The sequence below is a fragment of the Kitasatospora sp. NPDC051984 genome (assembly GCF_044593455.1).
Taxonomy (GTDB): Bacteria; Actinomycetota; Actinomycetes; order Streptomycetales; family Streptomycetaceae; genus Kitasatospora.
In genome coordinates this window covers 1-42,713 of record NZ_JBIUCB010000039.1, presented here as the reverse complement: position 1 = coordinate 42,713, position 42,713 = coordinate 1, and the positions used below count along the sequence as shown (strand labels likewise).

Sequence of the window (42,713 nt, the reverse complement as noted above, 5' to 3'; positions counted from 1 at the left end):
CTTGAGGACGCCGCCGATCAGGTACTCGGCGAGCGTGGCGCCGTCGAGCTGTTCGCACAGGTCCCGGACCGGTTCGACCAGGGCCGGGCCGACGAGGGCCGGGGCGGCCACCCGGTCGAGGAGCCAGGCCCGGGCCGGGGCCAGGTCGAGGGTCTCGGCGAGCAGATCGGAGTAGTGGTGCACGCGCACGCCGTGGTCGCGCAGCACCTGCGCGAAGGCGTCGTGCTCCTCCCGGGCGCGCTTGGCCCACAGGATGTCGTCGAACAGCAGCTCGTCGACGTTGCCCGGGGTCAGCCGGGCCAGCTCCAGGCCCGGTCGGTGCAGGACCACCTGGCGCAGGCGGCCGGCCTCGGAATCGACACGAAGGGTGGACATCGGTGGCGCTCCTCTCAAGGGAGTTCAGTACTGCAGGGGTTGTCGGTGCCGGTGACGCGCGGTCAGGGCGCGGCGCAGGACGGTGGGCAGACCGGGCGGCCGGGCGGTGAGGGCCGCCTACGGCAGCAACGGCGCCTCGACAGGCCCGGTCTTGGCGGCCGGGCCGGGCACGGCGGCGGGGTCGGCCTCGGCGGCGGTGCCGTGGGTCGGGTGCGGGCGCTTCACCCAGATGTAGGCGGGGATGCCGAGCAGGATGGTGAACAGGCCGTAGTAGACGGTCTGGTAGCCGCTGCCCTGGATCGACCAGTAGGAGAAGGCGAGGGCGAGCACCGTGATGGTGATGTCCTTGATCAGCCGCCGCCGGTCGAGCTGCTTGCGGTCGTGCTGCACCAGCCAGTAGAGCTGGGCGGCCGCCGAGATCAGGTACGGGATCACCGCGGTCAGCACGCTCAGCAGCACGATCTCGGTGAACACCTTGGTGAAGCGGGTGTAGCTGACCACGGTCAGTAGCGAGGCGAGCACGGTAGCCGAGATGATGCCGAAGGCCGGCACCTCGCCGCGCCCCTTGGTGCCGGCGAACACGGGCGGGAAGAGGCCGTCGCGGGCCGCCGCCATCGGCATCTCCGCGCAGATCATCGTCCAGCCGTTGAGCGCGCCGACCCCGGAGATGATCGCCGCGGCGGCGACCAGGTTGCCGGCCCAGTGGCCGCCCGCGATGTTGTTCATGGCGTCGGTGAACGGCGCGCTGGAGGAGGCGAGTTGGTCGTGCGGCACGGTGCCGAAGACGGCCAGGGTGCCGAGCAGGTAGATCGCGGCGCAGGCCAGCGTGCCGTATATCGTCGCCCTCGGCACGTTGCGCCGCGGGTCGCGCACCCGCCCGGCCGCCACCGAGGCGGTCTCCAGGCCGATGTAGCTGAACAGCGCGATCGCCCCGGCCGCCGAGATCGCGCCCAGCGCCGAGCCGCCACTGGCGTTGAAGGCCCCGAAGTTGCCGGACTTCACGAACAGCAGCCCGGCGGTGGCCATGAACGCCAGCGGCAGGAACTTCAGCACCGTGGTGACCACCTGGAAGGCACCGATGTTGCGCACCCCGGTCAGGTTCACGATCGCCGGCACCCACAGGCCGATCAGCGCGATGGCGACCGACGTCCAGGTGTGGTGGCCCTTGTTGACGAACACCTCGACGTAGCCGACCCAGGCGACTGCGATCGCCGCATTGCCGGCCCAGGCGGTGATCCAGTAGGACCAGGCGGTGAGGAAGCCGGCGAACTCGCCGAACGCCTCCCGGGCGTAGACATACGGACCGCCACTGCCCGGCACCCGCTCGGTCAGCCGCCCGAAGGTGACGGCCAGCGCCAGCGCCCCGATGGTCACCAGCACGAACGCGACCAGCGCGATCGGCCCGTAGGGCGCGAGCGCGGACGGCAGCGCGAACACCCCGGTACCGATGATGCTGCCGACCACCAGCGCGGTCGCCGCAGGCAGCCCGAAGGTCTTGTTCCCCTGCGCGGGTGGCTCGGCTGCTGGTCTTGCACGGTCGGGCGCGGACATGATCTGACTCCTTGGGCGATGGGCTGGGAGGACGGGACGGGACGCGGTGAGGGTTTGCCGTCCGCCGATAAAGATCTTCGATCGGCGAGGCGAAGCGACCCAGGGACCTACGGGCCCTGATCGTGCCGCCACCGGTCCCAGCCGCAACGGCCTGAGGGCCCCGGTTCCCGACCGGCAGCTGCTGTGACAGCTCTCGAACTGAAGGGCCGCCACCTGCACGTCGTCTCCCAATACGCGCTGGGGGCCGCCGATTCCGACAGCCGGGCAGTACCTCTCTCGGCCGCTGCCGCGGTGTGCAACGTCCCGCAGCCGCCATCCAGCTGGGACGGAACCCGTCGTTCGACGGCTGCCCCGTCCCGAGGCCCCAACCTGGTCGCCGGCGTCCGCCTTGGCGGACAGCCCCGGGCCGCCTGCGGCAATCGGCAGGCGTCACCGCGTGGTGACTCACATCCCGGCTACGTCACCCCGAGGCAGGTGGGGCAGTCCCGTCATCTCAGACGATCTTCAGCTATGACAGGCCATCGGGGTAGATTGTTCTGTCCGCTGCGGGAGCGGGCACGGCACATGGAGATGACATGGCGGACAACGTGGCAGGTCAGGCGAATGCCCCGGTGAAGGTGTTCCTGTTGGATGACCACGAGGTGGTCCGCCGCGGCGTCCACGACCTGCTGGACGCCGAGCCCGATCTGACCGTGGTCGGCGAGGCCGGCACCGTCGCGCAGGCGCTGGCCCGGGTGCCGGCGCTCCGCCCCGATGTGGCGATCCTCGACATGCGGTTGCCGGACGGCAACGGGGTGACGGTCTGCCGGGAGCTGCGTTCCCAGATGCCTGAGCTGGCCTGCCTGATCCTGACGTCGTTCGATGACGAGGAGGGCCTGCTCGACTCGATCCTGGCCGGCGCCTCGGGCTATGTTCTGAAGCAGGTCAGCGGCACCGACCTGGTCTCCGCCGTGCGCACCGTTGCCTCCGGGCAGTCCATGCTGGACCCGGGCGCCGCCACCCGGCTGATGGCCCGGCTGCGCGCCGACGCCGCCCCCGAGCCGTCCAACGTGCCCCAGCTCACCGACCGCGAACGGGAGATCCTCGCGCTGATCGGCGAGGGCCTGACCAACCGGCAGATCGGCCAGCGCCTCTACCTCGCCGAGAAGACCGTGAAGAACCACATCTCCCGGCTCCTGGCCAAGCTCGGCGTCGAGCGGCGCGTCCAGGCCGCCATCATTGCCACCCAGACCCTCGCCGGCCCCGGCCACCACCACAATGCGGGCCGCCCGGCCTAGGGTCTGTCCGTCTGTCCAGCCGATCTTGCCGGGCGCCCGACGCCGGATCATCCCGCCTGGAAGCACCGGCAAACCGCCCAAGTACACCCAGTACGAGGACGGTTCGCCGGCACTCCCAGCCGGGCCACGCCCGTGCAACGGCTGGCGGCGCGAGCTGGGCGACCGGCACATCGTCAGCGAGTGCCGGTCGCGTCAGGGACTTCCGGTCAGCTGTGACTGCCGCTGAGGGGGACGATCCATTCGAGAACGGTGCCGGCCGGCTGGTTCGCGACGAGGGTGAAGGTGCCGCCCAGTTCCTCGGCACGCGAGCGCAGGTTGGCCAGTCCGCTGCGGCGCGTGACGGCCGGGTCGATGCCCCGGCCGTTGTCGCTCACTCGCAGGCACAGATCCGCGGCGGTGACTTCCACACTGACGTCGACGGCGGTGGCGTGGGCGTGCCGAGCCGCATTGGAAAGGGCCTCGCCCAGCACGGCCAGCAGTTGGTCGGCGAACTCGGTGGACACGTCGGTGTCCAGGAGGCCGGTCATCCGCAGCGCCGGGGCGAAGCCGAGCGCCTCGGTGGCCCGCTCGATAGTTGCCACCAGTCGCGAGCGCAGACCCTTGCCGTCCCTGTCCTGCTTCTGCTCGCGCAGGGCATAGATCATGGAGCGGATGACCCGGATGGTGTCGTCCAGGTCGTCTCTGACCCGCCGGACCCGCTTGTGCACCTGCGGCCGGTCGGCAAGCAGGCCCAGGGTGGACTCCAGTGTCAAGGCGCCGCCGAACAGCCGCTGGATGACGAGGTCGTGCATGTCGCGGGCAATACGGTCGCGATCCCCCTGTACCTCGCGTTCGGCACGGGCGGCGGCCAGCTCGGCCTGGGCGGCGAGCTGCGCGGTGATGTCCCGTGCCACGGTGGAGAAGCCGATCAGCGTGCCGTCGGCGCCGGACATCGCCGAGACGGTGACGGCCACGTCGACCTCGGTGCCGTCCGATCGGCGCCACCGGGTCTCGTGCGGCTCTGCACGTCCACCGGCGCGGATCTCCGCCACCGCGGCGTGGAGAGCGTCCATCGCCCCACCGGGCAGGAGTACGTCGGCCGGCTGCCCGACGATCTGCTGCTCGGTATGGCCGAACAGGCGTTGAGCGCCCGGGTTCCAGGTCTGGACGAGGTGGGTGGGCGCAGGATCGACGCAGATCATGGCGTCGTTCGAAGACGTCACGATGGCCGCGAGCCGGGACGCCGCGCGCTGGGCCGCCTCGAGTTCGGTGTGCAGCGCGATCAGGCCCCGGTTGGTGTCGTCGAGCTCCTGGCGCAGGTCGGCGATCAGCTCCGCGCTGTCGGCGGGCTGGGTGTCGCGGAGCTCTCCGATGGCCAACTGTCCTCCGTCGTCTGTCATATGCCGGGCATCATCATCATGGCATGCCGCTGCGATCGCGGATCACGAGCACGGTGGCGTCGTCGGAGGGCCGTGCGTGGTCGCGGTGCACGACGGCGGCGATGATCGCCGGGTGGTGCTCCAGCAGGCGGGGGTGGTCTTCCAGGTTCCAGCCGGAGCGGATCCCGTCGGACGTCAGCACCAGGGTCGAGCCGGGTTCCCAGCGGCAGTGCTGGAGGTGTGTGCGCGGAACGGGGAGATGGGTACCGAGGGTGCCCGGGCGGTCCAGTAGATGGACCGAGCGGTGACCGTTGGTGATGATCCGTCCGGTGATGTTGCCGACCGCCGCATAGCTGAGCTCGCCGTTCTCAGGGTCGATGACGCACGCGCCCAGGACACCGCCCCGGGTGGCGCGCATCGCCTGATGGGCTCGCCGGATGAAGTCGTCGAGGGCGGTGACCGGGCCGTGCTCGAACGTGGTGATCGCGGCGCTGGCCGCCAAGGCGGCACCGGCGCCGTGGCCGAGGCCGTCGACGACCAGGGCGGTCAGCCGCTCGCCAGGCATGACCGACCACGCGTCTCCGGACTCGCCGTCACCGCCCAGCGGGACATTGACTCCGCCGAAACACCAACGCCCTGCCGTGCCTGGGGGGTTGGCGCCCAGCCGGGCGTAGACGACGGTGCCTCCCCGGGTGGAGTACCAGTCGAACTCGACGGAGTTGCGCCGCACGACGCCCAACCCGGCATTCAGACCGCCACGACGGTTCGAGGACGGCACCAGGTCCACCGGGGGAGTGAGGGACGCCGCTGTCATTCCCGGGCCGCGGTCGACAGAGATGAGCTCGATCCCGTCTGCGGTCCTGCGGGCCAGCACGTATCCCCCGGGGTGGGCGTGCCGCACGAGGTTGGTGCCGAGCTCGGTTGCCACCAGCTCGGCCACGCCCGCAGGAAGGCCGTGCTGGCCGACTGCCATCCGGGCGACCGCCCGGCGCAGGGCACCCACGTCCTCCTCTGCCTCGATCGCATGGAGGCGGTGTTCGTTCTCGCTCATTGCCGCACCCCTGTTACCGCTGCCACTTCACGATCACCACGGTCGTGCCCGAGTCGGCGCCCGATGTGAGGGTCAGGTCGTCCACCAGCCGTCGCGACCCCGGCAGGCCCAGGCCCAGGCTGCCCTTGGTGCTGAAGCCGTCGGTCATCGCCGCCTCGATGTCGGCGATGCCCGGACCGTCGTCGGCGAAGGTGACTCGCACCCCCCGGCGCCCCTGCTCGTACACCTGCTCGGCACGGATCCGGCCGCGGCCCCCGGTGGCGTAGTTGAGGATGTTACGAGCCAGCTCGCTTCCGGCCGTGATCAGTTTGGTCGCGTCGACCAGGCCCAGACCCACCGCCTCGGCCTCGGCACGCAGGACCTTGCGGACCCGGATCAGATCGGCCTCATGGGCGATCGCGAAGACGGCCGGCTCCGCGTCCGTTGTGGTATTCCAGGTCACAGCCGGACCGCGCCGTTCTCGCCGCGGCGCAGCCGCTGCAGCAATGCCAGGCCCTGCTCGGCGTTGAGCGCCGTGTCCAGATGGCCCATCGGGACACCCAGTTCCACCAGTGTGATGGCCACCGCGGGCTGAATTCCCACGATCGCGGCTTGGGCTCCCAGCAGCCGGATCATCGCCACGATTCGTGCCAGCACCCGTGCGATGAACGAATCGACCATGGTCAGCCGGCTCACATCGATCAACATCCCGGATGCACCGGTGCGCGCGACCTCCCGGGTGAGCTGCTCCTCGATCTGGACCACGGTCGTGTCGTCCAGGTCGCCCTGCAACGCCACCAGCAGCGTGTCACCGATCCGCATCACCGGTACGACGTCGTCGCTCACAGCGAACCCCCCATGGACAGCGCCCGGGTGGCGGTCTCGGCGGTCCCGGCCCGCTCGGCCAGCAGCGCCAGCGCCAGTTGCAACGCGTCCTGCAAGGTGTTGCGCGACCGCAGGCGCCCCATGTCGATGCCCAGGTGCACCATGGACTGCGCGGTCTCCGGCCGCACCCCGCTCAGAATGCTCACCGCCCCCATCAGCGCAGCCGCCTGGACGGTCTTCAGCAGATGCTGAGCCACCTGGGTGTCGATGGTGGGCACCCCGCTGATGTCCAGGATCGCCACCTCCGCCTGAGTCTGGGCGATCTTCTCCAGCAGGCCCTCGGTCAGCCGGGTGGCCCGCAGGGTGTCCAGGGTCCCGATGATCGGCAACGCGAGTACCTTGTCCCACACCTGGATCACCGGCGTGGACAGCTCCAGGATCTCGTCGCGTTGGCGCTGCAGCCGCTGCTCGGTCTCCCTGCGCTCGGTGACGTCGCGGATCGCTGCGGCGACCAGCAGACCATCGGCCGTCTGGAGCGGGCTCAGGCTGATCTCGAGGGGGAACTCCGTGCCGTCCCTGCGCATTCCGGACAGCTGGAGTCCCGCGCCCATCGGCCGCAGCCGGGGGCCGGTGAGGAAGCCGTTGCGGTGGCCCACGTGGCGGTCGCGGTACCGCGGCGGTACCAGCACCTCTATCTCCCGGCCGACCAGTTCCCCGCGATCGAAGCCGAACAGCGTCTCGGTCTGCCGGTTGACCAGTACGATGCGCCCGTCCGGGCCGACGATCACCATGGCGTCCGGGGCCGACTCCAGCAGACCGTGGAACAGCGACTCGGCCCGCGCACTTTCGGTGACATCCCGCAGGGCCAGGACGAAGCCGGTCACTGCGCCCTCTTCGTCCAGAACCGGCGTCAGAGCGACCCTGGCCAGGAAACGCTCGCCCCCCTTGCGGATCCGCCAGCCTTCGAAACTCCACCGGCGCTCTTTGCTTGCCGCGGCCAGTTCCTGATCCAGCAGTCCGGCGTCGCGATCCTCCGCGGTGTGCAGCACCGACACCGACCGCCCCACCATCTCGGCGCCGGTGTAACCCGTCATCGAGGCGGCAGCGCGGCTCCAGCGAACCACCTGCCCACTTGGGCTGATCTTGATCAAAGCCTGATCGGTGACCGCGTCCAGCATGGACTCAAGCTCACGCACAGTCGCCTGGGGCTCCTGCTCGCCTATCGATGGTGTCGTCGTCATAGTCGGCCCCATCTCCCCTCTCGTACGGCCCGGGTCGGGCATCCACGGGCGACGTTGCGGTCCCGTCCGCGCTGATGCTACCGGGCGGACCCAGCATGCCGACGACCGGCCACCGCGTCCCTGCTCGGCAGTCGGCCGCTGCTCCAACGGGCACCGGGTCGCGCCGGGTCACCGGGCCGTGAGATGGCGGACGAGCAGCTCAACGCCCTCCGGGTCGAGGGTGGCGACCCGCCAGGCCGGCGATCAGGTCGGTGGCGGTGCCGTCCGTCTCCTGCCGGTGGCTGGGAGATCGGCGGGGAGGGTCAACGTACGACGGGCAGTCACCCCCGTTCCCCCGCCGGAGCGCCCTCACCGGTCCCCGGCCGGAACGGGCCATCGGCGGCGAAGGCGTGGGCGGCGAAGCGTTCGCCCATGCGGCGGTAGGCGGCGGCGGAGGGGTGCAGGCCGTCGGGGAGGTCGGCCGTCTCGGTGGGGCCTAGCAGGTCGCGGCCGTCGAGGTGGTGCAGGTGAGGGTCGTGTGCCTGCCGGAGTGCGACGATCCTTGCCAGCTCGTCGCGGACCACCTGCAACGACAGTGCCCCGCGGGCCAGTTCGGCCGGGTCGCCCAGTGCGGTGACCTTTCCGTCGCGGCCGGTCGTGGTCGGGCCGGGGTGGGTCTCGAGTGCGGGGCAGCTGACCGGGGAGATCACCAGCAGCGGGGTGTCGGGGTGCCCGTCCCGGATGGTGTCGAGGAATCCGTGGACGGCCGGACCGAACGTCCGTAGCCGGAAGGTGGCCAGGCCCACGATGTTGATGCCCGTTTTGATGCTGATCAGGTCGGCGGGCAGGTCGCGGATGGTCCGGGCGACGTAGGGGTCCAGCATGTCGTTGCCGGGCTGGCTGAGGTTGGTGACTTCCACGCCCCCGAGCGACGCCGCCACCACGGGCCAGGTGCCGGTGGGGCCGTCGGCCTCGAGGCAGTGGCTGATGGAACTTCCGTGGTGCACCCACCGGCGACGACCGTCGGGCAGCGGCGCCAGGATCTCACCGTCGGCCCGGAGCGCCACCAGTTCGGTGGGGGTCTGCTGCGGCAGCCACAGTTCGACGTTCTTCATCCCGGCCGGCAGCCCGGCGAAGCGCGCCGTCCCAGGTTCTCCCGGGATCAGCCGCGGCGCTGCCCCAGGGGCCGCCATCCGCCACACGTTCCCCAACGGTGCTCGTCGGCGACCCAACAGCACACCGTCCACCGTCAGTTCGAGCATCCCGGTCGGCCGGGGGCGGGGGTCGCTGTCGAGCTGCCCGGTGGAGGTGAGGACCACGAACTCCAGCACCCGCGCATCGGTGCGGAACACCAGCCGCACCCCCGACGGCATCAGCGTGCCCCCGTAGACCGACGGGTCCTGGTACTGCTCCTTCGTCCAGGCCGGCAACCGTCGCGGCATCACCCCCGCCGCCGTCGCCTCCAGGTCCAGCGCGCCCCGTACCTCCACCGGCCCGCCCGCCAGCGGGTACTCCCGCATCGTCACTGCCACCCCTCCTCGCCTCGGCCCCGTCCGGCCGGGCGGGTGCCCGGCCGGAGCCATCTGGCCCCTCCCCGAACCTAGCGACCCGAGTTGGAGATTCCGTGCTGATGGGACGGGAGTACTGGTCCAATGATCGGGGCCCGCGGGGATGATCCCCGGTACGACCCGCAGCGGCCGCCCCCGTCCGGCTGCTCCCCCGTCCGGCTGCTCCCCGGGGCCGGCCGAAGCGTGGGGCCGCGCCCCTCGTCGAGCGCCGCACGTACAGTGTGCTGCCCAGTACCCGCCGGCCCTCGCTTCATCCGTGCGGCGGAATACCCGAAACCCGTGCTCCTGAAGCTCGTTGTCCTACGGATCCATCACCACCCGAACCGGGACAAACGGGAGAGCACCCTCATGAAGACCGCTTTCCGCGGCACCCTGCTGGCCTCCGCCCCACTGCTCGCCACGCTGCCGCTGATCGTCGACACCTCCGCCCGCGCCTACTCCGCCACACCCACCACCGATGCCACGTGCGTCCTCCGCGGCCACGGGGTCTTCACCGGCGCTGTCGATGCCGGCGGCACCAACCTTCCGGTCCCCGACACACTGGCGATGACGGGGACCGTGACCTGCGTGGATCCCGCCGGCGCGCCCGTGGCCTCCGGCACCTTCGAACGGACCGTCACCATGCCGGCCACGGAGTGCACCGGCGACGAGCACGGGGACACCTCCACCACGACCGTCCACTGGAGCGACAAGACCACCTCCACCTTCAAGTTCGACAAGACCGACGTCGTGAAGGTGAACGGCACCGCCTCACTGGTCGTCAGCGGCGAAGTCACCGGCGACAGCGCGGAGTTCGCGGGCGACACCCTCAAGGCGGTGGGCACCAGCTTCGGCGCCGGCTGCGGCACCCCGGCCGGCGAAACCGCGCTCGACTCGACGCTCGTGCTCCGCCTCAGCCACTGAAACGACTCCTGAACGACCCCTCGACGCCCGCACCACGAAGGACGACCCGACATGCTCCCGGCCCAACTCACCAGCCCCAAGGCCCGCGTCTACGCGATGCTCGACACCGACGGCGACGGAACCGCCTCCCGGCACGACTACTTCGTCCGCATTGAACGAGCCCGCCGGGCCACCGGCCGGACGCCGGACGACCCCCTGGTCCTCGCCGCCCTCGCGGCGGGCGAACGCGCCTGGGCCGCGATGGACGCCAACGGCGACGGCGTCATGACCTTCGCCGAGTACGACGCCTGGGTGGACGCGGACAAGTTCGACCACGTCTGCCGCCACGCCCTCGCCGCCCTGTTCGACCTCGCCGACGCGGACCAGGACGGCGCCCTGCAACGCTCCGAGTTCACGGCGCTCCGCCAGGCCCTCGGCAACCGGCCCGACCACGCCGACGCCGCCTTCGACGCCCTGGACACCGACGCGGACGGCCTGGTCGGCCGCGACGAGTACCTGGCCTCGATCCGCGCCTACGTCACCGGCGACGGCTCCCCCATGGGCGACTCCCTGTACTGACCGCCCTCCCCCGGCACGTTCGGCGCCGGCGGACGATCACGGAAGGCAGCCGCCGGAGCGCGGCGGGCTGGTCGACCCGGTCCGGGCGGAGGGATCAGCCCCACGGCGGTCGGCCGGTTCCTTCCGCCCACAGCGCCAGGGCCCGGCGGTCAACGGCGCGGATCCCGACCTGGGCACAGAACGCGGCGGCGGCCTTGGTGAAGGTGCTGGTCGTGACGACCAGTGCGAGGTCGCAGCGGTGGACGTCACGGTAGGTGCCGTTGACCTTCTGCACGTCCTGGGAGCCGACGAGCGTCTTCGGCCCGTACCGCTTGGCCTGGATGAGGATTCGCTGCCCGGCCGGGGTGGTCGCCAGGACGTCGGCGGCAAGGTCGCCGGCGCCGCCGACGACGGTGACCTCGGTGCAGCCGTCGCGCCGGCACAGCACCGCCAGCGCGTGCTCGAACTCCTTCGGACTCATCGACTGGAACGCCCCGATGTGCCGCAGTTGCGCGACCTGCCCCTCGTGTTCCCGCCTCGACGCCGCCACCCGGCCGCGCACCACCAGCACCGCGACGGCCAGGGCGGCGGCGAGCAGGCCGAGCAGGAGCAGCAGGTGGTGGAGGAGCCAGTCGAGCAGGAGCACGGCCAGGATGACCGCGGCGGTCGTGAGGGTGAACAGGACGATGCCGTGGTGGCGGGCCTGCGCGCGGCGGGCTGCACTGCGACGGCGGCGACGGGCTGGCCTGCGTGCCACGATGCTCCCCCTCCGGACCAGGCTGCTGGCGGTGATCGTAAGGGGGTGACGGCTTCCTGCGGTCGGATTCAGGCCCAACCGGCCGGGAGTGCAGGTGGGTTGGCCGGATCGAGACGGTCAGCGGCCGAACGGCCGGCGACGGAAGCCGCTCGGGCGACGGGCCGTCAGTTCTGTTCGGCGCGTGAGAGCGCCGGGAGCAGGTGGACCATCCACGGCAGCGCGACGCCGAGGAACAGCACGCAGGAGGATTCGCCCAGCGCGGGGAACCAGCCCCAGCCGAACTCAGGTCCCTGCTGCTGATGCCAGGCATGGTGGTGCAGCACGACCGTCAGCACACCGACGGGGACCAGCAGCAGCCGCTGGCGGACGGCGAAAGCGGCGAGGGCCGGCAGGACCGCGGTCACGGCCCAGGCCTCCACGGGCCCGAATCCCGTGGCACGAAGGCCGGGGGCGAGCCCGGCGACGAGGCAGGCCCACACCGCCGCCGCTGCCGCGGTGGCGATGCTGGTTGCCAGCCAGGCCCAGATACCGCGGTGCGGTCGATCGGCGGGAGCGGTGGGAGCGGTGGGAGCAGTGGGAGCGGTGGGAGCGGGGTAGGTGGTCACGGCCGGACCGTACCGGCCGCTGCCCCGTCACCGGCCGCGCCGCGCGCCCGGCTCGCCCGACCGAGCTACACGGCTTCGGAGTCGGGGACGAAAAACCGGTGCGGAGGACGCGGATCGTGGCCGGCACGCCACGCTCCTGAACGCGGGTACGTCATAGGCGCCGACTCCCTGGGCGGCGACCGGCCCCGGGTTGACCCTCTCCTGGCGTCAGGGTTCAGCATGGCGGTGCGCGAGAGGAGACGGGTGTGACTGAGCGAGGCGCGAGTTATTCGGTGGGGCAGGTGGCGGGATTCGCGGGGATAACGGTGCGGACTTTGCACTATTACGACCGGGAAGGATTGCTTTCGCCGAGTGAGCGGAGTGCGGCAGGGTATCGGCTGTACAACGACCGGGATTTGGCGCGGCTCCAGCAGATTCTGTTCTACCGGGAGCTCGACTTCCCGGTGGAGGAGATCCGCAGCATCCTGACCGACCCGCAAGCCACCGCGCTCGGCCCGCTGCGCGAACGGCACCGTCAACTCAATGAACAGATAGCCAAGTTGCAGCGAATGGTGGAAGTCGCCGAGCAGGCCATCGAGATGGAACGGACGGGCGTGCGGCTCTCGCCGGAGGAGCGGTTCGACATCTTCGGTGAGGTTCGCTGGGATCTGAGCTATGCGACGGACGCGCAGCTGAAGTGGGCGGACAGTGCGCGGCAGCGGGAGTCGATGGAGCGGGCGGCCCGGCACAGCAAGGAGGACTGGCGGCAGCTGATGGCCGAATCGGCCGCGTGGCGGCGGGAGTTGATCGTCGCGTTCGAGGACGGCCAGCCGGCCGGGGGTGAGCGGGCGATGGATCTCGCGGAGCAGCACCGGGCGCATGTGGAGCGGTGGTTCACGGCGTGTCCGCCGGAGTCGCACCGGATGATCGCGGACGACTACCTGACCGATCCGCGGGCGTTCGCGATGCTCGTCCCGCCGTCCGAGCAGCTGCCCGGGCTGGCGCAGTTCCTGCACGCCGCGATCGAGGCCAACGCCCGTCGCATCATGGAGGGTTGAAGCACAGATGCGCATTCTGATCACGGCGGCGGGTTCGCACGGCGATGTCGCACCGTACACGGGCCTCGGCGTCCGGCTGGCGGAGGCGGGGCACGAGGTCGCGCTGGCCACGCACGACAGCTACCGGACGATGGTGGAGGGGTGCGGGCTGGAGTTCCGGCCGCTGCCGGGTGACCCCCAAAGCGGGCAGGGCCAGGGCGGGCAGGGCCGGGGTGGGATGCTGCGCCGGGCGAAGGAGTTCGTCGGGGAGCTCGGGCGCGGGATCGCGGAGGTGGCGGAGCCGGGGGCGGACGTGCTGCTGCTGTCCACGTCGACGGCGCCGCTGGGGTGGCACGTGGCGGAGGCGCTGGGGGCGGCCAGTGCGGGCGTGTACCTCCAACCGGTGGAGCCCACGGGGGAGTTCGGGCCGGTGGTGGGCGGCACCAGGTCGCTCGGACGGTGGGGGAACCGGGCGGCGGGACGGGCCGCGCTGGGGGTGGTCGACCGGCTGCACCGGGACGCCGTGGCGGAGCTGCGGGCCCGGCTCGACCTGCCGCCGCTCTCCGGGGCGGCGATGCGCCGCAGGCTGGTCCGCGAGCAGTGGCCGGCGCTGCACGGGTTCAGCACCGCGCTGGTCCGCCGCCCGGCGGACTGGCGGCCGGGGTTGGAGGTGGTGGGCAACTGGTGGCCGGCCCCCACCGGTGAACTCCCTTCCGCAGTAGAGGAGTTCCTCGCGGCCGGCCCGGCCCCGGTGTTCATCGGATTCGGCAGCATGGGCGCGGGCCAGGGCGAGCGCCTGGGCCGCCTCGCGGTGGAGGCGCTGCGCACGGCGGGCCGGCGGGGCATCCTCCAGGCCGGCTGGGCGGGCCTGACGGCGGACGCGGACGACGTCCTCACGGTGGGCCGGCTCGACCACGCCGCGCTCTTCCCCCGGATGGCGGCCGTCGTCCACCACGCGGGCGCGGGCACCGCAGCGGCGGCGCTCCGCGCCGGAGCACCCTCGGTCCCCGTCCCGGTGACGGCCGATCAGCCGTTCTGGGCCCGCCGGTTGACGGCGATCGGCGCCGCGGTGGCCCCGATCCCGTTCGCCGGTCTCACGGCGGACCGCCTCGCCGCCGCGATCCGCCTGGCGGTCACCGAACCCTCCCACCGGGAACACGCGGCAGCGGCAGCCGACCGGATGGCGAAGGAGGACGGCGCGGCCCGCGCGGTCGACCTGGTCGCCCAGCTGACCCGGGCCGCCGCCTGAACGTGCCCCCGGTGACCCGGCAGAAGACACCGGGGGCGGGACGGAATCCGGCCCGGCAGGACGCCCTCAATTCACCACCGCGGGACGGACGTTCACGGCGGGGCCGAGCGGGTGGTGCTCAGGCGTCGGAGTAGCTGAGGTCTCCGACCGACCAGGCGCTGATGTCGCCGATCGCGATGCGGTACATGCCTCCGGTGTGCGGGAGGCCGAAGTCGCCCTGGAGGATCCTCGCGCGGTGCAGGTGGAGGTGGGTGGGGCGGGCCGGCGGGGCTTCGGCGGGTGGGGCGAAGAGGGCGGCAAAGGGCTTCAGGTGGTCGGAGGCCTGGAGGACGTCGGCCACGCGTTCCCACCACAGGGCCACAGGGGCGAGCCTGCCGGTGATCACGGCGCCGGGGACGACCACCGTGAGGGACATCTGGTTGCTGTGCTCGGATTCGACCATCGCGGCGATCTCGACGAGCAGCCCATCGGGGTTCGACATGCTCTCCAGCGTAGGACACCCCCGAGCCCCCGGGCCGAACCGCCCGCCACCGCCACCGCCCCACCGCCCACCCCACGGCCCGCCGCACCGTCCGCGGCGAGCCCGTGGACAACCCCTCGACCGCAGGCATCGCACCAGGTCAAGGGCCGAACGTCCCTCCTCCGGGCGGCCGAACAGTCCATGATCAACTCATCTTCGCGGGTGGTTAACCTGACGTTCATGGAGTACACCAGCAGCGGCGCTCCGCGCACCGCCACCCCCACCCCCATCGGCTCCTACGACGAGGACGCTTTCAGCCCGGAGTACGATCGCCTGCTCGCCCGCCACCACGCGATGCGATTGCGCCGCAGCATCCTCTCGCCAACCGGACAGTCATCCGGCCCGCGGCGGCCGGCGGTCCAGCTTCCGGAGCCCGGGGACCGGGACCTGATCGTGAGCCACCTGGCGCCGCTGCTGCCGTTCGACGCGCTGATCGAGGTGCTGTACGACGCGATGTTCGTCCGGAGGCCGTTCCTGCGGCGGCTGTTCCCGGAGTCGATGGAGTTCCAGCGCCAGCACCTGGGGCACATGTTCCAGCACCTGATCGACCACCTCGACCGTCCCGTCGAACTCGACGCCAGGCTGCGGGCGCTGGGCGCGGACCACCGCAAGCTCGGGGTGTGGCCGGCGCACTACGAGGCGTTCGAGGAGTCGCTGATCACCGCGCTGCGGGTGCGCGGCGGGCGCGCCTGGACGGTGCAGGTCGAGGAGGCCTGGACGCGGATGCTGCGGTTCGCGGTGGCGGCGATGGTCGCGGGCGCGGAGGGCGCGGCCACCGAGCCGCCGTTCTGGCACGGCGAGGTGGTCGGGCACGAGCGGCGCCGCCCGGACCTGGCGGTGCTGCGGGTGCGCACCGGCGAGCCGTACCCGTACCGGGCGGGGCAGTACGCGGCGCTGGAGTCGCCGTTGCTGCCGCACAGTTGGCGGCCGTACTCGGTGGCGTGCGCGCCGCGCGAGGACCGGGTGCTGGAGTTCCACGTCCGCCGGACCTCGCCGGGCGGGCTGAGCGCGGCACTGGTGGAGGGCACGAATGTCGGCGACCAGGTCCGGGTGGGGCCGCCGCGCGGCTCGCTCTCGCTCGACTTCGACGGGGCGGACCCGCACCGCGACGTGCTGATGGTCGGCGGCGGGACGGGCCTGGCGCCGATGAAGGCGCTGGCGGAGGAGTTCGCGGCGGCACACCGGGCCCGCGGCCGCCGGGTGCGGCTGGTGGTCGCGGCGCGCGGCCGGGAGGAGCTGTACGACTGGCCGTCGCTGGTCGAACTCGCCGCCAACCGTTCCTGGTTGGAGCTGACGCCGGTGCTCGGCCCGGACCTGGAGGGACTGGCGGCCATGCTCCGCGGCCACCAGAGCGTGCCGGGGCTGGCGCTGCTCAGCGGCCCGCCGCGGATGGTCGCCGTGGCGCGTTCGCTGCTGCTGGACGCGGGTGTCCCGGACGAGCGGATCCGCTACGACGGGGTGACCCGCGCCGAGCACTGACGGCCCGGGGCGGCCGGAAGGCGGCCCAAAGGCGGCCCATTGGCGGCCCATTGGCGGGTCGGCCCGCCGTCAGGCCCCGGCGGACGGGGCCGTTCGGCCCTTCCCCCGCCGTTTCCGACTTGGGGACAGTGACACCCAGGTCAACAGGTCAGCGTTGTCTGTGTCCGGCCCGCATTCGGCGGGCCGGTCGGGTTGGGCGTGGGTGCCCGGAGAGGCCGAGCGATGGAAACCGACGAGGTCATGCTGGCTGTCCGACTCACCACCCAGGACCGGACGCTGCTACGGCGTCTGGCACACGGACACCGCGGCGACGTGTCCGAGGTGGTGTCGGACGCCCTGCTGGACGTACTGCCCTCCGTACTCACCGGCGGTACGCCCCAACTCGCCGACGAGCTGCGGCGGTTCGCGCCCTGCGCGGTGACGGTGTGGCTGCCGCCGGAGCTGGCCGAGCTGCTGCCCGCGCTGGCCGACCGGATGACGGAGCTGAGCGGCGTCCGCCCGCGCACCCCGTGCGAGGCGCTGGGCGCGGCGGTCCGGCTGTGGCTGCGTCAGGACCCGGCGCTGCTGATGGCCGGCCTGCGCACGCTGCACGGCGCGGACGCCCGCCACAGCCACCACCACCCCGTCGCGGCCTGACGGCCCGTCCACCCTCCTGCGGCGCACAGTCCGCACCCCTGCGCACCCAACGGGCGTCCCTGCGGCGCCCGTTCGCGTCCCCGCAGCACCACCCGGCGTCCCTCCCGCGCCCCCTCGACGCCCCGTCCGCGCCCCCTCGACGCCCCGTCCGCGTCCCCGCTGTGCCGATGCTGCACATTCGCGCCCGCCCGGCCCCTGAGCTGGTGGTACCTGGTGGTACCTGGTGGCCCGTCAGTCCCTCCCGCCCCCGGGCCGTTCGGCTCGGAGGGGCCCGTGGACCGGGGACGTCGGGCCGCCAAGGGCGGGACCATCGGCCCTGGGGCCCGGACCCGCCCACGAACGAGCATGGAGCGCCGCCGCTCGGCGAAGGTGCTCCACTCCCCGGAAGCACCCCGCGGACCGGGTGGTCCGGCATTGCGCCGCCGCCCGGTCGCGGGCGTCGCGTCGTCCGTCTCCTGTCATGGCGGGTGACGGCCCGTCGGGCGGCGGCGCCACCAGGTTCGGCAAGGACGAAGGAGGGCGGCCGATGGCTGCCATCGAGGCGAGTCGAGGGACGGCTGAGTCCGCTCCACGACGCACACCGGGCAGCGCGATAGTGCGGATGCTCACCACAACCGATCACAAGACGATCGGCACGATGTATCTGGTCAGCGCATTCGCGTTCTTCCTGATCGGCGGCGTGCTGGCGTTGGTGATGCGGGCGGAGCTGGCCCGCCCGGGGACGCAGATCCTCTCCAACGAGCAGTTCAACCAGGCGTTCACCATGCATGGCTCGGTCATGCTGCTGCTGTTCGCGATGCCGCTGTTCACCGGTTTCGCGAACTGGATCATGCCGCTGCAGATCGGCGCGCCCGACGTGGCGTTCCCGCGGCTGAACATGCTGTCGTACTGGATGTTCATGTTCGGCTCGCTGATCGCGGCGGCCGGCTTCCTCACCCCGCAGGGCGCGGCCGACTTCGGCTGGTTCGCCTACGCGCCGCTGTCCGACGCCATCCACTCCCCCGGCGTCGGCGCCGACATGTGGATCATGGGTGTGGCGTTCAGCGGCTTCGGCAGCGTGCTCGGCGCGGTCAACTTCATCACCACGATCATCTGCATGCGCGCGCCCGGCATGACGATGTTCCGGATGTCGATCTTCGCCTGGAACGTGCTGCTGACCTCGCTGCTCGTGCTGATGGTCTTCCCGGTGCTGGCGGCCGCGCTGCTCGCCCTGGAGATGGACCGCAAGTTCGGGTCGCACGTCTTCGACCCGATGAACGGCGGGCCGATGCTGTGGCAGCACCTGTTCTGGTTCTTCGGCCACCCCGAGGTGTACATCCTGGCGCTGCCGTTCTTCGGCATCGTCTCGGAGGTCGTCCCGGTGTTCAGCCGTAAGCCGATGTTCGGCTACTCGGGCCTGATCGCCGCCACCATCGCGATCGCCGGCCTGTCGGTGACGGTGTGGGCGCACCACATGTACGTCACCGGCCAGGTGCTGTTGCCGTTCTTCTCGTTCATGACCTTCCTGATCGCGGTCCCGACCGGTGTGAAGTTCTTCAACTGGGTCGGCACCATGTGGAAGGGCTCACTGTCCTTCGAGACACCGATGCTGTGGGCGACGGGCTTCCTGGTCACCTTCATGTTCGGCGGTCTGACGGGCGTGCTGCTGGCCGCGCCGGTGCTGGACTTCCACGTCTCCGACTCGTACTTCGTGGTCGCGCACTTCCACTACACGCTGTTCGGCACCGTGGTGTACGCGATGTTCGCCGGCTTCCACTTCTGGTGGCCGAAGTTCACCGGCAAGATGCTGGACGAGCGCCTCGGCAAGATCACCTTCTGGACGCTCACCATCGGCTTCCACCTCACCTTCCTGGTCCAGCACTGGCTGGGCGCCCAGGGCATGCCGCGCCGCTACGCCGACTACCTGGCCGCGGACGGCTTCACCACGCTCAACATGATCTCCACCATCGGCTCGTTCCTGCTCGGCCTGTCGATCCTCCCGTTCATCTACAACGTGTGGAAGACCGCCAAGTACGGCGAGAAGGTCAACGCCGACGACCCGTGGGGCTGGGGCCGTTCGCTCGAGTGGGCGACCTCCTGCCCGCCGCCGCGGCACAACTTCAGCAAGCTGCCGAAGATCCGCTCGGAGTCCCCGGCGTTCGACCTGCACCACCCGGAGATCGCCGCGCTCGACTACATCGAGAACCACGGCAAGCCGGCTCCGCACCTCGCCGACGTCACCCCGGCCAAGCTCTCCCTCTCGGAGCGCGACCGCCGCAAGCTCGCCGCGTCCTCCTCCGAGGACTGACCGTTCCGACCGCTGCAACCCCCGCCGGCCCCCGCTCCCGGGCCGACGGGCCCACAACCGCCGTCCCCGCCCCGCCGTATCTCCCGGCACGGGCGGGGCGGGGACGGCACCCCTCAGCTCTGGAGGCCCCGCCATGGCCCACCCCGTCCTGGCCCTCGGCACCGCCGCACTCACCGCCGCCGGCAGCGCCTGGTACCTGCCCGCGCTGCTCGACCTCCGGGCCGGCGCGGACCGCCCGCGCGCCGCCCGCCTCGCCGCCACCGGCTGCCTGCTCTGGTGGTCCGGACTGGCCGCCGCCGCGATCCTGCTCACCACCCCGCTCAGCTGGCACGTCCCGCTCGGGGCGGCCCTCACCGGCGCCCTGTCGGGTGCGGCGCTGCGGGTCCTCGCCGCAGCCGAGAGGAGCGCCGACCGGCGCGAACAGGACCGCGCCTGGGGCAGCCTGCCGTACGACCTGCCGACCGTCCGCGGCGTGCGCCCCTCCGCCGCCACCGTCGGCTGGGTGACCGGCGGGCTCGCGATCGCCGCCGCGACCGCCGCCGCGACCCTGCTGGCGGGACGCCCCGGGCCGGCCGGCTCCGCGGTGGTGACCGTCGCCGGGTCGGTCGGCCTGTGCCTGCTGATCCTGCTGGTCGCCCTGAACCGCACCCGCCCGCACTGAACCCCTTCTCCCCCCGGAGGAAGCACAGCCATGGACGTCGCCGAGTCGATCACCCCGCACCCGGCCGGCCTGCCGGGCGAGGCGGCCGCCCTCGCCCGCGCCCGGGTCAACGCCGTCGCGCGGGACGCCTCCGCGCTGGTCGAAGCCGTCCGGATCCGCCTGGCCGGCGCGCCGGGACGGGTGCTCGCCCAGGTCAACGCCGAGGTCGACGGGCGCCGGGTCCGGGTCCAACTGGCCGCACGCACCATCGGCGACGCCGCCGACCGGCTCGCCGAGGAGCTGAGCCGGCGCATCCGCACCGTCTCCTCCAGCTGGCGGCCCCGGCCCTGGCCCTCCGAGAACGACCGCGCGATCGGCGTCCCGGCCACCGGCACCGAGCGCATCGTCCGGATCAAGTCGGCCCCGCTGGTGTGGTGTTCACCCGACGCGGCGGTCCGCACCCTGGACGCCATGGACTACGACATCCACCTCTTCACCGACCCGGCCACCGAGACCGACGCCGTCGTCCACCGCGTCGGCCCCACCGGCTACCGCCTGGCCCGCACCCTCCCCGCCGCACCCCCGACCCACCCCGCCACCCCCCTCACCCTCAGCCCCCACCCCGCCCCACCCCTCACCGCCGCCCAGGCCGCCACCCGCCTCACCACCGCCGAACTCCCCTACCTCTTCTTCACCGACCCCACCACCCGCCGCGGCCGCCTCCTCTACCGCCGCCTCGACGGCCACCTGGCCCTGGTCGTCCCGGCCTGAGAACCCGGCCGAAACTCCGGCCGTCACCCACCAACTTCACGTCCAGTACTGCCCGGACCGGACGCTCTGACGGTCGGTCACTTCTCGCAGGAGCCGTCGCACGGCCGACTCTTCATCACCCGAATCGCGAACACCGACCCGTCCGGATGGACGGAAACGGGACCACCCCACTCCCTGTCCCGGCCGAGCCAGGGCCGGATCTTGTGGGTCTCGTGCACGGCGGCGCGATACTCCTCCACTCGCCCTTTCCTCAGCAGGTCGAACAGCTCCGCGTCCACACCGGAGTACGCCTCGACCCGGCGGCCGTTCAGCCGGAAGACGTGGTCGGTGCCGACGTACGGAACTCCGAGGAGCGTCTTCTCGATGCCCCGGCGGCCGACGCCGGCGGCGTGCTCGTAGCCGTCGAAGCGCTTGGCTCCCTGGTGGTCTGTCAGATACTGCGCGGTGCCGTCGCCCGAGTCGGTGAACGCCATCAGGCCGGCCGCCTCGGTCCGGCCGAGGGCCTCCTGGAACCAGCGGAAGTCCTTGGGCCCGAGGTGCCACGCGGGTGCGGCATCGTGGTCGCCCCCGACCGGTGGCCGGTCTCTGGCTTGTCCGTCCAGACTCACCGGCTGTTCTCCGGCCGGCAGGTGGAGCCGGCCGCCCCGGCCCGGGGCCTGAAGGGCGTGCACGGTCACCACGCCGGCCCGCGACAACTCCGTGCTGAACAGCAGCCCCTGGGTCTCGTTCCACTCGCCGATGTGCATCCCTTCGGCATGCGCGGAGGCGGAGGCGAGCTGTTCGGCCGACCTGACGGCATTCCCGTGGTTGCCCTTGGAGACGATCGGCACCACCAGGGACGCCTCCCCGGGGCGCCAGATCTCGGCCAGGTACTGCGGGCGGTACGGATGACTGGAAGTACGTCCCTCCCCCGTCTTCTTCCGCCGGTCGGTCAGTCCTGGGCCCGCGCGCAGCACCGTCTCGGCGGGCAGGATCGACACGCAGTGGTCGGGGTACCGCTGCCCCAGCACGTGCTTGGCGATCGTGAGGGCCAGCCCGGTACCGAGGTCGCGCGACTGCTGGTGCTTGTAGTACTCGCCTATCCCCCGGCCTTCGCCGGTCAGTTTGAGGTACTGGCCGGGGCCGAGCAGTTGAAGCTGCCCGCCGACGCCGAGCGCCTGGTTGTAGTTGAGTGCGCCCCAGTGCTCCGCCAGCCCCCGCCCCGCACCCTTCTCCGACAGCGCGGTCACCGATGCCAGGGTGTGCAGGACATCCCACATGGCGACGGTCAGGTCCCCGGACTCCGCAGGGGCCAGTGGCGCGAGGAGCGGTTTACGGCGCAGCGGGTCCTCGTCCTTGTCCGCCCGTTTCCTGTCGTCGGCCGCAATGACCGCCGCCACTCTGCCGAGCAGGCCCTCGCCCGAGCGGACCGACACGATCGACTCCTGAATGAGATCCGTCAGTACCGTCTCCACCGGTCTTCTCACAGCACCCCCACCGTTGCGGAACTTCGGACCCGGTGACGGTACGAACGAACCCGGTGGGGCACGCAAGCCGCGCAGGGGTGCACGCGGTGGGGGCAGAGGTGTTTCCCGCCGCCGCGGCTACAGCCAGTTGCGCTTCTTGAAGATCAGGTAGAGGCTCCCGCAGACCACACCCATCAGGCCGATCGCGAACGGGTAGCCGAAGGCCCAGTGGAGTTCGGGCATTTCGTCGAAGTTCATGCCGTAGACGGTGCCGATGAGGGTGGGGGCGAAGAGGATGGCGGCCCAGGAGGAGATCTTCTTGATCTCGTCGTTCTGGACGTGGCCGGCTTCGGCGAGTTGCTTCATTTCCTCGTTCTGGCGCTGGGAGACCAGGGTGGCGTTGACGGTGAGGATGTTCTGGAGCATCTGGCGGAAGCCGTCGACGCGTTCGGCGGCGTAGGTGGCGTGATCGGCGACGTCGCGGAGGTAGCGCTGGAGTTCTTCGTCGGTGCCGTACTTCTGGAAGCCGGCTTCGAGGGCGCGCATGATTTCCAGGAGGGGGCCGGTGGCGCGCTGGAGTTCGATGACTTCGCGGGAGAGTTCGTAGATGCGGCGGGAGACGCGGGGGTCGCCGCCGAAGACTTCGGTCTCGATTTCGTCGATGTCGTGCTGGAGGCCGGCGATGACGGGGGCGTAGCCGTCGACGACGGCGTCCAGGACGGCGTAGAGGACGGCTTCGGGGCCGAGGGCGAGCAGGTCGGGGTCGGCTTCGAGGCGGCCGCGGATCCTCGAGAGGTCGGGCGACTGGGAGTGCCGGACGGTGACCACGAAGTCGGGGCCGACGAAGAGGTGGATCTCGCCGAAGTCGACTTCTTCGACGTCGTCGAGGTAGCGGGCTGCGCGCAGCACGACGAAGAGGGTGTCGCCGTAGCGTTCCAGCTTGGGGCGCTGGTGGGCGACGATGGCGTCCTCGAGGGCCAGTTCGTGGAGGTCGAACTTCTCGGCGGCTTCGACGAGTTGGGCTTCGGCGGGGCGGTAGAGGCCGATCCAGGCCATGGTGCCGGGCTTGCCGGGGAGGTCACGGTAGATCTCGGCGAGGCTCGCGGGGGACTCTATTCGGTGGCCGTCGCGGTAGACGGCGGCGTCGACCACGGAGCGTTCCGCGGTGGCGGGCTCGCGGTCGTCGGCGTTCTGGTCGGAGCGCGGGTCCATCGAGTGCTCGGGGGCCACGGAGTGGTCGGAGACGAGCCGGGGGCTGCGGCCGAACGGTCGCTTGCCTGCGCGCACGGCGCGCACACGCCAGTCGGACATGGCGGGGTACCTCCACGGGTCTGGGTCCGTCGCACCCCGCACGGGGGGCGACGGCCGGCCCCGGTGGTCCGTCCGCGTGGCAGGGCCGGGGAACGCGGGGCGTTCAGCGGGCGGTGCGTGGACGGAGGGTCCGGGGGCCGGGAGCGGGTGAGAACTTCCCGGAGCGGGGCCGACTTCGACCCGGACTACTGCACTCCACGGCTCTCACCTCCTCACACTCCGGACGCACCCTGGCGTCGCGACCGCCGCCAGTCTAGCCCCGCGTTCCCCCGCCCCCCGGCCCCGGGGGACGTCGTGGGCTCCGCCGGACATGCCGCGGCCCGGCCACGCGGGTGCGTGTCCGGGCCGTGCGGGTGGTGTGCGGCGTCAGGCGGTGAGGGCTTGGTGGAGGGCGTCGAGGCCGTCCGCGTAGATGCCGGTGAACAGGTCGACGACCTGCTGTTCGGTGGCGCCGACGGGGTTGAAGCGGCCGGACCACTGGACCTCGGCGAGGTCGTCCCTGCCGGGGACGGCGTGGACCCGGATGGTCGAGACGTAGCCGTCGGCCGGGAACGGCGCCTGCAGGATGGCGTAACTGTAGTGCCGCTCGGGTCGATCCTCCTGGTGGCCCCCACCACAGATCAACATCAACCCCGATGGATCACGCGTTGGCGTCGAGCAGCTCCCGGGTGCGCCGCACCAGTGCCTGCCGCACCTCGTCCGGCGCCAGCACCCGCAGCGGTGTGGCAAGGCCGAGCAGGTAGCCGGCCAGGCCGTCCGCGTCGGGGCCGCCGATCTCGGCGATGGTGGCGTCGGGGCCGTCGGGGCGGTGGGTGCCGACGGTCGGTGGGATCAGGCGCAGCGCCCGGTCGAGCGGCAGTGGGAGCCGGATCGTCACGTACAGCGGGTACGTGGCGCGTCCGAGCGAGTCGGCGACCAGCAGTGCCGGATCGGGCGGGTCGACGATCTCCACCGGGCGCCCGGTGGGCCGTATCCGGCCGACCCGGTCCGCGCGGAAGGTCCGCCACTCGCCGCGCGCCACGTCCCGGGCGACGAAGTACCACCGGCGCCCGGTGCTGACCAGCCGGTACGGGTCGACGTCCCGGACGGTGGCCTTCCCGTGCTGGTCGCGGTACGACAGCCGGCTGCGCTCGCCCCGCCGGCAGGCGGCGGCCAGCTCCAGCAACTGGCCCGGCGCGAGCGGCGGTTCACCGTTCCTGGGGGTGTGCACCAGCGCCGCGTCCAGCTCGCCCAGCCGTTCCGCGGCCCGCGGCGGCAGGACCTGGCGCAGCTTCAGCAGCGCCGACAGCGCGGCCTGGTCGCCACCGAGGACGCCGCTGAGCGCGGCCTCGCGCAGCCCGACGGCCACCGCGAGCGCCTCCTCCTCGTCGAGGATCAGCGGCGGCACCCGCGCCCCCGGGCGGAGCCGGTAGCCGCCCCACGGGCCCGCGTCGGACTCGACGCCGTAGCCGAGCTCCCGGAGCCGGGCGATGTCCCGTCGCACCGTGCGGTCCGTGACGGCCAGCCGCTCGGCCAGTTCGCCGCAGGTCCAGGACGGCCGGGTGGAGAGCAGGGAGACCAGGCGCAGCAGCCGGGCGGAGGTGGTGAGCACGCCCCGAAGTGTGCCGCACGACCAGGACCGAACCTGTCCTGGTCCGGTCGTAGCGTCTCCCCCATGAGCACTGGAAACACCTCCGCACCTGCGATCCGCTACGCCGCCGTCACCTTCGACTGCGCGGACCCGGCCGAACTGGCCCGCTTCTACGGCGACGCCCTCGGCCTGCCCGTCGTCTACTCCACCGACGACTTCGTCCTGCTCGGCCAGGAGGGCGCGGCCGGCCTCGGGTTCAACCGGGTGGCCGACCACCGCCCGCCGTCCTGGCCGGACGAGTCCGGGGCGAAGCAGGCCCACATCGAACTGGACGTCGCCGACCTGGACGCCGCCCAGGCCCGACTGGTCGAACTGGGCGCCGTCGTCCCCGAGTTCCAGCCGGACGAGCGCTGGCGGGTCCTGCTGGACCCGGCCGGCCACCCGTTCTGCGTCACCCGTCTGAGCTGATCGCCGCTCCGCTCAGCCGAGCAGCGCGCCGAGCGGCCCGGCGATCAGGTGGTACTGGGCCAGGAAGGCCGTGAACGCGCAGCAGGCCAGCGCCGTCACCGTCATCGCGAGCCGGCCGGGCAGGCGCCACCAGTGGCGCAGCCAGCCGGCCACCGCGCCGGCGGTGACGGCGAGGGCGGCGAGCGGGAAGGCCGCGCCCCACCACGTGGGGGCGAGGGCGAGCGGGGTGCCGAGCGGGACGGCCTCCATCATGGCGTTGCCGTCGGAGACCAGGGCGAGCAGCGCGGTGAGGAATCCGGCGGCGAGCAGCCCGGCGAGGGCGGCGGCGGCGCGGGCGGCCTGCGCGGGCCGCGGGTGGGCGGGGCGCCGGCGCAGTCGGCGACCGATCGCGGTGGCGGGGACGGCGACGGCGGCGCCCAGCAGCACGGTCAGGGCGACGCCGAGGACGGCCAGCCGCGGGCCGGGATCCTGCCGCCAGGTCAGTGCCTGGTAGGCGGTGGACGGGTTGTCGGACGCGGTCAACACCCCGTCGCGGAAGGCGATTTCGGCCTGCCCGTCGCGTTCCCGGTAGCGGTCGCCGCCGAGCGGCAGCCAGTGCTGTTCGGGGTGCCGGGGGTCGAGTGCGAGTCCTTCGGTGCGCAGGCCGCTGCCTTCGGCGGTGACGGTGACGGAACCGAACAGTTCCTCGGTGCGCATCAGGCTGTCCCGGCTGACCCGGGCGGCCCGATACGTCCCGGTGACCTTCCCGGCCTCCGCCGCACTCCCCGAACTGCCGCTTCCCGAAGGTGACTTGGCGCCGGGGAGGGCGTCGACCACGGCCCGGATCAGCTCCTTGCCGTCCCAGTTGGCCGCGCCGTCCACGCCGTCGCCGTTGTACACCACGTAGATGCCGAGGCCCTGTTCGGGCAGCACCAGCAGGTTGCCGTGGAAGCCGGGCAGGTCGCCGTCCTTGAACCAGCCGGTGAAACCGTCGCGGGTCCAGCCCTCGTAGGCGTAGCCCATGCCGGGCAGTACGGGGTCCTGCCGGTAGTGGGTGGTCTGCATCAGCCGGCCGGCGGCGTCGGGGGCGAGTTGGGCGCGCAGCCAGCGGGCCATGTCGGCGGCGGTGGTGATCCCGCCGGGGCCGCTGGGCGTCCACGGGCCGTACTGGCCGCGGTCCTCCACCCAGCCGTTCGCGCCGTCGGGCCGGTAGCCGCGGGCGGGTTGCAGCCCGTCGGGGTGCGGCTGGGCGAACGAGGTCCGGGTCATCCCGAGCGGGTCGAGGACCCGGGTGCGCACCTGCTCGGCGAACGGGCGTCCACTGACCCGCTCGACCACCAGCCCGGCGAGCGCGGCGCCGTAGTTGTCGTACGCGATCACCGTCCCGGGCGGGCGGACCCGGGCCGGGCGGTGCGCGGCAAGACTGTCGGCGAGGCCGGAAATCCCTTGCGGCGTGGTGGAGTTGACGCCGACCAGGTCACTGTCGAAACCGGCGGTGTGGGTCAGCAGGTGGTCGGTGGTGACGGGGTGCCCGGGGTAGCTGTCGGGGATCCGGTTGCCGGCCGGGAGGTAGCGGTTGACGTCGGCGCCGGGGTCGAGCCGCCCGTCCACGATCAGCTGGGCACCGGCCTGGGCGGTGAACAGCTTGGCCAGCGACCCGAGATAGAACCCGGTCCGGTCCGGATCGACCGGCGTCCCGGCAGCGACATCGGCGACGCCGTAACCCCGGGTGAACACGCCCCCGTCCGCACTCACCACGGCCACGGCGGCCCCCGGTATCCGGTCCCGGCCCAACTGCTCGGCCACCGTCCGGTCGATCAGCCCGGCCAGCGTGGCGGGGGCGACGGGAGCGGCGGCGTGCGCGGCGGTCGGCAGCAGGGCGGCGGCGAGGGCGAGACCGAGAACGGCGGCGGTTCGGCGATTGATCATGCATCAACGATCGCGCCGGGCACAGGGGTCGGTGCAGTGCCTGACGCACCTCCCGACATGCATTCTGCACATCCCCCACCTGCGGGACGCACCCTGCCCTGCGGCACGCACCCTGCCCCCCACGACACTCCGGCGCGCGCCGCACCGTCCACCCGCAGACCGGGGCACGAGCCCGGCCTTCCGGCAGTTCAGTACAAGCAGTACCGGACACAGAACTCGTGCGGCGGATCACCGGCGAACTCGCAGCACCGCGGCTCGTCCTCGCCGTTCCCGAACTCGTCGCGGCTGCGGAACTCGGTCACGATCCGGTCCCCCTCGATCCGCGACACCCCGACCTGCTTCGTGAAATCGACTCCCAGTACTTCGGCCTCGAGGGCCAGGCACCGCACGGAGTATCTCCTCGACGCCCCCGGGTGCTTCGCGAACACCTCGGCCACGTCCTTGAAGAACTCCGGGTCCCGCTCCGGCCCGCACTTGGCCTTGTGAGTCATGGCAACCTCCTGCCAGTCCGTGCTGCTGCGAGTTCAGAGCCCGCAGTAACAGACACAGAACTCGTGCGGCGGATCGCCGGCCAACTCGCAGCACGGCGGTTCCTCTTCACCCTCGTGCGGGAACTCGTCGCGGCTGCGGAACTCGGTCACGATCCGGTCCCCCTCGACGCGCGACACCCCTACCTGCTTCGTGAAGTCCACCCCGAGCGCCTCGGTCACGGCGGCCAGGCACCGCACGGAGTATCTCCTCGACGCCCCCGGATGCTTCGCGAACACCTCGGCCACGTCCCTGAAGAACTCCGGGTCCCGCTCCGGCCCGCACTTGGCCTTGTGAGTCATGGCAACCTCCTACGACTCCGTCCTCTCAACTCCAGCTTCTCCCCGGCGACACGACGGCGCGCGCCGCGCTCTCCACCCGCCGACCGGGGCACGCCCGGCCCACTGGCAGTTCAGACCTTGCAGTAGACAGCACAGGTCTGGTTCGGCGACTCGCCGATCCACTCGCAGCACCGGGGTTCGTCCTCGCCGTCGTTCCCGAAGCCGTTCCCGAAGTCGTTCCCGAAGGCGTCGCGGCTGCGGAGCTCGGCCACGATCCGGTCGCCCTCGATGCGCGAGAGCCCGACCTGCTTCGTGAAGTCCACTTTCAGCACCTCGGCCTCGACGGCCAGGCACCGCACCGAATATCTCCTCGACGTACCCGGGTGCTTCGCGAACACCGCGTCGAGCTCCCTGAAGAACTCCGGATCCCGCTCTGGCCCGCAACGAGCCTTGTGAGTCATGGCAACTTCCTACGAGTCCGTGCCTCCTCTCCAGCGTCTCGCGCCTGGCACATCGGCGCGCGCCGCGCCGTCCACCCACCGACCGGCGCGCCACCCGGATGATCAACTCGGGCACAATGGCCGGGTGTTCGGGGGAACGAAGGACGAGGACGAGGGCCTGCCCGGCCCGGTGGTGCTGTCGCTGGTGCTGCTGGGCGCGATGTTCGGGATGGCCGCACCGGCCGCCGGCGGCTGGTGGCCGGCGCCCGCCGCGCTGCTGGCCCTGGCCGTGCAGGCGGTGCACTGCCTGCCGTGGACGACCCGGCTGCGCGGGGCGTGGACGCTGGCCGCCCAACTACTGCTCGCCCCCTGGTCGGGCGTCCCGGGATTCGCCGCCGCATCGGTACTCCTCCTGGTCCGCCGCCCGGTGCGCTGGGTGCTGTTCGCGCTGGTGGTGGCGGGCGCGGCGGCCCTCGCCGGGGACGGCGGCTACCGGGCGGCGAACGGCGCGAGCAACGCCCTCGCCCAGGGCCTGACGGTGTACGCGCTCACCCGGCTGTTCCACCTGTACGCCGAACTCCACGCCGCCCGCGACCAGTTGGCGGCCGCACAGGTCGCGTCGGAACGGCAACGCGCGGCCCAGGAACTGCACGCCGCAATCGGCGTCCCCCTGGCGGCGATCCTGCGACTCGCCGCCGACGGCGACGCCACCGCCGTCGCGGCCACCGCCCGCCGCGCCGCAGCGGGGGTCCGCGCGACACCCGAACCCCCGTACCCCGTCCCCGCGCCGGACGGCCCGATGCCCGCCCTGGTACTGCCGATCCTGGTCGCCGTCCACCTCGGCTACCTGGCGGTCGGCGTCGTCCACCTCGCCGACCTCGGCCTCACCCCCCTCCAACTTTCCTTCACCCTGGGCGCATTGACGCTCGTCACCGGCCTCCAGGTCCACCACTCACTCCCCCGCCCACCGGGCCTCCACCCACCCGGCCACCTCTGGACGTGGGCACTCCAGTGCGCCCTCGCCGTCGCCGTGCTGTTCGGACCGGACGGCCCGCACCCGCAACTGCTCGCGTTTGCCGCCGCCTCCGCACTCGTCCTGCTGCCTCCCGCCGCCGGCTGGCCCGCGTTCGGCGCGGCGGTGCTCGCGGCCGGCACGGTCAGCGGGACGGCGGCCGTCGACGTCGTCACCATCGCACTCGTCTACTACGGCCTGACGCTGCTCACCACCCTGGTGCACCGCGTCCGCGAGGCCCGCCGGGCACTGGCCGAACTGGCCGTCGCCCGCGAACGCCGACGCATCGCCCGCGACGTCCACGACCTGCTCGGCTCCGGCCTGACCGCCATCGCCGTCACCGCCGAACTCGCCCTCCGCGAACCCGACGCCGACCACCTGCCACAGGCCGCCGCCCTCGCCGAACGCACCCTCGCCGAACTCCGCGCGATCCCCGCCGACCACACCGAACTCGACCTCACCCGCGAACTCGCCTCCGCCCAGGCCCTGTTGACCGCCGCCGGAATCACCTTCCAACTCATCGGCACCCCCGACACCACCCCCACCGCCGCCCGCCCCCTCCTCGCCGCCGCCCTGCGCGAGGGCGTCACCAATCTCCTCCGCCACAGCCGCGCCACCCACTGCACCCTCACCCTCACCCCCACCGGCCTCCGCCTCACCAACAACCACCCCCACCCCGGCCCCCACCCCCCGGGCAACGGCACCCCCAACCTCACCACCCGCGCCACCACCCACCACGCCACCTTCACCACCGGCCCGGACACCCCGAACCACTGGACCCTGGCGGTCACCCTCTCGACGTGAGCGGGTGCGAAACCAGGGACAGCACAACCGGGGGCGCGTGGGACTGCGCGACAAGCGCAAGCCTGTCCGTAAGGGCGCGAGCACGTGCAAGTCACTGTTCTGGGTCGCGATCTTGCGGTCTGGGTCTTCCGCTTCGCGCAGTCCCCCGCGCCCCTGTTTTCGCACCCTCACTCGTCAAAGCGCGGCCTCGCGTCAAAGCGCAGCCTCGACCGCCGCCGCCGCATGGATCCGGGTCGTCGGGAACACCGGCACCGGACTGTCCTCCGCCCCGAGGAGCAGCTCGATCTCCGTACAGCCGAGGATGACCCCCTCCGCCCCGGCCGCCACCAGCTCCGCGATCACCTTCCGGTAGGCCTCGCGGGACTCCTCCCGGACCACCCCGACGCACAGCTCCTGGTAGATCACCCGGTGCACCAGCTCCCGCCCGGCCGCGTCCGGCACGATCACGTCCAGTCCGTGGCCGGCCAGGCGCTCGCGGTAGAAGTCCTGCTCCATGGTGAACGCGGTGCCGAGCAGTCCGACCCGCCGAACTCCCGCCGCCAGCACGGCTTCCGCGGTGGCGTCGCCGAGGTGCAGCAGCGGGATGCCGACTGCCCCGGCGACCTGTTCGGCGACCTTGTGCATGGTGTTGGTGCAGATCAGCAGCAGGTCGGCGCCGCCCGCCTCGACGGACCTCGCGGCGTCCGCGAGCATCTCGCCGGCCGCCTGCCACTGCCCGGTGGCCTGGAGTTGCTCGATCTCCGCGAAGTCCACGGAGTACAGCACGCACTTGGCGGAGTGCAGGCCGCCGAGCCGGTCCCGGGTGAACTCGTTGAGCAGCCGGTAGTACTGCGCCGTGGATTCCCAACTCATGCCGCCGAGCAGGCCGATCGTCTTCATCGCGCCACTGTGCCACACCGCACCGGCCCGCCGGCCTCACGCCCGCGCCCGCGCACGCCCCCTCGTCGGAGCTCGCACCTCTGTGCGCCGGTGGGTCGGGCGGTGTGGAACGTTTTCGCCGGGAATGCCCCTGGATGAACCAATCGCACGACCCGGGAGAGTGTCCGGTGACCGAAGTGATCCCCCCGAGCGGCAGCCTCACCACACCCGAACCCGCCGAGCCCGTCGTCGTCTTCGACGCCCCGTTCTCGGACAGTTCGCAGTGGGCGGCCGGCGCCTCGTCCGCGTACCCGCCCGACGGGCGCAACAGCGGCGACAACAAGCTGGACCACCTGGTGGCGGGCTTCGGGCCGGACGGCGACACGTTCACGGCGGTGCGCGAGAACCCGTTCAGCTGGCGGACGCCACTGGTCACCACGGAGAACACTCGGGGCGGCTTCGAACTCCGGCCAGAAGACGTACTGGAGGCGCGGTGCCTGCTGACGTCCACCCAGGGCGCGTGGCCGGCGATCTGGACGTGGGGACGGGACCTCGCCGCGGGCCGGTCCCAGCCGGGGCACGGCGAGGTGGACGTCCTGGAGTACCACCCGGACCACCCGCGGATGCTGGAGCTGAGCAACCACGTCAACCCGGGCAACCCGGCCTACCTGGACGGACTCGTCACCCCGGGCACCTGGTTCACCGTCAGCTGCCGTTTCGGCACGGGCTCGGTGGTCTGGTCGGTCGACGGCCGCGAGGTCCACGCGGACGGCCAGGGCGTCGGCACCGACTGGTGGGCCTGGATCATCGTCAACCTGTCCGTCTCGGCCGGCCAGTGGGGCCACCTCCGCCCCCGCCCCGATGTCCGCCGGATCTCCTGGCAGGTCCGCGATCTGCGCGTCCTGCGCAACAGCCCGTCGCCAACAGCACCCTGACAGAACGCCGGCCTCCCGGTCGACCGAAACAACTCCCTCACCCCATCCACCACTTGAGGCCGGACGACCGGCTACCCGGCGGGCAGCCAACCGGCCTCGCGGGCGATCCGAACGGCGTCCAGGCGGGTGCGGGCGTCGAGCTTGACCTGGGCGGCGGCCAGGTAGTTGCGGACGGTCCCGGCCGACAGGTGGAGGCGCTTGGCGATCTCCCGCGGCTCGCAGCCGTCCGCCGCCAGCGCGAGGGCCTGCGCCTCGCGCTCGGTGAGCGGGCTGGCGGGCGCGGTGAGGGCGCGGGCGGCGAGTTCGGGGTCGATCGCGGTGCCGCCGGCCGCGACCGTCCGGATCGCTTCGGCGAGGCGTTCCGGCGGGGCGTCCTTCGGCATGAAACCCGTCGCCCCGGCGGCGAGCGCCGCCCGCAGCACCTCGGGCCGCCGGTGCGCGGTCAGGATCAACACCCGGCAGCCGGGCAGCCGTTCACGCAGCGCGCCCGCGTTCGTCAGACCGTCCGCCCCGGGCATGTCGACGTCCAGCACGGCGACGTCGGGCCGGTGGGCGAGGGCAGTGGCAACCACCTGATCACCGTGCCCGGTGTCGGCCACCACCTCGATGTCACCGGCGTCGGAGAGCAACGCCCGCAGGGCGCCGCGCACCAGGTGCATGTCCTCGGCCAGCAGCACTCTCACCATGGCGCCCCGATCCCCCCGTCGACACAGAGCGCCCAGAATACCCACGCCGCACCTGACCCCCGGCCGGGCCGCCGGGCGGTCCGCAGCCGGGCGAGAACGGGAGGTCGGACCCCGATTCCCGGCCCCCGTCGCACGGCCGCCGGACCGGAATGATGAACTTGACGGATGAGCACCGACCTGAAAACCACCGAGCCACCGCTGCCGGGGACAGCCGTCGAGCGCCGCCCCGCCCCGGTCGTCCGGTGCCGTCGGTGCCACCGGCCGCTGCGCGCACCCGAATCCAGGTGGGAGAAACTCGGCAAGCACTGCGCGGACGCGCCCGAACGCACCCGGATCTACGTCATCGACCAGGACCGCCTTCCCGGCACCTGACCGCGCCGCAGCCCGGCAGCGTCAGCTCGTCACCGACCAGCACCGCCTTCCCGGCACCTGACCGCGCCGCAGCCCGGCAGCGTCAGCTCGTCACCGACCAGCACCGGCTTCCCAGCGCCTGACCGCGCCACAGCCGGAAAGCACGTCGGCGAGCTCGCAGCCCGGAACCGTCGCCGGGTGCACCGGCGGCCCGTCCCACTCCGCGCGGCGCTCGCGGTCCCGCACCGCGCCCTCGAACACCGCCGCACGCACCGCCCGCGCCAACCGCGCCCCCCAGTACGAGCGCGGGCCGCCGAACGGCTCGACGGGCGCACCGGCCACCGGCGTCCGGACGGCCACGCAGACCGCGTCCGACGAAGTGCCCGAGCAGTCGTAACCGGCCTCCAGCAGGGCCTGCACCTTCGCCTCGGTGGCCGTCGCCAGCAGGTTCACCAGCCCGGCGTCCGACACCGCGGCGGGGACCACCGCCAGCACGTTGATCGTCCCCGGAACGTAGGCAGCATCAGACGGGGTTGACGGTACGTCGGATTCGGCAGCCGCCCACGTCGGCACCCCGATCCCGGTGGTGACCACGGCCGTCACGCCGCCGTCCTCCGCCCAGCTGCAGGCGTCCACCTCGGCGGCCGTCATCAGACCCACGCCGGGGCCCACCAAGCCTTGCCCGGCGGCGAGTTCGGCCAGGTGCGCGTCCGGGTCGAGACGTCCGTACCCGGCGCGGACCTGCGCGTTGAGGACCCAGTGGCGCTCGCCCAGGCCGCCGCCTAGCACCCCGGAGCTGACCATCCGCCAACCCGGGCCGGCCCGCCACACCAGCAGGTGCCGGCAGCCCCCGTCCTCGATCCGCCCGGCCCGCTGCACCGTCACCGGCCGCCCGTCCACGCCCGCCACCTCCGCCACCCACTCGCCCCACCGGCCGTCCCGAGCGCCGGAACGTTCCGTCGTCGAACGGCCACCCAATCACACCGCCCCGCCGGCCCGGCACGGGGATTGGCCGCGACGCGACCGGATGCGGCAGAGTGTCCGCCATGACCGCGCAGCCCTCCACCCCCCTCTCCGTCACCCGCGTCCCGGCGGTCGGCGCCCGCCGCCGCCCGGTGCAGCAGCGCAGCCAGGAGCGGTACGGGCGGCTGCTGGACGCGTGCGCGGGCCTGCTGGACGAGGTCGGCTCGGCGGGGCTGACCACCAAAGAGGTCGCGCTGCGCGCCGAGGTGCCGATCGGCACCCTGTACCAGTTCTTCTCCGGCAAGGAGGGCCTGCTCGCCGCGCTCGCCGAACGCAACCTGGCGTCCTTCCTGGACGGCCTGGCCCGCCGGGTGGACGACGCCGGCCGGCCGGGCATCGCGGAGTTCACCGACCTCGCGGTCGAGGAGTTCGTCGCGATGAAGCGCACCCTCCCCGGCTTCGGCCACCTCGACTTCGGTCTGGTCGACGCCGTCCCCGCCGAGATCGACGACCTGCACCTGCTGGACGCCGAACTCGACAACAACGCGGCCGTCGCCCTGCGCCTGCGCACCATCAGCGGCGAACTGTTCACCGCCCCCGGCTACGCCCTCGCCCTGCGGGTCGCCATGGAGTGCGCGGACGCCGTGCTCAAACTCGCCTTCCGCGCCGACCCGGACGGCGACCCGCAGCTGATCGCCGAGTGCAAGCGCCTGGTCCGCAGCTACCTCGCCACCCCGCCGACCGGCAGCTGAGCCCTCAAGCACCCCGCCGACCGGCAGCTGAAGCCACGGACACCGAGCGCCCCCGCCCTGTGACCGCGCCGCCGCACACCGTGGGCTGACCGGTTCCGCCATTGCACGGCCCGGAGCGCCGCCGCACAGTGGAACCAGGGGCTCGCCCCCGTCCCACCGGTCCGCCGAACCGCAGGAGCAGCGATGCAAGCCACAGTGGGAGACCACGTCCACATGTACAGCAGGTCGGTCGGCATGCACGACCGCATTGGCGAGATCGTCGAGGTGCGCGGCACCGACGGCGAACCGCCGTACCTGGTCCGCTTCGAGGACGGGCACTCCGGCCTCGTCTACCCCGGCCCCGACTGCGTCGTCGAGCACCGACTCGCCGAGGAGCAGCGCTGATCCCGGGCCACGGCCCGGTGGGAGGAACGGTCCGCCTTGCCCCCACCCCTGCCGGGCCCACTGGCCCAGCTCGCCCCGCTGCTGGACGACTACGGCTATCTGGCGGTGGGCGTCCTGGTGTTCGTCGACAACTGTGTGATCCCGGTGCCCGGCCAGACCATCCTGGTGCTGGCCGCGGTCTACGCGGGCGCGGGGCAGCTGTCGCTGCCGGTGGTGCTGACCGTCGCGGTGCTGGCCGCGTTCGCCGGTAACGGCCTGGCCTACCTGATCGGACGCACCGGCGGCCTGGCGTTCGTCCACCGCTGGGGGCGCTACGTGCGGCTCACGCCGGAGCGGATGGCCCGCGCCGAGGACTTCTTCCGCCGCCGCGGCATCCTGCTGGTCACCGGTGCCCGTTTCGTGGACGGGCTGCGCCAGACCAACGGACTGGTGGCCGGCACGACCGAGATGCCGTGGCGGCGCTTCCTGCCGGCCAACGCCGCGGGCGCGGCGCTGTGGGCGGGCGTCTGGACAGCCGTCGGCTACTTCGCGGGCAGCAACATCACCGTCCTGTACCGGCAGGCCGTCCGCTACCAGGTGCTGCTGCTGGTCTCCGTGCTCGCCGTGCTCGCTCTGCTCGTCACCCGCGCCTGGCTGCGCCACCGCCGCCGCCCGCCGCAGGACACCACCGGCCGGATTCCGCACCAGGACAACGGAGACGACGTCCCGGCCGACGGCAACGGGCACCGCTGACACACCGTCAGCAACTCGAACGCCGATCAGTCTGTCCCGGGCCGCAGGCTGTCCGCAATCATGGTGCGCATGCAAGAGTTCGACGGTTCGTACGTGGTCCGGTGGGGGTGGACGCGGCGCGCCGTGCTCGTTGTCGCCCTTCTCACTCCGGTCATCGCGCTGGGCTTCACGCCGTTCGCCGCAGAGCTGGATCACATCGAGCTGGTGCTCGTCCCGGTACTGCTGTCGATCGTGGCAATCTGCTCCAGTCGCCGCAAGGTCTTCGAGCTGGACCGGTACGGCGTCACCTTCTTCCGGTTCGGTAAACGGTTCGAGTTCGTTCCCTGGTCCGAGGTGGTGGCCGTGGAGTGGGGGCCCAGACTGGGTACCGACATCCTGACCGTGTGCCGCCGCCCCCGGACGGCCGCCGCGCTCCCGCCGCTCGACCCCACCGGGTCGCCGATCGACGGCTACCTCGTCGACACCGTCGGGCAGGAGTTCCTCGACGACTTCCGGGGTCTCCGCCGGCTCCAGGCCGCCACCGGCCTGACCGACTTCGACCCCGACCTGCTGACCGCCTCGCTGGTCATGCACGCGCCCAAGGTGCGGTTCTTCGGCACGCTCGCCCACCTCTGGCCGGACCGGCCCCAGGACGGCCCCACCGGGGACGGCCCGGCCCCGGGACTCAGCGGAACGTGATCACCTCGAAGGACGCGGCGAACGCGGTGCCGAAGCGGCTTCCGGCCGCGCGCCCCATCGACTCCAGGAACTCCGCGGCGTTGGCCATCTGCCCGCCCAGGCCCTCCAGGTAGGCGCGGTGCGCCTCCAGCGAGGCGACTCCGGCGGCGAACGTGTCGGTGGTGTCGACGGCGTGCAGCCCGTCCGGTGAGCCGGCCGCCCAGAGCTGGCGGACGCCGTTCCACGGATGGTGGCCCGAGACCATGAGCTCGCGGAACACCCAGCGGTTCCCGGCGTCCCGCACCGCGTCCAGCGTGGCCCGGCCGACGGCGATGTGGTCGGCCTGGTTGGGGAACACGCCGCCGTAGGTGTCCCGGAAGTTGGTGGTGATCACGATGTCGGGGCGGTGCCGGCGGATCGCCCGGGCCAGGTCTCGGCGCAGCGGCAGGCCGTACTCCACGATGCCGTCCGGGTAGCCGAGGAACTCGACGCTGTCGACGCCGACCACGGCCGCGGACTCGACCTGTTCGCGTTCCCGGATCGGCCGGCACTGCGCGGGTTCCAGGCCGTCGATGCCGGCCTCGCCGCTGGTGACCATCAGGTAGCTGACGCGCTTGCCCTGGCCGGTCCAGCGGGCGACGGCGGCGGCCGCGCCGTACTCCATGTCGTCGGGGTGGGCGACGATCGCGAGTGCGCTCTCCCAGTCCTCGTCCAGCGGGAGGTACGGGGGCAGGTTCTGCTCGGCGGGGGTGGTCATCGTGGCGCCTCTCCTCGTGACGGGCTCGGCTCAGTTCGCGGTGCGGATCGAGTAGTTGAAGTCGGCGTGGCCGTAGTGCCGCATCAGGCGCATCCAGAACGGCATCAGCATCTCCATGCCCCGGGCGGCGTCGATCCCGCCGAGGTCGAGGACCCGCTCGGCGGGCCAGCCGAACTCGCCGAGCAGCGCCGTGACCTGCGCCTTGGCGTCGGCATCCTGGCCGGCCACGAACAGCTGGTGCTCGCCGGGAATCCGGTCGGGGTCCACCATCACGGCCACGTTCACGGTGTTGAGCGCCTTCACCACCCGCGTACCGGGCAGGGCCCGCTGCAGCTGCTCGCCCACGCTGTCGTCGTTGACCGGGTCGAGCGTCATCTCCCCGGTCGGCGAGAACACCAGCGGGTTCGAGACGTCCAGCAGGGTCTTCCCGGCGAGGTTGTCCGCACCGGCGAGTTCGACGGCGGCGAGCGCGACGGTGCCGCCGGTGGCGTTGATGACGAGTTCGCCGAACTCGGCGGCCTCCGCGAACGTCCCGGCCCGGCCGCGCGGTCCGTTGCGCTCCGCCCAGTCGGTGGCGGCCGCGTTGCCCTTGCTGCGGGAGCCGAGGACGACGTCGTGGCCGAGTGCGGCCAGCTTGCTGCCGAGCGTCTGCCCGACCGTGCCCGTTCCGATGATTCCGATCTGCATTGCTACTCCGTCCCCGTCCGTCCCACCGGCCCACCCGGGCCGATCCCGGAAGGCCGGTCACGAAAGGCCGAACGCACCCTACCCGAGCGCACCTTGACGCATGGTCAGGTATCCACACCTGACCGCCCCCGCACACCGACCCCTCACACCACCATGCGACCCCCGCCGCCCGCACGCCACCCGCACCGCTCGCACCCGGCTCGGAGCCAGGTGCGCCGCCTCGCACGCAAACCTGCACGCCGAAGGGCTGGAAAGCGCTTACCAATTGGGTGCCCGACCCGTTGACGTCCCAACGGGAAAGCGCTTACCGTCGGCACCCGGAAAGCGCTTTCCCGCTCCTCCCCCCGCGCCCACTCCCCCTCCCGGAGGCGTCGTGTCCCTGCCTGCCCTGTCCCGCCGCACCCTGCTCCAGGCCGGCACCGCCGGCGCCCTCGCCCTGGCCGTCACCGGCACCACCCCCGCCGCCGCCGCGACCGCCGACCCCTACGAGACACTCCGCCTGCGCTGGCTCGCCCTGCTCACCGGCACCGGCTTCGACCCGGCAGCCGAGCCCTTCGGCTCCGCGCTGCGGGCACTCGGCGACCGGGCCCGGGCGCAGCAGCAGGCGATGGCGCCCACGGCGGGATCGCTCTGGCCGGACCTGCCACTGGGCTCGGTCTCGGCGAACATCACCGGCAGTTTCGTCCGGCTGCGCACCATGGCGCTGGCCTGGGCGCAGCCCGGCACCGGTCTGACGGGCGACGCGGCGCTGGCGGCTGCGGTCGCGGCGGGCCTGGACCAGCTGTGCGCCTCGGCGTACACCGCGACGGCGACGGCGTACGACAACTGGTGGGACTGGCAGATCGGTTCGCCGCAGGCCCTGCTCGACACCTGCGTCCTGCTCTCCCCGCAGCTGACGTCCGCCCAGCTCACCGCCTACTGCGCCGCCGTCGACCGCGCCGTCCCGGACTCCAGGGTGGCCGCCTACACGGGAACGAGCACCGGCGCGAACCGGGTGGACCTCTGCCGCGTGCTGGCCGTGCGCGGAATCGTCGGGCGCAGCGCGGCGAAGCTGGCGACGGCGTCGGCGGCGCTGTCGCCGGTGTTCCCGTACGTGCTGACGGGCGACGGCCTGTACCCGGACGGTTCGTTCGTCCAGCACACCTGGGTGCCGTACACGGGCTCGTACGGCGAGGTGCTGCTGAGCGGGCTCAGCCGGTTGTTCGCGCTGCTGGCGGGTTCCTCGTGGGAGGTGACGGACCCGCAGCGGCAGAACGTGTTCGACGCGGTGGATTCGGCGTACGCGCCGTTCCTGTTCAACGGTCTGGTGATGGACTCGGTGGTGGGCCGGGCGAGCAGCCGCGGCCTGCAGGCGTCGGATCTGCTGCACCTCCAGCAGGACGACCACGGCCGCGGCCACACCATCATCGGCCACATCCTGCGGCTGGCGGATTCGGGTGCGGCGCCGGCCGCGCAGTCGGCGCGCTGGCGGGCGGCGGTGAAGGGCTGGATCGGCCGGGACCACTACCGCCCGTACCTGTCGGACGCGGCCGTCGACGTCCCCGAACTGGCCCGCGCGCAGGCCCTGTTGGCGGACGGCGCGGTGTCGGCGTCGGCGGAGCCGGTGGGTGCGCGGGTGTTCGCGATGGACCGTGCGGTGGTGCGCCGTCCGGCCTGGGCGGTGTCGCTGTCGATGTGTTCGGCGCGCACCACGTTCTACGAGACGGGCAACGGCGAGAACGTCCGCGGCTGGCACACCAACAGCGGCCTGCTGGCCTGGTGGAACGCGACCACGGGCAACGGCCAGTACGCGGACGCCTTCTGGCCGACCGTCGACCCGTACCGCCTGCCCGGAACGACCGTCTCCACCAAGAAGCTGGCGGACGCGGCGGGCGGCGCGTGGGGCGCGGCCCGGCCGGACGCCGTCTGGGCGGGCGGCGCGAGCGACGGCACGTACGCGGCGGTCGGGCAGGCGGTGCGCGGGTTGTCGTCCACCCTCTCGGGCTGGAAGTCCTGGTTCCTGCTGGACGATTCGGTGGTCTGCCTGGGCGCGGGCCTGACCTGCACCGACGGCGTTCCGGTGGAGACGGTGGTGGAGAACCGCAACCTGGGCCCGTCCGGCACCCACGCCCTCACGGTGGACGGCACGGCGCAGCCGGTCACGCTCGGCTGGTCACAGCAGTTCACCGACGCGAAGTCGATGGCGATCGCGGGCTTCGGCGGCTACGTCTTCCCGGGCGGCGCGACGGTGCGTGCCAAGCGCGAGGCGCGGACGGGCAGTTGGCACGACATCAACTCCGGCGGCACCACGGAGGCGTTGACCCGCCGCTACCTGACCCTCTGGTTCGACCACGGCACCGACCCGTCCGACGCCGGGTATGCCTACCTGCTGCTTCCTGGCGCGGACGCGGCGGCGACGGCCGCCCGGGCGGCGTCCCCCACCGTGAACGTGCTGTCCAACTCCCCCTCCGTGCAGGCCGTTTCCGACTCTGCCTCCGGCGTCACCGCCGCCAACTTCTTCACCGCGGGCAGCGCCGGTCCGATCACCGTCTCGGCGCCGTGCTCGGTGCTGGTCCGCGAGTCGGGCGGCACCCTGAGCGTCTCGGTGGCCGACCCCTCCCGCACCATCGCCACGGTGCAGGTGACGGTGACCCGCCCGGGCTACGTCTCGGCAGACCCGACAACCGGCGTCACGGTGCTGGCCACCGGCTCCTCGGTGCAACTGCTGGCGGAACTCGGCGGCACCCAGGGCGCGAGCCGCACCGTGACCCTGCGCACCTCTGGCACGGCGGCGGGCGCGAACGCGGCGCTGCTGGCCCCGGTGCAGGACACGTACGTGCGGGACGGCTCGTACGCCGACACCAACTACGGGACGGCGAACATCCTGACGGTGAAGAACACCAACACCTCGGGCTCCGGCTTCTCCCGGCGGGCGCTACTCGCCTTCGACACCTCGCAGTTGACGGGGACGGTGCAGCGCGCGGTGCTCTGGGTGCGCGGCGCGGTCGCGGACTCCGGCGGCACCGAGACCGACCTCCAGGCCTTCGCCACCGCCCCCGGCGCCTGGCAGGAGACAGCAGCCACCTGGAACCGCTGCCCCGCCCCCGGCGCGGCGCTCGGCACGGGCCGGATCTCCACCGCCGCCGACTGGGTGGCCCTGGACGTCACCTCCGCCGTCACCGCCGACCCGGCACTCACCCTGACGGTCGGCCAGCCGGCGGGCCGGGTGGGCCTGGCGGTGAACCTCAACAGTCGGGAGAACGCCGCGTACCCGCCGGTCCTCCAGGTGGTCACCACGGGCTGACCCCGTACCAGTGTTGACGCCCAACTCCGCGCCCCACACGCGGAGTTGCGGCACGAACAAGTGGCCGCACCGTCCCCTGATCCGGTGAATTCAGGGATGCTTTGTTGTCGACCGATCCCGCCGCTCCTACCGTCGATTGCATGGCAATTCGTTGGCGTTCCGTCACCCGCATCGCCGCCATAACGGCGACCGCCACCGGCGTCCTCACCCTCGCAGCAGCCCCGGCCAGCGCGTTCTCCCAGTCCTTCGGCAGCGGTTCCTACCACGCCAGTACGGACTTCGTCCCCGCCAAGAGCACCATCAGGATCGGCGGAAAGGGCTGCTCCGGCGGCGCGGCCCGCAGCTTCTACGTGCAACTCGTCCGGACCCACAACAGCGCCAAGGTGTTCTCCAGCTACAGCTACGGCGCCGACGGCCGGAACCACACCGACCCGCGCGGTATCCGCGTCAACACCGGCACGTCCTACTACCTGCGGTGGTTCGGCAAGGACAACGGCGGCCACGACGCGTCCGCCCCCTGCGCGTCCGCGTACACCGCGTAACCCCACCGCCCAACCTCCTGCGGCCGGCCCCGGCCCCCTCGGCACCGGGGCCGGCCCCCTTCTGCCTGCCTCAACTGCCCGGAGGAACCCGTGACTTCGAGGCGCGGCCTGCTCGCCCTGTCCTGCCTGACGGCACTCCTGACCGCCTGCGCCCCGACCCGCCCCACCGACCCACCCACCGTCGACATCTCCACCTCCGCGGCCCCCGTCGCGCTGATCGGCGAGGGAACCCAGGACGGCGTCCCGTGGCGGGTCGACCTGGTGTCCGTCGCGGGCGAACTCTGCACCCAGGCCACCGTCGACGGCCACCCCGCCGGCAGCGGCTGCGAACCCCCCGTCTCCCGAACGGCCCCCCTCAACATCGCCCTGGACGCCTTTGACCCCCGCGTCCTCCTCATCTACGGAGCCGCTGACCCCACCGTCGCCCACCTCACCGCCAACCCCCCACAACCCGTCCCCCTCACCCACCCCCACAACGGCCGCACCTTCTTCGCCTACGCCGTCACCCCCGGCACCGCCGTCGACCTGGCCGCCTTCGACGCCGACGGCCAACAGGTCTGGTCGGCCGCCGACAAGATCCACGACTTCGAGACCCCCTGACGTCCCCTGTGCCCTGCGGGCGGCTAAACACAGAAAAGCCCCTGTCCGGTTTCCCGGACAGGGGCTTTCCCTGAATGATTGTTCGGCGGCGTCCTACTCTCCCACAGGGTCCCCCCTGCAGTACCATCGGCGCTGTGAGGCTTAGCTTCCGGGTT

At 72.3% G+C, this 42,713-nt stretch carries 45 protein-coding genes and 1 rRNA gene; 21 read left to right on the top strand and 25 right to left on the bottom strand.

All coding sequences use genetic code 11. The features are described from left to right. A partial coding sequence (locus tag ACIHEI_RS35685; RefSeq protein ID WP_396609702.1) for an arginine deiminase family protein occupies positions 1-375 on the bottom strand: 375 nt, incomplete at its 3' end. 117 nt (positions 376-492) lie between these two features. Beyond that, entirely contained in the window at positions 493-1,839 is a 1,347-nt protein-coding gene (locus ACIHEI_RS35680) for an APC family permease (protein ID WP_396609705.1), read from the bottom strand. Positions 1,840-2,501: 662 nt separating this feature from the next. On the opposite strand from ACIHEI_RS35680, the gene ACIHEI_RS35675 reads away from it, so the two are divergent. Then, complete coding sequence (locus ACIHEI_RS35675) at positions 2,502-3,203, top strand: response regulator (RefSeq protein ID WP_396609701.1); 702 nt, start codon at positions 2,502-2,504, stop codon at positions 3,201-3,203. A 206-nt stretch (positions 3,204-3,409) separates the two neighbouring features. On the opposite strand, the gene ACIHEI_RS35670 is transcribed toward ACIHEI_RS35675, so the two are convergent. The 6 genes from ACIHEI_RS35670 to ACIHEI_RS35645 form a co-directional block, all read right to left on the bottom strand. After that, a complete protein-coding gene (locus ACIHEI_RS35670; protein ID WP_396609700.1) occupies positions 3,410-4,561 on the bottom strand; it encodes a PAS domain S-box protein in 1,152 nt (383 codons plus the stop codon). Positions 4,562-4,598: 37 nt separating this feature from the next. Beyond that, positions 4,599-5,612, bottom strand: a complete 1,014-nt coding sequence (locus ACIHEI_RS35665; RefSeq protein WP_396609699.1) for a SpoIIE family protein phosphatase — start codon at positions 5,610-5,612, stop codon at positions 4,599-4,601. A 13-nt stretch (positions 5,613-5,625) separates the two neighbouring features. Next, the gene (locus ACIHEI_RS35660; protein ID WP_380482924.1) at positions 5,626-6,054 is read right to left on the bottom strand and encodes an anti-sigma regulatory factor; all 429 of its coding nucleotides are present in this window, start codon (positions 6,052-6,054) and stop codon (positions 5,626-5,628) included. Further along, positions 6,051-6,413 (bottom strand): STAS domain-containing protein, encoded by a 363-nt coding sequence (locus ACIHEI_RS35655; protein ID WP_396609704.1) that lies wholly within the window; start codon positions 6,411-6,413, stop codon positions 6,051-6,053. Before ACIHEI_RS35655 ends, ACIHEI_RS35660 begins: the two co-directional genes overlap by 4 nt. A gap of 20 nt (positions 6,414-6,433) precedes the next feature. After that, positions 6,434-7,594 (bottom strand): PAS domain S-box protein, encoded by a 1,161-nt coding sequence (locus tag ACIHEI_RS35650; RefSeq protein ID WP_396609698.1) that lies wholly within the window; start codon positions 7,592-7,594, stop codon positions 6,434-6,436. Positions 7,595-7,977: 383 nt separating this feature from the next. Then, positions 7,978-9,156, bottom strand: coding sequence for a GDSL-type esterase/lipase family protein (locus tag ACIHEI_RS35645; RefSeq protein WP_396609703.1), 1,179 nt, complete (start codon positions 9,154-9,156; stop codon positions 7,978-7,980). Between the two features lie 396 nt (positions 9,157-9,552). Here ACIHEI_RS35645 and ACIHEI_RS35640 point away from each other — a divergent pair, with 396 nt between their 5' ends. After that, complete coding sequence (locus tag ACIHEI_RS35640) at positions 9,553-10,107, top strand: hypothetical protein (RefSeq protein ID WP_396609697.1); 555 nt, start codon at positions 9,553-9,555, stop codon at positions 10,105-10,107. 51 nt (positions 10,108-10,158) lie between these two features. Beyond that, entirely contained in the window at positions 10,159-10,665 is a 507-nt protein-coding gene (locus ACIHEI_RS35635) for an EF-hand domain-containing protein (RefSeq protein WP_396609696.1), read from the top strand. 94 nt (positions 10,666-10,759) lie between these two features. Here ACIHEI_RS35635 and ACIHEI_RS35630 read toward each other — a convergent pair whose 3' ends face one another. Both ACIHEI_RS35630 and ACIHEI_RS35625 read right to left on the bottom strand, forming a co-directional pair. Beyond that, a complete protein-coding gene (locus ACIHEI_RS35630) occupies positions 10,760-11,401 on the bottom strand; it encodes a restriction endonuclease (RefSeq protein WP_396609695.1) in 642 nt (213 codons plus the stop codon). A 164-nt stretch (positions 11,402-11,565) separates the two neighbouring features. Continuing rightward, complete coding sequence (locus ACIHEI_RS35625; protein WP_396609694.1) at positions 11,566-12,006, bottom strand: hypothetical protein; 441 nt, start codon at positions 12,004-12,006, stop codon at positions 11,566-11,568. 245 nt (positions 12,007-12,251) lie between these two features. Here ACIHEI_RS35625 and ACIHEI_RS35620 point away from each other — a divergent pair, with 245 nt between their 5' ends. Both ACIHEI_RS35620 and ACIHEI_RS35615 read left to right on the top strand, forming a co-directional pair. Further along, a complete protein-coding gene (locus ACIHEI_RS35620) occupies positions 12,252-13,043 on the top strand; it encodes a MerR family transcriptional regulator (protein WP_396609693.1) in 792 nt (263 codons plus the stop codon). A 7-nt stretch (positions 13,044-13,050) separates the two neighbouring features. Next, entirely contained in the window at positions 13,051-14,271 is a 1,221-nt protein-coding gene (locus ACIHEI_RS35615) for a glycosyltransferase (RefSeq protein WP_396609692.1), read from the top strand. A gap of 118 nt (positions 14,272-14,389) precedes the next feature. Here ACIHEI_RS35615 and ACIHEI_RS35610 read toward each other — a convergent pair whose 3' ends face one another. Continuing rightward, positions 14,390-14,752 (bottom strand): hypothetical protein, encoded by a 363-nt coding sequence (locus ACIHEI_RS35610; RefSeq protein ID WP_387649027.1) that lies wholly within the window; start codon positions 14,750-14,752, stop codon positions 14,390-14,392. Between the two features lie 219 nt (positions 14,753-14,971). Between ACIHEI_RS35610 and ACIHEI_RS35605 the strand changes: the two genes are divergently transcribed. The 5 genes from ACIHEI_RS35605 (at position 14,972) to ACIHEI_RS35585 (ending at position 20,604) form a co-directional block, all read left to right on the top strand. Further along, a complete protein-coding gene (locus ACIHEI_RS35605) occupies positions 14,972-16,270 on the top strand; it encodes a globin domain-containing protein (protein ID WP_396609691.1) in 1,299 nt (432 codons plus the stop codon). A gap of 222 nt (positions 16,271-16,492) precedes the next feature. Continuing rightward, positions 16,493-16,906 (top strand): hypothetical protein, encoded by a 414-nt coding sequence (locus tag ACIHEI_RS35600; RefSeq protein ID WP_392956803.1) that lies wholly within the window; start codon positions 16,493-16,495, stop codon positions 16,904-16,906. Between the two features lie 526 nt (positions 16,907-17,432). Beyond that, on the top strand, positions 17,433-19,193 hold the full coding sequence (gene ctaD, locus ACIHEI_RS35595) for a cytochrome c oxidase subunit I (protein WP_396609690.1): 1,761 nt from the start codon (positions 17,433-17,435) through the stop codon (positions 19,191-19,193). A 133-nt stretch (positions 19,194-19,326) separates the two neighbouring features. Beyond that, positions 19,327-19,854: a hypothetical protein gene (locus ACIHEI_RS35590; protein WP_387649016.1), complete on the top strand. Its 528-nt coding sequence runs from the start codon at positions 19,327-19,329 to the stop codon at positions 19,852-19,854. 30 nt (positions 19,855-19,884) lie between these two features. Next, positions 19,885-20,604 carry a sigma 54 modulation/S30EA ribosomal C-terminal domain-containing protein gene (locus ACIHEI_RS35585; protein ID WP_387867327.1) on the top strand — a complete coding sequence of 240 codons (720 nt, stop codon included), beginning with the start codon at positions 19,885-19,887 and terminating at the stop codon, positions 20,602-20,604. 77 nt (positions 20,605-20,681) lie between these two features. Here ACIHEI_RS35585 and ACIHEI_RS35580 read toward each other — a convergent pair whose 3' ends face one another. The 4 genes from ACIHEI_RS35580 to ACIHEI_RS35565 all read right to left on the bottom strand — a co-directional run bounded on the left by ACIHEI_RS35580 (position 20,682) and on the right by ACIHEI_RS35565 (position 24,951). Then, a complete protein-coding gene (locus ACIHEI_RS35580) occupies positions 20,682-22,019 on the bottom strand; it encodes a hypothetical protein (protein WP_396609689.1) in 1,338 nt (445 codons plus the stop codon). A 168-nt stretch (positions 22,020-22,187) separates the two neighbouring features. Then, positions 22,188-23,360: a magnesium and cobalt transport protein CorA gene (locus ACIHEI_RS35575; RefSeq protein ID WP_392956796.1), complete on the bottom strand. Its 1,173-nt coding sequence runs from the start codon at positions 23,358-23,360 to the stop codon at positions 22,188-22,190. A gap of 366 nt (positions 23,361-23,726) precedes the next feature. Beyond that, positions 23,727-23,990 (bottom strand): SRPBCC family protein, encoded by a 264-nt coding sequence (locus ACIHEI_RS35570; protein WP_396609688.1) that lies wholly within the window; start codon positions 23,988-23,990, stop codon positions 23,727-23,729. A gap of 10 nt (positions 23,991-24,000) precedes the next feature. Continuing rightward, entirely contained in the window at positions 24,001-24,951 is a 951-nt protein-coding gene (locus ACIHEI_RS35565; RefSeq protein WP_396609687.1) for a helix-turn-helix transcriptional regulator, read from the bottom strand. Between the two features lie 63 nt (positions 24,952-25,014). Between ACIHEI_RS35565 and ACIHEI_RS35560 the strand changes: the two genes are divergently transcribed. Next, on the top strand, positions 25,015-25,398 hold the full coding sequence (locus ACIHEI_RS35560) for a VOC family protein (RefSeq protein ID WP_387867340.1): 384 nt from the start codon (positions 25,015-25,017) through the stop codon (positions 25,396-25,398). A 12-nt stretch (positions 25,399-25,410) separates the two neighbouring features. On the opposite strand, the gene ACIHEI_RS35555 is transcribed toward ACIHEI_RS35560, so the two are convergent. The 4 genes from ACIHEI_RS35555 to ACIHEI_RS35540 form a co-directional block, all read right to left on the bottom strand. Next, the gene (locus ACIHEI_RS35555; protein WP_396609686.1) at positions 25,411-27,306 is read right to left on the bottom strand and encodes a serine hydrolase domain-containing protein; all 1,896 of its coding nucleotides are present in this window, start codon (positions 27,304-27,306) and stop codon (positions 25,411-25,413) included. Between the two features lie 188 nt (positions 27,307-27,494). Beyond that, positions 27,495-27,797, bottom strand: coding sequence for a hypothetical protein (locus ACIHEI_RS35550; protein ID WP_396609685.1), 303 nt, complete (start codon positions 27,795-27,797; stop codon positions 27,495-27,497). Positions 27,798-27,830: 33 nt separating this feature from the next. After that, positions 27,831-28,136, bottom strand: coding sequence for a hypothetical protein (locus ACIHEI_RS35545; protein ID WP_396609684.1), 306 nt, complete (start codon positions 28,134-28,136; stop codon positions 27,831-27,833). Positions 28,137-28,246: 110 nt separating this feature from the next. After that, positions 28,247-28,576: a hypothetical protein gene (locus ACIHEI_RS35540; RefSeq protein WP_396609683.1), complete on the bottom strand. Its 330-nt coding sequence runs from the start codon at positions 28,574-28,576 to the stop codon at positions 28,247-28,249. A 124-nt stretch (positions 28,577-28,700) separates the two neighbouring features. Between ACIHEI_RS35540 and ACIHEI_RS35535 the strand changes: the two genes are divergently transcribed. Then, entirely contained in the window at positions 28,701-30,371 is a 1,671-nt protein-coding gene (locus tag ACIHEI_RS35535) for a sensor histidine kinase (RefSeq protein ID WP_396609682.1), read from the top strand. A gap of 192 nt (positions 30,372-30,563) precedes the next feature. Here ACIHEI_RS35535 and ACIHEI_RS35530 read toward each other — a convergent pair whose 3' ends face one another. Next, positions 30,564-31,250: an aspartate/glutamate racemase family protein gene (locus tag ACIHEI_RS35530; protein ID WP_396609681.1), complete on the bottom strand. Its 687-nt coding sequence runs from the start codon at positions 31,248-31,250 to the stop codon at positions 30,564-30,566. A 167-nt stretch (positions 31,251-31,417) separates the two neighbouring features. Here ACIHEI_RS35530 and ACIHEI_RS35525 point away from each other — a divergent pair, with 167 nt between their 5' ends. Beyond that, the gene (locus ACIHEI_RS35525) at positions 31,418-32,164 is read left to right on the top strand and encodes a beta-glucanase (RefSeq protein ID WP_396609680.1); all 747 of its coding nucleotides are present in this window, start codon (positions 31,418-31,420) and stop codon (positions 32,162-32,164) included. A 71-nt stretch (positions 32,165-32,235) separates the two neighbouring features. On the opposite strand, the gene ACIHEI_RS35520 is transcribed toward ACIHEI_RS35525, so the two are convergent. Continuing rightward, positions 32,236-32,850, bottom strand: coding sequence for a response regulator (locus ACIHEI_RS35520; protein WP_396609679.1), 615 nt, complete (start codon positions 32,848-32,850; stop codon positions 32,236-32,238). Positions 32,851-33,015: 165 nt separating this feature from the next. Between ACIHEI_RS35520 and ACIHEI_RS35515 the strand changes: the two genes are divergently transcribed. Beyond that, on the top strand, positions 33,016-33,222 hold the full coding sequence (locus ACIHEI_RS35515) for a DUF6011 domain-containing protein (protein WP_387648972.1): 207 nt from the start codon (positions 33,016-33,018) through the stop codon (positions 33,220-33,222). Between the two features lie 90 nt (positions 33,223-33,312). On the opposite strand, the gene ACIHEI_RS35510 is transcribed toward ACIHEI_RS35515, so the two are convergent. Next, positions 33,313-34,119: an adenosylcobinamide amidohydrolase gene (locus ACIHEI_RS35510; RefSeq protein ID WP_396609678.1), complete on the bottom strand. Its 807-nt coding sequence runs from the start codon at positions 34,117-34,119 to the stop codon at positions 33,313-33,315. 128 nt (positions 34,120-34,247) lie between these two features. Here ACIHEI_RS35510 and ACIHEI_RS35505 point away from each other — a divergent pair, with 128 nt between their 5' ends. The 4 genes from ACIHEI_RS35505 to ACIHEI_RS35490 all read left to right on the top strand — a co-directional run bounded on the left by ACIHEI_RS35505 (position 34,248) and on the right by ACIHEI_RS35490 (position 36,710). Then, entirely contained in the window at positions 34,248-34,916 is a 669-nt protein-coding gene (locus ACIHEI_RS35505; protein WP_396609677.1) for a TetR family transcriptional regulator, read from the top strand. 183 nt (positions 34,917-35,099) lie between these two features. Next, positions 35,100-35,300: a DUF1918 domain-containing protein gene (locus ACIHEI_RS35500; RefSeq protein ID WP_396609676.1), complete on the top strand. Its 201-nt coding sequence runs from the start codon at positions 35,100-35,102 to the stop codon at positions 35,298-35,300. Positions 35,301-35,336: 36 nt separating this feature from the next. Further along, complete coding sequence (locus tag ACIHEI_RS35495) at positions 35,337-36,032, top strand: DedA family protein (protein WP_392956773.1); 696 nt, start codon at positions 35,337-35,339, stop codon at positions 36,030-36,032. Positions 36,033-36,101: 69 nt separating this feature from the next. Further along, the gene (locus ACIHEI_RS35490) at positions 36,102-36,710 is read left to right on the top strand and encodes a hypothetical protein (protein WP_396609675.1); all 609 of its coding nucleotides are present in this window, start codon (positions 36,102-36,104) and stop codon (positions 36,708-36,710) included. On the opposite strand, the gene ACIHEI_RS35485 is transcribed toward ACIHEI_RS35490, so the two are convergent. Beyond that, positions 36,697-37,446, bottom strand: coding sequence for a PIG-L deacetylase family protein (locus ACIHEI_RS35485; RefSeq protein WP_396609674.1), 750 nt, complete (start codon positions 37,444-37,446; stop codon positions 36,697-36,699). The two genes, ACIHEI_RS35490 and ACIHEI_RS35485, sit on opposite strands and share 14 nt — an antisense overlap. Before the next feature lie 30 nt (positions 37,447-37,476). Further along, on the bottom strand, positions 37,477-38,133 hold the full coding sequence (locus tag ACIHEI_RS35480) for an NADPH-dependent F420 reductase (RefSeq protein ID WP_396609673.1): 657 nt from the start codon (positions 38,131-38,133) through the stop codon (positions 37,477-37,479). A 373-nt stretch (positions 38,134-38,506) separates the two neighbouring features. On the opposite strand from ACIHEI_RS35480, the gene ACIHEI_RS35475 reads away from it, so the two are divergent. The 3 genes from ACIHEI_RS35475 to ACIHEI_RS35465 all read left to right on the top strand — a co-directional run bounded on the left by ACIHEI_RS35475 (position 38,507) and on the right by ACIHEI_RS35465 (position 42,558). Beyond that, a complete protein-coding gene (locus ACIHEI_RS35475) occupies positions 38,507-41,416 on the top strand; it encodes a polysaccharide lyase family 8 super-sandwich domain-containing protein (RefSeq protein WP_396609672.1) in 2,910 nt (969 codons plus the stop codon). Positions 41,417-41,556: 140 nt separating this feature from the next. Further along, positions 41,557-41,958 (top strand): hypothetical protein, encoded by a 402-nt coding sequence (locus ACIHEI_RS35470; protein ID WP_396609671.1) that lies wholly within the window; start codon positions 41,557-41,559, stop codon positions 41,956-41,958. A 90-nt stretch (positions 41,959-42,048) separates the two neighbouring features. After that, positions 42,049-42,558 carry a hypothetical protein gene (locus tag ACIHEI_RS35465; RefSeq protein ID WP_396609670.1) on the top strand — a complete coding sequence of 170 codons (510 nt, stop codon included), beginning with the start codon at positions 42,049-42,051 and terminating at the stop codon, positions 42,556-42,558. A gap of 80 nt (positions 42,559-42,638) precedes the next feature. Here ACIHEI_RS35465 and rrf read toward each other — a convergent pair. Then, positions 42,639-42,713 (bottom strand): 5S ribosomal RNA (rrf, locus tag ACIHEI_RS35460); the annotation flags it as partial.

Excerpts from the sequence above, each read along its gene's own strand:
- ACIHEI_RS35560 (WP_387867340.1), top strand. The coding sequence starts at position 25,015 with ATGAGCACTGGAAACACCTCCGCACCTGCGATCCGCTACGCCGCCGTC.
- ACIHEI_RS35645 (WP_396609703.1), bottom strand. The coding sequence starts at position 9,156 with ATGCGGGAGTACCCGCTGGCGGGCGGGCCGGTGGAGGTACGGGGCGCG.
- ACIHEI_RS35505 (WP_396609677.1), top strand. The coding sequence starts at position 34,248 with ATGACCGCGCAGCCCTCCACCCCCCTCTCCGTCACCCGCGTCCCGGCG.
- ACIHEI_RS35640 (WP_396609697.1), top strand. The coding sequence starts at position 9,553 with ATGAAGACCGCTTTCCGCGGCACCCTGCTGGCCTCCGCCCCACTGCTC.
- ACIHEI_RS35500 (WP_396609676.1), top strand. The coding sequence starts at position 35,100 with ATGCAAGCCACAGTGGGAGACCACGTCCACATGTACAGCAGGTCGGTC.
- ACIHEI_RS35600 (WP_392956803.1), top strand. The coding sequence starts at position 16,493 with ATGGAAACCGACGAGGTCATGCTGGCTGTCCGACTCACCACCCAGGAC.
- ACIHEI_RS35650 (WP_396609698.1), bottom strand. The coding sequence starts at position 7,594 with ATGCTGGACGCGGTCACCGATCAGGCTTTGATCAAGATCAGCCCAAGT.
- ACIHEI_RS35470 (WP_396609671.1), top strand. The coding sequence starts at position 41,557 with ATGGCAATTCGTTGGCGTTCCGTCACCCGCATCGCCGCCATAACGGCG.
- ACIHEI_RS35655 (WP_396609704.1), bottom strand. The coding sequence starts at position 6,413 with ATGCGGATCGGTGACACGCTGCTGGTGGCGTTGCAGGGCGACCTGGAC.
- ACIHEI_RS35675 (WP_396609701.1), top strand. The coding sequence starts at position 2,502 with ATGGCGGACAACGTGGCAGGTCAGGCGAATGCCCCGGTGAAGGTGTTC.
- ACIHEI_RS35665 (WP_396609699.1), bottom strand. The coding sequence starts at position 5,612 with ATGAGCGAGAACGAACACCGCCTCCATGCGATCGAGGCAGAGGAGGAC.
- ACIHEI_RS35545 (WP_396609684.1), bottom strand. The coding sequence starts at position 28,136 with ATGACTCACAAGGCCAAGTGCGGGCCGGAGCGGGACCCGGAGTTCTTC.
- ACIHEI_RS35575 (WP_392956796.1), bottom strand. The coding sequence starts at position 23,360 with ATGTCCGACTGGCGTGTGCGCGCCGTGCGCGCAGGCAAGCGACCGTTC.
- ACIHEI_RS35480 (WP_396609673.1), bottom strand. The coding sequence starts at position 38,133 with ATGCAGATCGGAATCATCGGAACGGGCACGGTCGGGCAGACGCTCGGC.
- ACIHEI_RS35555 (WP_396609686.1), bottom strand. The coding sequence starts at position 27,306 with ATGATCAATCGCCGAACCGCCGCCGTTCTCGGTCTCGCCCTCGCCGCC.
- ACIHEI_RS35635 (WP_396609696.1), top strand. The coding sequence starts at position 10,159 with ATGCTCCCGGCCCAACTCACCAGCCCCAAGGCCCGCGTCTACGCGATG.
- ctaD (WP_396609690.1), top strand. The coding sequence starts at position 17,433 with ATGGCTGCCATCGAGGCGAGTCGAGGGACGGCTGAGTCCGCTCCACGA.
- ACIHEI_RS35550 (WP_396609685.1), bottom strand. The coding sequence starts at position 27,797 with ATGACTCACAAGGCCAAGTGCGGGCCGGAGCGGGACCCGGAGTTCTTC.
- ACIHEI_RS35515 (WP_387648972.1), top strand. The coding sequence starts at position 33,016 with ATGAGCACCGACCTGAAAACCACCGAGCCACCGCTGCCGGGGACAGCC.
- ACIHEI_RS35490 (WP_396609675.1), top strand. The coding sequence starts at position 36,102 with ATGCAAGAGTTCGACGGTTCGTACGTGGTCCGGTGGGGGTGGACGCGG.
- ACIHEI_RS35590 (WP_387649016.1), top strand. The coding sequence starts at position 19,327 with ATGGCCCACCCCGTCCTGGCCCTCGGCACCGCCGCACTCACCGCCGCC.
- ACIHEI_RS35530 (WP_396609681.1), bottom strand. The coding sequence starts at position 31,250 with ATGAAGACGATCGGCCTGCTCGGCGGCATGAGTTGGGAATCCACGGCG.
- ACIHEI_RS35585 (WP_387867327.1), top strand. The coding sequence starts at position 19,885 with ATGGACGTCGCCGAGTCGATCACCCCGCACCCGGCCGGCCTGCCGGGC.
- ACIHEI_RS35615 (WP_396609692.1), top strand. The coding sequence starts at position 13,051 with ATGCGCATTCTGATCACGGCGGCGGGTTCGCACGGCGATGTCGCACCG.
- ACIHEI_RS35540 (WP_396609683.1), bottom strand. The coding sequence starts at position 28,576 with ATGACTCACAAGGCTCGTTGCGGGCCAGAGCGGGATCCGGAGTTCTTC.
- ACIHEI_RS35520 (WP_396609679.1), bottom strand. The coding sequence starts at position 32,850 with ATGGTGAGAGTGCTGCTGGCCGAGGACATGCACCTGGTGCGCGGCGCC.
- ACIHEI_RS35610 (WP_387649027.1), bottom strand. The coding sequence starts at position 14,752 with ATGTCGAACCCCGATGGGCTGCTCGTCGAGATCGCCGCGATGGTCGAA.
- ACIHEI_RS35485 (WP_396609674.1), bottom strand. The coding sequence starts at position 37,446 with ATGACCACCCCCGCCGAGCAGAACCTGCCCCCGTACCTCCCGCTGGAC.
- ACIHEI_RS35605 (WP_396609691.1), top strand. The coding sequence starts at position 14,972 with ATGGAGTACACCAGCAGCGGCGCTCCGCGCACCGCCACCCCCACCCCC.